At 62.3% G+C, this 57,215-nt stretch carries 53 protein-coding genes, 1 tRNA gene and 1 rRNA gene (1 of these 55 running past the window's edge); 36 read left to right on the top strand and 19 right to left on the bottom strand.

The genetic code is table 11. The features are described from left to right. A protein-coding gene (locus tag BLR92_RS17065; RefSeq protein WP_089730487.1) for a putative bifunctional diguanylate cyclase/phosphodiesterase crosses the window boundary here: on the top strand, positions 1–270 show its final stretch. Its footprint begins 1,593 nt before the window's first position; the window shows 270 of its 1,863 coding nt (coding positions 1,594–1,863); its start codon lies beyond the left edge, outside the window; it ends in the stop codon at positions 268–270. Here BLR92_RS17065 and BLR92_RS17060 read toward each other — a convergent pair. The 9 genes from BLR92_RS17060 to BLR92_RS17020 are packed head-to-tail and all read right to left on the bottom strand — an operon-like array spanning position 215 to position 8,169. Beyond that, on the bottom strand, positions 215–721 hold the full coding sequence (locus BLR92_RS17060; protein WP_089730486.1) for a DUF2878 domain-containing protein: 507 nt from the start codon (positions 719–721) through the stop codon (positions 215–217). The genes BLR92_RS17065 and BLR92_RS17060 overlap by 56 nt on opposite strands. Positions 722–727: 6 nt before the next feature. Beyond that, positions 728–1,996, bottom strand: a complete 1,269-nt coding sequence (locus BLR92_RS17055) for an SAM-dependent methyltransferase (protein ID WP_089730485.1) — start codon at positions 1,994–1,996, stop codon at positions 728–730. Then, complete coding sequence (locus BLR92_RS17050; protein ID WP_089730484.1) at positions 1,993–2,769, bottom strand: DUF1365 domain-containing protein; 777 nt, start codon at positions 2,767–2,769, stop codon at positions 1,993–1,995. The genes BLR92_RS17055 and BLR92_RS17050 overlap by 4 nt, the downstream gene beginning before the upstream one ends. Continuing rightward, complete coding sequence (locus BLR92_RS17045; RefSeq protein ID WP_245704256.1) at positions 2,766–4,073, bottom strand: NAD(P)/FAD-dependent oxidoreductase; 1,308 nt, start codon at positions 4,071–4,073, stop codon at positions 2,766–2,768. Before BLR92_RS17045 ends, BLR92_RS17050 begins: the two co-directional genes overlap by 4 nt. A 50-nt stretch (positions 4,074–4,123) precedes the next feature. Further along, positions 4,124–4,927 (bottom strand): SDR family NAD(P)-dependent oxidoreductase, encoded by an 804-nt coding sequence (locus BLR92_RS17040; RefSeq protein ID WP_089730483.1) that lies wholly within the window; start codon positions 4,925–4,927, stop codon positions 4,124–4,126. A 25-nt stretch (positions 4,928–4,952) separates the two neighbouring features. Next, the gene (locus BLR92_RS17035; protein WP_089730482.1) at positions 4,953–5,384 is read right to left on the bottom strand and encodes a nuclear transport factor 2 family protein; all 432 of its coding nucleotides are present in this window, start codon (positions 5,382–5,384) and stop codon (positions 4,953–4,955) included. A 29-nt stretch (positions 5,385–5,413) separates the two neighbouring features. Then, entirely contained in the window at positions 5,414–6,829 is a 1,416-nt protein-coding gene (phrB, locus tag BLR92_RS17030; protein ID WP_089730481.1) for a deoxyribodipyrimidine photo-lyase, read from the bottom strand. Between the two features lie 33 nt (positions 6,830–6,862). Next, on the bottom strand, positions 6,863–7,768 hold the full coding sequence (locus BLR92_RS17025) for a MerR family transcriptional regulator (RefSeq protein WP_089730480.1): 906 nt from the start codon (positions 7,766–7,768) through the stop codon (positions 6,863–6,865). A 5-nt stretch (positions 7,769–7,773) separates the two neighbouring features. Then, positions 7,774–8,169 carry a sirohydrochlorin chelatase gene (locus BLR92_RS17020; protein ID WP_089730479.1) on the bottom strand — a complete coding sequence of 132 codons (396 nt, stop codon included), beginning with the start codon at positions 8,167–8,169 and terminating at the stop codon, positions 7,774–7,776. Between the two features lie 129 nt (positions 8,170–8,298). Here BLR92_RS17020 and BLR92_RS17015 point away from each other — a divergent pair, with 129 nt between their 5' ends. Further along, positions 8,299–9,195 (top strand): TIGR01777 family oxidoreductase, encoded by an 897-nt coding sequence (locus tag BLR92_RS17015; protein WP_089730478.1) that lies wholly within the window; start codon positions 8,299–8,301, stop codon positions 9,193–9,195. 70 nt (positions 9,196–9,265) lie between these two features. Here BLR92_RS17015 and rapA read toward each other — a convergent pair whose 3' ends face one another. Beyond that, the gene (gene rapA / locus BLR92_RS17010) at positions 9,266–12,202 is read right to left on the bottom strand and encodes an RNA polymerase-associated protein RapA (RefSeq protein WP_089730477.1); all 2,937 of its coding nucleotides are present in this window, start codon (positions 12,200–12,202) and stop codon (positions 9,266–9,268) included. A 136-nt stretch (positions 12,203–12,338) separates the two neighbouring features. Further along, a complete protein-coding gene (locus BLR92_RS17005; protein ID WP_089730476.1) occupies positions 12,339–13,139 on the bottom strand; it encodes a TlpA disulfide reductase family protein in 801 nt (266 codons plus the stop codon). A 153-nt stretch (positions 13,140–13,292) separates the two neighbouring features. Here BLR92_RS17005 and BLR92_RS17000 point away from each other — a divergent pair, with 153 nt between their 5' ends. Next, positions 13,293–13,520 (top strand): hypothetical protein, encoded by a 228-nt coding sequence (locus BLR92_RS17000; RefSeq protein WP_089730475.1) that lies wholly within the window; start codon positions 13,293–13,295, stop codon positions 13,518–13,520. Positions 13,521–13,544: 24 nt separating this feature from the next. On the opposite strand, the gene BLR92_RS16995 is transcribed toward BLR92_RS17000, so the two are convergent. Then, positions 13,545–13,961, bottom strand: a complete 417-nt coding sequence (locus BLR92_RS16995) for a VOC family protein (protein WP_089730474.1) — start codon at positions 13,959–13,961, stop codon at positions 13,545–13,547. Between the two features lie 218 nt (positions 13,962–14,179). On the opposite strand from BLR92_RS16995, the gene BLR92_RS16990 reads away from it, so the two are divergent. Then, complete coding sequence (locus BLR92_RS16990; RefSeq protein ID WP_089730473.1) at positions 14,180–15,481, top strand: ATP-grasp domain-containing protein; 1,302 nt, start codon at positions 14,180–14,182, stop codon at positions 15,479–15,481. A gap of 55 nt (positions 15,482–15,536) precedes the next feature. Further along, complete coding sequence (locus BLR92_RS16985) at positions 15,537–17,576, top strand: CocE/NonD family hydrolase (RefSeq protein WP_089730472.1); 2,040 nt, start codon at positions 15,537–15,539, stop codon at positions 17,574–17,576. Between the two features lie 78 nt (positions 17,577–17,654). Here the strand turns inward: BLR92_RS16985 and BLR92_RS16980 are convergent. Together BLR92_RS16980 and ispB are read right to left on the bottom strand one after the other, a co-directional pair. Further along, a tRNA-Pro gene (locus BLR92_RS16980) sits at positions 17,655–17,731 on the bottom strand. 82 nt (positions 17,732–17,813) lie between these two features. After that, positions 17,814–18,788: an octaprenyl diphosphate synthase gene (gene ispB, locus BLR92_RS16975; RefSeq protein WP_089730471.1), complete on the bottom strand. Its 975-nt coding sequence runs from the start codon at positions 18,786–18,788 to the stop codon at positions 17,814–17,816. A gap of 267 nt (positions 18,789–19,055) precedes the next feature. Here ispB and rplU point away from each other — a divergent pair, with 267 nt between their 5' ends. The 16 genes from rplU (at position 19,056) to BLR92_RS16895 (ending at position 34,202) form a co-directional block, all read left to right on the top strand. Beyond that, positions 19,056–19,367, top strand: coding sequence for a 50S ribosomal protein L21 (rplU, locus tag BLR92_RS16970; protein ID WP_089730470.1), 312 nt, complete (start codon positions 19,056–19,058; stop codon positions 19,365–19,367). Positions 19,368–19,402: 35 nt separating this feature from the next. Then, positions 19,403–19,660, top strand: a complete 258-nt coding sequence (gene rpmA, locus BLR92_RS16965) for a 50S ribosomal protein L27 (protein WP_089730469.1) — start codon at positions 19,403–19,405, stop codon at positions 19,658–19,660. 86 nt (positions 19,661–19,746) lie between these two features. Further along, entirely contained in the window at positions 19,747–20,940 is a 1,194-nt protein-coding gene (cgtA, locus tag BLR92_RS16960) for an Obg family GTPase CgtA (protein ID WP_089730468.1), read from the top strand. A gap of 168 nt (positions 20,941–21,108) precedes the next feature. Continuing rightward, positions 21,109–22,251 (top strand): glutamate 5-kinase, encoded by a 1,143-nt coding sequence (proB, locus tag BLR92_RS16955; protein WP_089730467.1) that lies wholly within the window; start codon positions 21,109–21,111, stop codon positions 22,249–22,251. A 188-nt stretch (positions 22,252–22,439) separates the two neighbouring features. After that, complete coding sequence (gene rpsT, locus BLR92_RS16950) at positions 22,440–22,706, top strand: 30S ribosomal protein S20 (protein ID WP_089730466.1); 267 nt, start codon at positions 22,440–22,442, stop codon at positions 22,704–22,706. Positions 22,707–22,910: 204 nt separating this feature from the next. Further along, positions 22,911–24,434 carry a murein biosynthesis integral membrane protein MurJ gene (gene murJ / locus BLR92_RS16945; protein ID WP_281242949.1) on the top strand — a complete coding sequence of 508 codons (1,524 nt, stop codon included), beginning with the start codon at positions 22,911–22,913 and terminating at the stop codon, positions 24,432–24,434. Positions 24,435–24,521: 87 nt separating this feature from the next. Next, positions 24,522–25,571, top strand: coding sequence for a bifunctional riboflavin kinase/FAD synthetase (gene ribF / locus BLR92_RS16940; protein WP_089730464.1), 1,050 nt, complete (start codon positions 24,522–24,524; stop codon positions 25,569–25,571). A 10-nt stretch (positions 25,572–25,581) separates the two neighbouring features. Next, on the top strand, positions 25,582–28,422 hold the full coding sequence (ileS, locus tag BLR92_RS16935; RefSeq protein ID WP_089730463.1) for an isoleucine--tRNA ligase: 2,841 nt from the start codon (positions 25,582–25,584) through the stop codon (positions 28,420–28,422). A gap of 43 nt (positions 28,423–28,465) precedes the next feature. Next, entirely contained in the window at positions 28,466–28,945 is a 480-nt protein-coding gene (lspA, locus tag BLR92_RS16930) for a signal peptidase II (protein WP_245704251.1), read from the top strand. Between the two features lie 24 nt (positions 28,946–28,969). Continuing rightward, positions 28,970–29,416, top strand: a complete 447-nt coding sequence (gene fkpB / locus BLR92_RS16925) for an FKBP-type peptidyl-prolyl cis-trans isomerase (protein WP_089730461.1) — start codon at positions 28,970–28,972, stop codon at positions 29,414–29,416. Positions 29,417–29,437: 21 nt separating this feature from the next. Then, entirely contained in the window at positions 29,438–30,391 is a 954-nt protein-coding gene (gene ispH, locus BLR92_RS16920) for a 4-hydroxy-3-methylbut-2-enyl diphosphate reductase (protein ID WP_089730460.1), read from the top strand. A gap of 109 nt (positions 30,392–30,500) precedes the next feature. Continuing rightward, positions 30,501–30,908: a type IV pilin protein gene (locus tag BLR92_RS20085; protein ID WP_281242945.1), complete on the top strand. Its 408-nt coding sequence runs from the start codon at positions 30,501–30,503 to the stop codon at positions 30,906–30,908. Beyond that, positions 30,895–31,389 carry a pilus assembly FimT family protein gene (locus tag BLR92_RS16910; RefSeq protein ID WP_089730459.1) on the top strand — a complete coding sequence of 165 codons (495 nt, stop codon included), beginning with the start codon at positions 30,895–30,897 and terminating at the stop codon, positions 31,387–31,389. The genes BLR92_RS20085 and BLR92_RS16910 overlap by 14 nt, the downstream gene beginning before the upstream one ends. Next, the gene (pilV, locus tag BLR92_RS16905; RefSeq protein WP_245704250.1) at positions 31,370–31,828 is read left to right on the top strand and encodes a type IV pilus modification protein PilV; all 459 of its coding nucleotides are present in this window, start codon (positions 31,370–31,372) and stop codon (positions 31,826–31,828) included. Before BLR92_RS16910 ends, pilV begins: the two co-directional genes overlap by 20 nt. Next, complete coding sequence (locus BLR92_RS16900) at positions 31,825–32,451, top strand: PilW family protein (protein WP_245704249.1); 627 nt, start codon at positions 31,825–31,827, stop codon at positions 32,449–32,451. The genes pilV and BLR92_RS16900 overlap by 4 nt, the downstream gene beginning before the upstream one ends. Positions 32,452–32,519: 68 nt before the next feature. After that, a complete protein-coding gene (locus BLR92_RS16895; RefSeq protein ID WP_089730457.1) occupies positions 32,520–34,202 on the top strand; it encodes a PilX N-terminal domain-containing pilus assembly protein in 1,683 nt (560 codons plus the stop codon). A gap of 38 nt (positions 34,203–34,240) precedes the next feature. Here BLR92_RS16895 and BLR92_RS19840 read toward each other — a convergent pair whose 3' ends face one another. Next, complete coding sequence (locus BLR92_RS19840; protein WP_217636609.1) at positions 34,241–34,738, bottom strand: GspH/FimT family pseudopilin; 498 nt, start codon at positions 34,736–34,738, stop codon at positions 34,241–34,243. Positions 34,739–35,105: 367 nt separating this feature from the next. Here BLR92_RS19840 and BLR92_RS16885 point away from each other — a divergent pair, with 367 nt between their 5' ends. The 5 genes from BLR92_RS16885 to BLR92_RS16865 are packed head-to-tail and all read left to right on the top strand — an operon-like array spanning position 35,106 to position 41,774. After that, a complete protein-coding gene (locus tag BLR92_RS16885) occupies positions 35,106–35,645 on the top strand; it encodes a prepilin-type N-terminal cleavage/methylation domain-containing protein (protein WP_089730455.1) in 540 nt (179 codons plus the stop codon). After that, complete coding sequence (locus tag BLR92_RS16880) at positions 35,642–36,415, top strand: PilW family protein (protein WP_089730454.1); 774 nt, start codon at positions 35,642–35,644, stop codon at positions 36,413–36,415. Before BLR92_RS16885 ends, BLR92_RS16880 begins: the two co-directional genes overlap by 4 nt. Continuing rightward, entirely contained in the window at positions 36,412–36,984 is a 573-nt protein-coding gene (locus tag BLR92_RS16875; RefSeq protein ID WP_089730453.1) for a PilX N-terminal domain-containing pilus assembly protein, read from the top strand. Before BLR92_RS16880 ends, BLR92_RS16875 begins: the two co-directional genes overlap by 4 nt. Continuing rightward, positions 36,974–41,323 (top strand): pilus assembly protein, encoded by a 4,350-nt coding sequence (locus tag BLR92_RS16870; protein ID WP_089730452.1) that lies wholly within the window; start codon positions 36,974–36,976, stop codon positions 41,321–41,323. The genes BLR92_RS16875 and BLR92_RS16870 overlap by 11 nt, the downstream gene beginning before the upstream one ends. Positions 41,324–41,327: 4 nt before the next feature. Next, positions 41,328–41,774 (top strand): type IV pilin protein, encoded by a 447-nt coding sequence (locus tag BLR92_RS16865; RefSeq protein WP_089730451.1) that lies wholly within the window; start codon positions 41,328–41,330, stop codon positions 41,772–41,774. A gap of 11 nt (positions 41,775–41,785) precedes the next feature. Here BLR92_RS16865 and BLR92_RS16860 read toward each other — a convergent pair whose 3' ends face one another. Continuing rightward, entirely contained in the window at positions 41,786–42,319 is a 534-nt protein-coding gene (locus BLR92_RS16860) for a pilus assembly FimT family protein (protein WP_089730553.1), read from the bottom strand. A 99-nt stretch (positions 42,320–42,418) separates the two neighbouring features. On the opposite strand from BLR92_RS16860, the gene thiO reads away from it, so the two are divergent. Next, positions 42,419–43,528: a glycine oxidase ThiO gene (thiO, locus tag BLR92_RS16855; protein WP_089730450.1), complete on the top strand. Its 1,110-nt coding sequence runs from the start codon at positions 42,419–42,421 to the stop codon at positions 43,526–43,528. Here thiO and BLR92_RS16850 read toward each other — a convergent pair whose 3' ends face one another. After that, a complete protein-coding gene (locus tag BLR92_RS16850) occupies positions 43,529–43,795 on the bottom strand; it encodes a PP0621 family protein (RefSeq protein ID WP_089730449.1) in 267 nt (88 codons plus the stop codon). A 126-nt stretch (positions 43,796–43,921) separates the two neighbouring features. Here BLR92_RS16850 and BLR92_RS16845 point away from each other — a divergent pair, with 126 nt between their 5' ends. Beyond that, positions 43,922–45,553, top strand: a complete 1,632-nt coding sequence (locus BLR92_RS16845) for an NAD+ synthase (RefSeq protein WP_089730448.1) — start codon at positions 43,922–43,924, stop codon at positions 45,551–45,553. Positions 45,554–45,728: 175 nt separating this feature from the next. Here the strand turns inward: BLR92_RS16845 and BLR92_RS16840 are convergent, their stop codons facing one another. After that, entirely contained in the window at positions 45,729–46,520 is a 792-nt protein-coding gene (locus tag BLR92_RS16840) for an outer membrane protein assembly factor BamD (RefSeq protein ID WP_089730447.1), read from the bottom strand. Positions 46,521–46,627: 107 nt separating this feature from the next. On the opposite strand from BLR92_RS16840, the gene rluD reads away from it, so the two are divergent. The 5 genes from rluD (at position 46,628) to ilvN (ending at position 53,727) form a co-directional block, all read left to right on the top strand. Then, positions 46,628–47,587, top strand: coding sequence for a 23S rRNA pseudouridine(1911/1915/1917) synthase RluD (gene rluD, locus BLR92_RS16835; protein ID WP_089730446.1), 960 nt, complete (start codon positions 46,628–46,630; stop codon positions 47,585–47,587). Continuing rightward, entirely contained in the window at positions 47,584–48,339 is a 756-nt protein-coding gene (gene pgeF, locus BLR92_RS16830) for a peptidoglycan editing factor PgeF (RefSeq protein ID WP_089730445.1), read from the top strand. The genes rluD and pgeF overlap by 4 nt, the downstream gene beginning before the upstream one ends. Before the next feature lie 211 nt (positions 48,340–48,550). Beyond that, entirely contained in the window at positions 48,551–51,133 is a 2,583-nt protein-coding gene (gene clpB / locus BLR92_RS16825) for an ATP-dependent chaperone ClpB (RefSeq protein WP_089730444.1), read from the top strand. 378 nt (positions 51,134–51,511) lie between these two features. Further along, on the top strand, positions 51,512–53,236 hold the full coding sequence (locus tag BLR92_RS16820) for an acetolactate synthase 3 large subunit (RefSeq protein WP_089730443.1): 1,725 nt from the start codon (positions 51,512–51,514) through the stop codon (positions 53,234–53,236). Then, positions 53,236–53,727, top strand: a complete 492-nt coding sequence (ilvN, locus tag BLR92_RS16815) for an acetolactate synthase small subunit (RefSeq protein ID WP_089730442.1) — start codon at positions 53,236–53,238, stop codon at positions 53,725–53,727. The genes BLR92_RS16820 and ilvN overlap by 1 nt, the downstream gene beginning before the upstream one ends. A 62-nt stretch (positions 53,728–53,789) precedes the next feature. On the opposite strand, the gene ilvY is transcribed toward ilvN, so the two are convergent. After that, positions 53,790–54,671 (bottom strand): HTH-type transcriptional activator IlvY, encoded by an 882-nt coding sequence (gene ilvY / locus BLR92_RS16810; protein ID WP_089730441.1) that lies wholly within the window; start codon positions 54,669–54,671, stop codon positions 53,790–53,792. Positions 54,672–54,806: 135 nt separating this feature from the next. Here ilvY and ilvC point away from each other — a divergent pair, with 135 nt between their 5' ends. The 3 genes from ilvC to BLR92_RS16795 form a co-directional block, all read left to right on the top strand. Further along, positions 54,807–55,823, top strand: coding sequence for a ketol-acid reductoisomerase (gene ilvC, locus BLR92_RS16805; RefSeq protein ID WP_089730440.1), 1,017 nt, complete (start codon positions 54,807–54,809; stop codon positions 55,821–55,823). A gap of 166 nt (positions 55,824–55,989) precedes the next feature. Then, the gene (gene pssA / locus BLR92_RS16800; protein ID WP_089730439.1) at positions 55,990–56,826 is read left to right on the top strand and encodes a CDP-diacylglycerol--serine O-phosphatidyltransferase; all 837 of its coding nucleotides are present in this window, start codon (positions 55,990–55,992) and stop codon (positions 56,824–56,826) included. A gap of 293 nt (positions 56,827–57,119) precedes the next feature. Then, positions 57,120–57,215 (top strand): 16S ribosomal RNA (locus BLR92_RS16795); the annotation flags it as partial.

Here is a 57,215-nt window from a genome sequence, read left to right as displayed (position 1 = left end):
CGGGCCTTTATCCGTGCGCTGCCCGATGACCGGGCCGATGCGGCGATCGTCGCGGCGGTGCTGGCGATGGCCCATGGTCTCAATCTCGAGGTCATCGCCGAGGGCGTGGAGACGCCGGCGCAGCGCGATTTTCTGCGCCAGCATGGCTGCCCGCTGGCGCAAGGCTATCTGTTCGCGCGCCCTGCTCCGGCGCGCGATATCGAAGCGCGTTATCTCAATCATGCCGAGCCAGCCCAGCAGCAGCCCCAGTACCACCCAGGCGCAGGCTGAGCCACAGGCAAAGCAACGCCCAGATCAGCGCTTCCATCGGCAGCAGCCAGGGCGCCAGTTCGACGCCCGCCAACTGCGCGCCACCCAAGTACGACAGCGGCCCGCCGATCGCCCCGCCGAGCATGGCCAGCCAGCGATGGCACCAGAGCCAATCCAGCGAGTGCTTGAGTAGCGTGGCGAACAATGGCCATAGCGCCCATAGCCACAGCGGCAGTGGCAATCGACTCGGTTCGACGAAGGTGAAGCCGCCGACCAGGGCCAGGCCACCATCGACCATCAGGCCGAGTGCCGCGAAGCCCGCCAGCCAGCGCCACTCACCGGGCCGGGCCAGCCCGGCCAGGTGCGCGACGATAATCAGCCCTACCATCGAGCCACCGATCAGCGAGCCGCCCAGTACGCAGGCGAACCAGCCGAGCTGGAACGCCGCCAGATTGAACAGTGTGCGGTGCATTGCCCCCTACACCGCGCCGGTCAGCGGTGCGCGCCGAGCACCGGGCTTGGCGAGCAACAGGTGACAGGTGCCGATCGAGCGTTCGAGAAAGCCTCCCTCGCAGTAGCACAGGTAATAGCGCCACATGCGGATGAAGCGCTCGTCGTAACCCAGCCGGCGCACGCGGTCGAGACTGGCTTCGAAGCGTGAGCGCCACTCGCGCAGGGTACGGGCGTAATGCAGGCCGATCTCGTCGAGATCCAGCATGTTCAGCGAGGTGCGTCGGGCCAGTCCGGTCAGGATGGCGCTATGCGAGGGTAGGAAACCGCCGGGGAAGATGTAGCGCTTGATGAAGTCCATTTCGCGCTTGGCGGCCTCGAAGCGCTGATCGCGGATGGTAATCGCCTGGAGGATGGCCAGGCCGTCATCGCTCAGCAGGCGATCCAGCGTCGCCAGATACGTCTCGAGGTATTGATGGCCCACGGCCTCGACCATTTCCACCGAGACCAGCCGGTCATATTGCCCGGTCAACTCGCGATAATCCTGATTGAGCAGCGTGATACGCTCGCCGAGTCCCTCTTCCTCGATGCGCTTGGCGGTATGCGCATATTGTTCGCTGGAAATGGTGGTGGTGGTGACCCTGCAGCCACGGGTCTTCGCGGCGTGGATCGCCAGGCCGCCCCAGCCGGTGCCGATTTCCAGCAGGTGGTTGCCGGGGCCGACATCGAGCTTGTCGAGCAGGCGATCGAGCTTGTAGGTCGAGGCTTCCTCGAGACTGGCGTCGGCACGCGGGAACACGGCGCTGGAATACATCCAGTGGTCGCGATCGAGGAAGGTGGCGAACAGCTCGTTGCCGATATCGTAATGCGCGCCGACATTACGCTTCGAACCGCGCCGGGTGTTGCGCTGCAGGGTATACAGCGCGGTCAGTAGCCAGCGTGCGAAGCGCGCGCTGCCGTTTTCGACCTCGCCGTTGACCTGCTCCATGTTGGCGGCGAACAGCCGGGTCAACGCGACCAGGTCGTCGGCTTCCCAGTCGCCGTCGATGTAAGCCTCGGCGGCGCCTACCGTGCCGCCCAGCGCCAGCCGTCGCCAGGCACGCTCGCTATGCAGGGTGACGGTGGCCTGAAGCGTGCCGCCCTGGCCCAGGCGGTGGCGCCGATCGCCCTCGATCAGTGTGATGGTGCCGCCGCGCAGGCGATCGAGCTGGGCGAGCAGGCGCGGCTTCAGCAGGCGGATCAGGCGATCGTCAAGGGTGGGCTGCTCGCGGGAGGTGGCAGAGCGAAGTGTCGTCACGACGGTGTCTCCTCTCGCTGGGTATGATCGTAAACCGGTACCCGTTTGCGCCACAGGCGCAGTGCCTCGAAATGTATGGCGGCGATGGTCTTCAGGCTCATCCAGGGCTGGCGCGCCAGGGTCGCGAGCAAGACGCGCCGGGTCGCCGGACGCGGCGAAAGCACCAGCGTGGCGTCGAAATGGCGCTGTGCATCCTTCCAGTTTTCCATATGCAGATACAAGCGCTCGCCCGGCGTGTTGAAGCGCCAGCGATAGGTCATGTCCATGGGATTGAAGGGCGAGACGTGCATGGCCTTGTCGAAAGCCGCACTGTGACTGTGGCGCTGGGTATCGACGCTGCTGGCATAGCATTGGCGTTCGCCCCACGGCGTGTTGCTGACCTCGCCGAGCACCGCTTGCAGGCGCCCGTTGGCGTCATAGGCGTAGTAGAACGTGAGCGGGTTGAAGGCCAGGCCGCACAGGCGCAGTTGCGTCAGCATGCGAACCGGCCCATCGGCGCGCGCGGCGAGTGCATCGCCGAGTTCGTGGCGCAGGCGTTCGCGTACGGCAGTCTTGAGCGGCAGCTCATGCGGCGCCAGGTAATCCTCGCGACGAAAGCGCGCCAGCGCCGGCCGGCGTGCACTGAAGCCGGGCACGCCATCGAACAGCGCGGGCAGCTCGTCGAGATCCAGCCAGGCCATCCACAGCCGGTAAGTGAAGGCATGCCGGCGCGGCAGGAAACGCCGATGGCGCAGCGTGCCGCGATAGATGCGGCTATGCGGTGCGGCGATCATGACGCCGACTCCGTAACGTGTGGTTGCGCCGCGGCGCGTAGCGCCGTGTCGCTGCCTGGCCCTCGGTCGTCCGGTCGTATGGCTGCGCGTTCTTCACAACCCAATGCCGTGGCCACGCGCAGCGCACTCCACACGCCATCCTCATGGAAGCCATTGCGCCAGTAAGCGCCGCAGTAGTGGGTGCGTCGCCCGGATCCGGATATCTCGGCGTGGCGTGCCTGCGCCGCCTGGCCATCGAGGGTGAAGCGCGGGTGCGCATAGCGATAGCGGCCCAGCACCTGGGCCGGGTCGATGGCATCGCTGTCGTTGAGCGTCACGCAGAAGGTCCGTGGGGCCTCGATGCGCTGGAGGATATTCATGTTGTAGGTGACCGAGGCCCGCGCGTCGGCGCTGCGACCGTCGAGACGGTAGTTCCAGCTTGCCCAGGCGCGGCGGCGGCGCGGCAGTAGCCGGGTATCGGTATGCAGCACCACCTCGTTGTCCCGATAGGGCAGTGCGGCGAGGATTTCACGCTCGGCGGGGCTGGCATCGGCGAGTAGCGCCAATGCCTGGTCGGCGTGACAGGCCAGCACCACCTGGTCGAAGCGCTCCTCACCGCGCGGCGAGTGCAGCGTGACGCCGCTCGCGTCGCGACGGATGCGGCGAACCGGGCAGTTGAGGTGAATGCGCTCGGCATACGGCGCGGTCAACGCCGGGATGTAGCGCCGTGAACCACCGCGCAGGGTGTACCACTGGGGGCGCTGGTCGACGGACAGCAGGCCGTGGTTATGGAAGAAACGCACGAAGAACCGCAATGGGAAGCGCGCCAGATCCGCACTGCTCGCCGACCAGATGGCCGCGCCCATCGGCAGCAGGTAGCGTTGGCGAAAATCCTCGCCGTAGCGCCCATGCTCGAGATAGTCGCCCAGCGTCGTGGTCGGACCGAAGCGGCCACTGTCGAGGTCGCCTTGGGCACTACGATTGAAGCGCAGGATGTCGGCGAGCAGGCGGTAGAAGCGTGGCCGCAGCAGGTTGCTGCGCTGGGCGAAGAGCGTCGCCAGGGTATGGCCGTTGTACTCGAAGTCACGCGCGGTTTCGTGTACCGAGAAGCTCATCTCGGTGGGTTGCACGGCGATGCCGAGGCGTGCCAGCAGCCGCTGGAAGTGCGGATAGGTCCAGTCATTGAAGACGATGAAGCCGGTATCGATGGCGTAGTTGCGTTCGGCGAACGAGACATCGACGGTCGCGGTGTGTCCCCCGAGTCGCTCGCCGGCCTCGAACAGCGAGACGGCGTGATGTTGCGACAGCATGTAGCCCGCCGCCATGCCGCTGATGCCGCTGCCGATTACCGCGATGCGCTGCTGACGAGACTCGATCACAGCGTGCCCTTCTGGTTTTCGTTGGTGGTGTCGCGGGTCATGGCCAGACCGATGCGTCGGCGTAGCGTCGGCGGCAGAATGCCGAGCAGCTTGACGATCGAGGTAAAGCGCTTGGGGAAATGGATATCCAGCGTGCGTTTCTCCAGGCCCTTGAGAATCGCCTCGGCGGCGACGTCGGCACCGACGCGCATGGGCATCGGGAAATCGTTGCGCTCGGTCAGCGGTGTCTTGACGAAACCGGGGTGAATCACGCTGACGTCGATGCGCTCACCGGCCAGGTCGAGGCGCAGCGATTCGAGGAAATGACTCAACGCGGCCTTGGAGGCGCCATAGGCCTCGGCCCGTGGCAGGGGGAGATAGGCCGAGGCGCTGGAAACCGCCGCCAGCAAGGGCCGGCTGCCGTCGTTGTCGCGTGCCTTGCGCAACAGCGGCAGCGCGGCGTCGACTACGTGCAGGGCACCGTGGAAATTGGCGGCGAAAACGCGCTCGACCAGATCGACATCGAAATGGCGGGCGTCCAGGTATTCGCAGGTGCCGGCGTTGTGGATGACCAGGTCGAGGCCGCCGAATGCCACGTCGATTTGCCGCCCCGCGTCGCGTACCGATTCGCGGTCGGTGAGATCGAGCGGTGCCACCAGGGCGCTGTCGTGACCCTCGGCGAGCTCCGCCAGGGCCTCGCGGCGGCGCGCGCTGAGCGCCACGCGATGCCCTTCGGCCAGTAGGCGCCGGGCCAACGCCAGGCCGATGCCCGAGGTTGCCCCGGTCAGCCAGATACGCTGCTTGCCCGTGAGTACTGCCATGCATGCCCCTGATGTTGAAATAGGCTTACTTGACGAATCGTTTCTTGAGCCCGCGAATGACGCTACCCAGGATGGGAATCTGCTCGTAGAGCAGTGCGCCGGCATCGAAGTAATCGCGGTGATCGCAGACTCTGTCATCGCGAAAGCGCAGGCGAGAACAACCCGTTACCGATACTTTACGACTGCCGGCCAGCTTTGGATGCACCAGGTGCAGGGTCCAGGTGACGAAGGCCAGATCGCCTTGACGCTGACGCTCGCCGAAGTCGAAATGGCAGTCGTCGAGGTTGGCGTAGAGCGCATCGAAGTAGGCGATCAGCGCGTCGATACCCTCGACACGGTGCAGCGGATCGGCGAAGCGCACGTCGTCAGTGTAGACTTCCGGCAAACGCTTTGTAGAGGATTTGTCGAGTTTATTGTAGAAGGCGCAGAACGTCTCCAGTGCAGGGTCCTGGGTCATGCCGTTGGCTCCTCGGGAATGGCCGGTGGCTAGCTTTTCAATGCCTTGAAGGCATCCAGCGCACGCTGCCTGGCGGCCTTGTGGTCGACGATGGGCGGTGGATAGGCGAGCTTTTCGAGCCGGTCGTGGGGGGGCGCATGACGCGCCTTGACGGGCAGTGCCGACAACTCCGGCACGAATTCGGCGAGAAACTCGCCCTCGGGGTCGAAGCGTTGTGACTGGGTGGTGGGATTGAAGATACGAAAGTAGGGCGCGGCGTCGGTACCGGTGGATGCCGCCCACTGCCAGCCGCCATTGTTGGATGCGAACTCGCCGTCTATCAGGTGGCGCATGAAAAACGCCTCGCCGCGTCGCCAGTCGATCAGCAGGTGCTTGCTCAGGAACATCGCGGTCGCCATGCGCAGCCGGTTGTGCATCCAGCCGGTCCGCACCAACTGACGCATGGCGGCGTCGACGATCGGATAGCCGGTACGGCCTTCGCACCAGGCGCTGAAGCCGGCCTCGTCGTCGCGCCAGGCGAGCTTCTCGGTCGCTTGTTGAAAGGGCCGGTGGCGACACACCTCGGGGAAACCGAAGGCGATGTGCTGATAGAACTCGCGCCAGACCAGCTCGTTGACCCAGGTGGTGAGCCCGGCATCGCCATCGGCGAGGTGGCCGTCGTTCTCGCTCATCACCGCCTGTAGGCACTGGCGGTGCGAGATCATGCCCAGCGCCAGATAGGGCGATAGCTCGCTGGTGCCACGGATCGCCGGGAAATCGCGCTGTTGCCGATAATGCCGGGCGCGATAGCGCAGGAAGCGCTCCAGGCGGTCGGCGGCGGCGTCCTGCCCCGCGGGCCATGAGCTCGCGTCGACGACCGGGGCATCGTCGAGCCTGGGCAAGGCCGGCAAGGGATCGCTGTCGATCGGCAGGCGTGCCTGTGGCGTCGGCGACTTGCGCAGCGTCAGACGCCCGGCGTCCACTTGACGATGCCAGGCCTTGGCGAAAGGCGTGAACACCTTGTAGTAGTCGCCCTGGCCGGTCATGAGCTCGCCCGGTGCGAAAGCCACGGCGTCGGTATGGGCATGCACCGCTATCTCGGCGCGCTGGAAGGCGTCGCATACCGCTGCATCGCGGCGCCATTCGTTGAGCGGATATTCGCGATTGAAATGCAGCGCCGCGATGTCATGCTCGCGGGCGAGTTCGATCAGCGCTCGCGGCGCCGCGTCAAAGGTGTCGATATCGCGATGCAGCAAGGCAATGTTGAGGCCGGCCAGCTCGTCGCGTAGTGCTTCGACACCACGCTGCCAGAAATCGATCTTGTTGGCGCCATGATCGTGCGAGCTCCACTGCGCCACGCTACGCAGGAATACCGCGATCACCGGGCCACGCCGGGCGGCCGCGGCGAGCGCCGAGTTATCCAGGGTGCGCAGGTCACTGCGAAACCACATCAGTTGCCGGGCCATTCGCGCGTCCCTTTCATCGCAATGGATTCGCTATCAGCAGAGCAACAGCGAGCGCAGGCGTGTCGCCGCCGGCAACGGTTCGTCTCCCAGCAGCGTCACGCTGCCGGTTTCGAGCTCGCTGGCAGGCCTGCCTGCCGCTACGCCGACCAGGCACAGCGGTACCGATAGTTGCTCGGCCAGCCGGGGGAGTTGGCGCTGCGTCGGTGCGCCGCGCTCGGCCCGGTCGCCGATCAGCACCACGGCGTCGAGTCCCAGGCGCTCGACGGCTAGCGCTAGCTCGGCATGCGACAGGGGACTATCCATCATTTGCACTCGATAGCCCGCGTGCGAGGCCGCCAGGGCGAATAGCAGTGGCCAAAGCGGGCCGCCACTGTCGGGCAGCGGCGCCAGCAGCAGTTGCGGACCGCGTGCGACGAGGTTGGCATGGTACAGGCGCGTGCCGATGCGAGTGCGCAAAAACGCCTCGAGCGCATGGCGTTGCAACACGTCGCCGGGATGACAGCGCCAGTGCTCGTCGAGTTGGGTGATGACCGGTTGCCAAAGCTCATCCAGGCACACATCGATCGGGTAGAGCGCCAGGCTCTGGTTGTAAAGACTTTCCAGTCGGGCCAGATCGAGGGCCTGTATGGCGGCGATCAACTGCTGGCGCTGGCCGGGCCAATCGCCATCGGTGGTGGCGTCGTCGTTCTCCGGTTGTTCGAGAAGATCGCCCACCTGACTGACCGAGACGCCGCGACCGAGCCATTGAAGTATGCGCTCGATACGCTCGATATCGTCGCGCGCATAAAGACGATGCCCCTTGGGCGTGCGCCGCGGTTGGATCAATCCATAGCGACGTTCCCAGGCGCGCAATGTCACGGCATTGACACCGGTCAGCCGCGATACCTCGCGGATCGGATAAAGCGGTGCGTCGGCTGGGTTCATTGCCTTGTCACGCATGCCCCTCACGCCCCCTGCCGACCGTGCCGGGGCTCGGGCGCCGCTCGCCCTGCGATGATGCCAGCCAGCGCATCGGCGAAAGCCGGGTGCTCACCGACGGGGGCCAGCAGCTCGAGATCGAGCGTCGGGTGCACGCCGCGCAATGTTTCGATCTGAGCGGGAACGTCCTCGCGCAGATGCCGGCCGGCGGCGAAAAACAGCGGCAGAATATCGGCCCGGCGGTAGCCGGCGGCTTCAAGCTCGGCGGCGACGCTTGCCAGGGACGGTTCGCAAAGCTCCATGTAAGCCATGCGCAGCGGTGTTTCCAGCCGCTCGGCAAGCGCCGCGGCCAGATCGTCGAAAGGCGCTCGCCAACGGCGATCGCGCGAGCCATGGGCGAGCAGAATCAAGGCATGCTGCATGATCGGTGATCCTCCGGTCTGGCGTTCCGACGGTTGACATTGGCAGGCAGCGGATAGCCATAGTCGCTAGACTATCAGAAGCGTATAACCGCTGTATAACTCATTGGCAATGCTAGGGGAGGGCTCACAATGCGCATCCTCATCACCGGCGGTAGCGGCTTCGTGGGGCGCTTGCTGTGCCAGCGCTTGCATCGCGATGGCCATCGATTGCTGGTCGTTTCACGCACCCCGGACAAAGCTCGCCAACACTTACCCGCAGGCAGCGATATTCGCGCCCGGGTACTCGATTTCAGCGATGAATCGCCCGAGGCTATCGTCAACCTGGCCGGCGAGCCGATTGCCGGCAAGCGTTGGGGCAAGGCACAGAAAACGCGCCTGGTCGAATCGCGCCTGACGATGACGAGTGAACTGGTGACACTCTGCCAGCGAATGCCGACCCCGCCGGGGGTGGTGATCTCCGGTTCGGCGATGGGCTACTACGGTGATCAAGGCCAGAATGAGGTCGATGAACAGACGCCGCCCAATGATGAGTTCGCGCATCGCCTGTGCGCGCAGTGGGAGGCCGCGGCGCGTGAAGCGGAACATAGCGGGATGCGCGTGGCGCTGATCCGCACCGGATTGGTGCTGGATGCCGACGGCGGCGCGCTGCAAAAGATGCTGCCGCCGTTCAAGCTGGGGTTGGGTGGGCGCATCGGTGACGGCCGCCAGTTCATGCCGTGGATTCATCGCGAGGACTTGGTGCGCATTATCGAGTTTTTGCTCGAGCGCGAATCGCTCGATGGGCCTTTCAATGCCTCGGCGCCACAGCCGGTGACCAACGCCGAGTTTTCGCGCGCCCTGGCGCAGCACCTCAATCGCCCGGCAATGCTGCCGATGCCGGCGCCCGTTCTCAAGCTGGCGCTGGGCGAGATGTCGCGGCTGCTGCTGACCGGCGCCGACATGCGCCCACGGCGGCTCGAAGGGGCCGGTTTTACCTTCAATTATCCGACACTGGACGAGGCGCTCACGGTCATCCTTGGCCGATGACTATTTATAGGCGCCGCTCTTTACAGGCACTCGCAGCCGCGCCGCTCTTTACAGGCGCCCGCAGCCGCGCCTAACGACGTGTATCGTCGTCGACGGTGACGATGACCCGCACGGCATCGAGACGCAGCCGGGTGCCGTCGATCGCCATGTCGAGCGCATGGCGTTCGTCGCGCAGCGCCTGGATCTCGTCGTCGCGTACCGCCGGGTTGTGCTCGGCCAGCGCTTGCAGGCGGGTCAGTTCGCCATCGAGTTCGTCGCGCATGCGTTGCTGGGCGGTCTCGATGATCGTCGGCAGTTCGCGCTCGGCCTCGCTTTCGCCCTGGCTCAGTAGCTCGCGTAGCTGGTCGTGGCGCGACTTGATCAGATCCCGCGCTACCGCCTTCTTGACCCGCTTGAGATTCTTGGCAAGCCCGGTGAACGAGACCTTGGCCGAGAGGTTGGCGCCGGATTCATCGAGCAGGACGCGGATCGCCGTGGGCGGCAGGAAACGGTTGACGTGCAGCCGCGTCGGCGCCGGGCAATGGGTGCGAAACACCAGCTCGGCCATCAGCCGCCCGGCGGGAATCGCCGGATGATTGAGCAGCGCCAGCGCGGTGTTGCCCATCGCGCCGTCGAGGATGCGCCCCATCATCTCGCGGATCAGCGGATGCTCCCAGGACAGATGCTGGACATCGTCGCGGGCCAGCGCATGGCTGCGTGACGCCGTGGCGGTGAAGCCTTCCTCGCCCTTGGCGAGTCCGGGCAGGCCATCGAGCATGTGCGGCCCGGCGCGCAGGTGAAGCAATTCGCCGCCCAGCTCGTGGCTATCGACACCGAAGATATCCAGCGCCTGATCGAGATAACGCGGCAGCGCCTGGTCGTCGTCGAGCTGGCGAATCGCCGCGATAACGGCGTCGGCGCGCTCATGACGACAGGCATTGAGTTCGAGCAGGCGATTGCGCCCGGCGTCGTGCTCGGCTATGCGCGTCTCGAACAGCACGCGGGTCTCACTGATGATTTCATCGAGCCGTGCGTCGTCGAGCAGGGCCTCGGCCAGCTCGTCGCCGAAGACATCATACAGGTCGCTGCCCACGCCGTGCGGCGCGCTGAAGGCGTCCATGCCTTCGCGATACCAGCGTAACAAGCGCTCGCCGGGACTGCCGGCGAACACCGGCACATGAATTTCGATGGCATGGCGTTGGCCGATCCGGTCGAGACGGCCGATGCGCTGTTCGAGCTGGTCGGGATGCTGGGGTAGATCGAACATCACCAGATGGCGGCAAAACTGGAAGTTGCGCCCCTCCGAGCCGATTTCCGAGCACACCATGACCTGGCTGCCATCTTCCTCGTCGGCGAAGGCCGCCGCGGCGCGGTCGCGTTCGACCAGCGACAGGCCCTCGTGGAACACCGGTGCATGCAGGCCACCCAGCACGCGCAGTGCCTCGCTGAGATCGGTGGCGGTTTCGCGGTCGTGGGCGATCACCAGCAGCTTGTCGCGACCGATCTCGGTGAGCCGCTCGAGCAGCCAGGTGACGCGCGGATCGATCTGCCACCAGGGTTCGACATTAAGCGGATCATCGTGCAGCGCGCGGTAGGTAGCGTCGAGGTAGAGCAGTACATCGGGATGCTCGAGACGGGTCTCGATCAACAGTTCATCGAGGGCATCTTCGTTGTGCTCGGCCTTGTGCAGCACGCGGCGATAGGCCGAGGGCAGCTCGAGACGCGTGACATGCAGCCGGCGCTCGGGAAAGCCGCCGACATGCCGGCGGCTGTTGCGAAACATCACCCGGCCGGTGCCATGGCGATCGAGCAATTGCTCGCGCAACTGGCGGCGCGCGTCGGCGTGCTGGGCCTCGTCGGACTCCGGGTCGGCCAGGGTATCGAGCAGCGCCTGGCTATCGGCGTCATCGATCACCGCGCTGACGATCGCGATGGCCGGGTCGTCGCCGGGCAGCCGTTCCAGCGCGTCGATGGCGGCGGCGACCTGAACATAGCCGGCTTCCTCGGCGCGAAAGCGCGCCAGGTCGTGATAGCGGTCGGGATCGAGCAGGCGCAGCCGGGCGAAGTGACTCTCGATGCCCATTTGCTCCGGCGTGGCGGTGAGCAGCAGCAGCCCCGTGGCGATATCGGCGAGGCGTTCGACACAGGCGTAACCGGGGCCGCTGGCGTTCGGCGACCAGTCGAGATGGTGAGCCTCGTCGACGATCAGCAAATCCCAGGCGCAGGCTTCGGCCTGGGCCTGGCGCTGTGGGTTGGCGAACAGCCACTGCTGGCTGGCGAGAATCAACTGGCCGGCCTCGAAGGGGTTGGCGTCGCCGTGAGCCTGGCTCTGCTGCTCGTCGAGCAGCGTCACCTCCAGGGCGAAGCGACGCAGCAGTTCGACCAGCCACTGGTGCGTGAGGCTGTCTGGAACCAGAATCAGCGCGCGTTCGGCGCGCCCGCTGAGCAGCAGGCGATGCAGGATCAGCCCGGCCTCGATGGTCTTGCCCAGCCCCACCTCGTCGGCCAGCAGTACGCGCGGGGCATGGCGCCGGGCGACTTCGTCGGCGATGTACAGCTGATGCGGGATCAGGTCGATCTTGGGACCGGCCAGGCCGAGCGCCGGATTCTGCTCGATGCGATGGTGGTGATGCAGGGTGCGAAAACGCAGGTCGAACCAGTCGTTGCGGTCGACCTGGCCGGTGAGCAGGCGATCGCGCGCCTGGTTGAACTGCATGCTATCGGCGATCTGGGCTTCGGAGAGCTCGCGCGTTTCGCCGCTGTCGGTCTCGCCGATGTAGACGATCAGGCCGTCGATTTCCTTGGTGTCATCGACGTTCAGTTGCCAGCCTTCGGCGGCGTCGATACGGTCGCCGTTGCCAAAGGCCACGCGTGTCAGCGGGGCCTGGCGCGCACTGTAGGTGCGGGTTTCCTGACTGGCCGCGAAGAGCACGGTGACGCTGCGAAAATCGACGTTCAAGATGGTGCCCAGGCCCAATTCGGCCTCACCGTCACTGATCCAGCGTTGGCCGGGGATAAATTCGCTCATGCTGCCTCGGATATCGGAAAACAAAGCTCGCGTCCGTCATGATCGACCATGCCGGCACGGGTATCGATGGGGCGCATATTGTACAAGAAAGTTACAGGAAAGTTGCCGGAAAACCGCGTGTCGCTCAAGGGCTTTGCTAGCGATCGCTCAGCCAGGACTCGAGCTGGGTGCGCGACAATTCGCCGATGTGGCGTTCGACGAGTTGGCCCTGGGCGTCGAACAGCAGCGAGGTGGGCAGGCCGGGGGATTCGGTCATCACCATCAGGCGTTGTTCAGGGTCGAGCAGCGCGTGGCTGAAGTCGAGGCCTTGCGCATCGAGATAGCGGGTGACCGCTAGCAGGCTCTCACCCTGGTTGGCGACGACCACGGTAACGTCATCGCGTTCGTCGGCCTCGGCGAGCAGCGGCATCTCGCGCAGGCAGGGCGGGCACCAGGTGGCCCACAGGTTGAGCACCACGGTTTCGCCGCGCAACTCGCCCAGGTTGACGCTCTGACCGTCTATATTCTCGAGGGTCAGGTCGGGCAGCTCGCGCAGCGCGACAGCGCTGCCCAGTGGGTTCCAGGCAACCAGCCCCAGCCACAATGCGAAACTGCCGACCAGCAGGCCCTGGCCGACGACCAGCTTGACGAGATGCTTGCGCAGCGTCCAGGCGGTCCATGCGCCGGCGGCCAGTAGCCCCCAAATGGCGCTGTAGCCGGGCTGCCAGAGCTTGATGATATCCAGCGGCGCGACGAGATAGCCGTCGAGGTGCATCAATACGTGGCCTAGCCGTGCGCCGATCAGCCACGTCAGCAGCACGCCATTGAACCAGCGCACGCGACGCGCGGCGGGCAGGCGCAACGCCAGCATGCCGGTCGCGAGCAGGGCGAGAGCGGCAGCGAAGGCATACAGGCGAGGCAGGCTGATCAGCATTGGACCGAGGGCGATGGCATCCATGTCGTGACGAGGTTTCCGCTGTGCAGGGTGGGCCCGGCCTGCGTACAACTCTTCGTACGATCCAGGCGGCCGGGATACAATGCGCCTAGCCTACTGTCCCAACCGGGCACTGTCATCCACGCGTTGTCACGCGCCGCCGCCGGAGTCCCGCGCATGGCCAAATCCTTCGATACCCTGCGAGCCCTGGCCATCGCCAGCCAGGCCGCGGGTTTCATGGCGATCATCACCCTGGAAACCCTGATGAATGACGCCGCCCGGCCGTGGCAGGGTGTGACGCTGGCAGTGATGTTGGGTAGCGCGCTGTGGGTCGCGTTGCTGCGCCGTTACCGACGCAACCAGCAGCGCAAGGCGGCACAGGAGCGGGCGCGCCGCGACACATGAGCAAAAACCCGGGAGTGAAGTCGGCTATTGCCTGCGTGCGGGGCCGAGAGCGGTCGGCGCGCAACGCCTGGGGTCGATGCTGACCACGTTGAGCTGATGGCCCTCCGGCGCCTGGCAGCTCAGAACCCGCCAGGCACAGCCCGGGGCGCTACTGTTCTCGCTCTCGAAGAGTCTGGCGCCGTGCCGGTGTAGCCGGCGGCAAACCGCCGGGAAGTCGTCGTCGCTGGTTTCCAGCGTCAAACGCTGCGGCGCATCGACGCCATCGCCGACGATCAGCATCAAGACCTGGGTATGGCCGCGGGCATCGCTGCCCAACTCGAAGGTGGCCGAGCGCGTGGAACTCAGCAATAGCGGCAGACCCACGACCTCGCTGCAAAATGCCTGCATGGCGACGAGATCGCGAACCCGCATGACCGCCTTGTCGAGCGATAGACGTTGCATGGAAGCCTCCTGCCCCGATGGGGCAGGGTCAAGCGTGGCCCAGCCGGGCCCGGTTTGCCGTTAAAACTTCTCCACCGCATCGATAAGCTTTGCCTATCAAGCCGCGATGAATGCCCTGTTTATTAACCGCTGCGCGGAGCCTGGAAGCGACTATGCTTCGAGAATCGGCATAGCGGTGTATCGCTCCCATCCGTTGGGAGCGTGCCAGGGAGGCAGTCGTGAGCCATCGCAACATCTTCGTGGTTGGACTCAATGCGTTCAATCGGGAACGCCTCGAGAGCCTGCGCGGTGCTCGGCACTATCGCTTTCACGGAGTCATCGAGCCGGAGGCGGTCTACGACACCGAGGTATTTCCCATCGAGGACATGCTGGATCGAGCCGAGGCCGAGTTACGCGACTTCACCGGAAGCATCGACGCCATCGTCGGCTATATGGACTTTCCCGTCTCGACCATGCTCCCGCTGCTCTGCAACCGCTTCGCCACGCGCACCACCAGCCTCGAGAGCCTGCTCAAGTGCGAGCACAAGTATTGGAGCCGGCTGACCCAGCGCGAGGTGATCGGCAACTACATTCCTCGTTTCACTGCATTCGATCCCTTCGATGACGACGCGCTGTCGCGTATCGGCGAGGCGGGGCTGTACTTCCCATTTTTCGTCAAGCCGATCAAGTCGTCGGGCTCGCGATTGGGCTTTCGCATCGACAGCCCCGAGGATTTCAGCGCTGCGGTGACGCGCCTGCGCGAGGACATCGGGCTGATCTCCGAGCCCTTCAATTTCGTGCTCGACCAGGCCCAACTGCCCGATAGCGTGCGCGCGGTGGATGGTGGCCACTGCATGGCCGAGGAGATCATCGGTGGCTGGCAGTGCACGGTCGAGGGGTATGTCTTCCAAGGTCAGGTAGTGCCCTACGGCATCGTCGATTCGATTCGCTACCCGCAGGTGTTGAGCTTCTTCTATTACCGCTACCCGTCGCGCCTGCCGGGTCGTATCCAGGACAAGATGCGCGAGTTGAGTGCCACCGTCATGGCGCATATCGGCTACGACAACGCTGCCTTCAATATCGAGTATTTCTGGGACGAGGTGCAAAATCGTATCTGGTTGCTGGAGATCAACACGCGTATCTCGCAGTCGCATTGCGACCTGTTCGAGAAAGTCGATGGCGTCAGCCACCAGCAGGTCACCGTCGACCTGGCATTGGGCCAGCCGCCGGACATGCCCTCGCGCCAGGGCGCATTCGCGGTGGCGGGCAAATTCTTCTATCGGGTGTTCTTCGTCGATGCCACGGTCAGCCGGGTGCCGAGCGCACAGGAGATCGAAGCGCTCGAGCAAGAGTTCCCCGGCACGTTGATCGCCTTGCAGGTTTCGGTCGGCATGCGTCTTTCGTCGCTGCCCGAGCAGGATAGCTACAGTTTTGCGCTAGCCTATATCTGGATGGGCGCGGATAACGACGACGCGTTGGAATACAACTACGCGCGCCTCGCCGAGCGACTGATTTTCGAGTTCGAAGACATCGTCGGTTGAGCGGTCGCCGAGCCACTTCGTCCAGCAACTGACACCCGCGAAGGGAGCCCTGCCTATGCGCGCCGTCAGCGACTTTTTGCGTCAGGTTCAAGAAGAGGAAACCTGGATCACCCTGGCCGATGGCTGCCGGCTGGCGGTGCGCATCTGGCGGCCCGTCGATGCCGAGCATCACCCGGTGCCGGCGATTCTCGAATACCTGCCTTACCGCAAGCGCGATTTAACCGCCATCCGCGATGCCCAGACTCATCCCTATTGGGCCGGACACGGCTACGCCGGGGTGCGCGTGGACATCCGTGGCAGCGGCGAATCGGATGGCGTGCTGACCGACGAATACCTGCAACAGGAGCTGGACGATGGCGTCGAGATCCTCAGTTGGCTGGGCCGCCAGCCCTGGTGCAGCGGCGACGTCGGTATGATCGGCATCTCCTGGGGCGGCTTCAATGGCCTGCAGATCGCCGCGCTGCAGCCGCCCGAGCTGAAGGCGGTGATCACGTTGTGCTCCACCGACGACCGCTACGCCGACGACGTACACCACATGGGTGGCTGCCTGCTCGGCGACAACCTGTCGTGGGCGTCGACCATGTTCGACCACAACACATGCCCGCCCGACCCCGCGCTGGTCGGCGAGCGCTGGCGCGAGATGTGGCAGGAGCGTCTCGAAGGCAGCGGCCTGTGGCTGGCGACCTGGCTCGCCCACCAGCGTCGCGACGATTACTGGAAGCATGGCTCGGTGTGCGAGGATTTCTCGCGCATCCGTTGCCCGGTGTACGCCATCAGCGGCTGGGCCGATGGCTACTGCAACGCCGTCTTTCGCCTGCTCGCCGGGCTCGACGTGCCACGCAAGGGACTGGTCGGCCCCTGGGCGCACAAGTATCCGCACCTCGGCGTGCCGGGGCCGGCGATCGGCTTCCTGCAGGAATCGCTGCGCTGGTGGGACTACTGGCTGAAAGGCGAAGATACGGGGATCATGGACGAGCCGATGCTGCGCGTGTGGATGCAGGATTCGGTGCCGCCCTCGGCGCGCTACGAGGAGCGTCCCGGGCGTTGGGTCAGCGAGCCGAGCTGGCCCTCGCCGCGCATCGAGGCGCGGGTCTTCCGTCTGACCAGTGGCCACGACCTGCTCGGCGAGTCGGGCTCACCAGCACAAGCGGCGGATGACGCCTTGCCGCTGGGCATTCGTTCGCCGCTGTTTGTCGGCCTGTATGCCGGCAAGTGGTGTTCCTACAATGCGCCCCCCGACCTGCCGCACGATCAGCGCGACGAAGACGGCGGCGCGCTGATCTTCCAGACCGCTCACCTGGAAGACACGCTCGAGATTTGCGGTCAGCCCGAGGTCGAGCTCGATATCGAGGCCGACCAGCCGGTGGCGATGGTTGCTCTGCGGCTGAGCGACATCGCTGAGGACGACAAGGCAACGCGGGTCTCCTATGGACTGCTCAACCTGACCCATCGTGACAGTGACGAATTTCCCCAGCCGCTGGAGCCGGGCAAACGTTATCGGGTGCGCATCAAGCTCAAGCATATCGCCCAGCAATTCCCCGCCGGACACGCGATCCGCCTGTCGCTATCGACCAGCTACTGGCCGCTGGCCTGGCCGGCGCCGGTGCCGGTCAGGGTGACTATCCACCCTGCCGCCAGCCGCTTGATCCTGCCTTGTCGCGAACCTCAACCGCACGAAGAGCGCGCCCTGCGTCCCTTCGACGAGGCACAGGGCGCACCGCCACTGGCGCTCACGTTGATTCAGCCGAGCCAGGAATCGTGGTGCGTGATTCGTGACCTGGGCAACGACAAGACCACCCTCGAAGTGGTCAACGACGCCGGCACCTATCGCCTCGACGACATCGACCTGGAGCTCTCGTATCGGGTCGTCGAGCGTTACAGTTATTCCTACGGCAACTACGACAGCCTGAGTGGCTGGACCGAATGGCAGCGCAGCTTCAGTCGTGGCGACTGGCAGGTACATACCGTGACCCGCACGTTGATGACCGCGGATGCCGAAAACTTTCGGCTGCGCGCGACGCTCGATGCCTACGAAGGCGACAACCGGGTATTTGCCAAGAGCTGGGACGAGGAGATACCGCGCGATCTGGTGTGAAACAGGTGGCAATGTTGTCGCAAACGCAAAAACCGCTACCCGGATAATTCCGTAAGCAGCGGTTTTTGGCGGGAATTTTGGTCGGAGTGATAGGATTTGAACCTACGACCCCTGCCTCCCGAAGACAGTGCTCTACCAAGCTGAGCTACACTCCGACACGGTTGGGCTTGCGCCTCAACGGTGCTGCATTATACCCGTCGCATGGCCGCGCGCAACCCTGCCGCAAGGCGGTGGCGGTCAGGCCTGGCGATCCACTGCCAGGCGCGCCAAGCGGGCCATGCTGTCACGGTATTCACTCGGCGGCAGGGTCTCGAGCTGGGCCAGCGCCAGGTTGGCCATTTCCTCGGCGCGCGCTTGGGTGTAGTCGAGGCCGCCGGTGTCGCGGACGATCGCCAGTACGTCGTCGAGCCGCTCCAGGCCGCCCTGGCGTATCGCCTGGCGCACCAGTCTCGCCTGATCGGGCGTGCCCACGTTCATGGCATGAATCAACGGCAGGGTGGGCTTGCCTTCGGCAAGATCGTCGCCGACGTTCTTGCCCATGGTGCCGGCATCGCCCTGATAATCGAGCAGATCGTCGATGAGCTGGAAGGCCAGGCCGAGATAGCGGCCATAGAGCCTGAGTGCTTCTGCTTGTTCCTTGTCGGCATCGGCGAGTATCGCGCCGCTGTGCGAGGCGGCCTCGAACAGCATCGCGGTCTTGCCCTGGATGGTCTCGAAATAGGCGGCTTCGTCGATCTCGGGATTGCCGATGTTGGTCAGTTGCAGCACCTCGCCTTCGGCGATGGTGCAGGTCGCGGCGGAAAGAATCTCCATGACCCGCATCGAGCCGACCTCGACCATCATTTGAAACGAGCGTGAGTAGAGAAAGTCGCCGACCAGTACCGAAGGCGCATTGCCCCAGTGTTCGTTGGCGGTCTCGCGGCCACGGCGCATGCTCGACTCGTCGACGACATCGTCGTGCAGCAGTGTCGAGGTATGCATGAACTCGATCAGCGTGGCCAGGGTGATATGCCGGTCGCCGGCGTAGCCAAGTGCACGCGCCGCCAGCAATACCAGCAGTGGGCGCAGCCGCTTGCCACCACTGTCGATGATGTAGTGGCCGATATTTTCGACGAGTGGTACCCGTGAGCCGAGTTGGGCGAGGATGGTGCGGTCGACGGCGGCGAAATCCTCAGCCACAGCCGCGTGGATGGGCGATGCGTTGGGCTGCATTTGTCGGTATCTGCTTGGGAGTGGATCGCGCGACACTCGACGCGCGAGGCCGGCCTGGGCTGAGGCTATGCTATGGCCCACCCTGTGGGGCGTCAAGACAAGGTATGGGTGGTCTGGTTCGTGCGCGTGTAGACTTGTGGACAGGCGCCAGCACGGTTATAATCCGCGCCCCAACTCATCTTGCTCCCTGTCAGATGGCTGCCGAGCGAGGCGCCACTCGCCGCAGGCCGATGAAGAGCCCACCCCGATGAGTGTCTGGAGAACGTCATGTACGCAGTTATCAAGAGCGGTGGTAAGCAGTACCGCGTCCAGGAAGGCCAGACCCTGAAGCTCGAGAAGCTTGAAGTGGCCACCGGTGAAAGCCTGGATTTCGACCAGGTGCTGCTGGTTGCCGATGGCGATGACATCAAGGTCGGCGCGCCGCTGGTCGACGGTGCCAAGGTGTCCGCCGAGATCGTGTCCCACGGTCGTGGCGATAAGGTGACGATCATCAAGTTCCGTCGCCGCAAGCATCACATGAAGCGTCAGGGCCACCGTCAGTGGTTCACTGAAGTCAAGATCACCGGGATTTCTGCCTGAGCGCAGTCAACCCCTGAACGAGCGAGGACTTTGCAATGGCTCATAAGAAGGCTGCCGGTAGTACGCGTAACGGTCGCGATTCCGAATCCAAACGCCTTGGCGTCAAGCTGTTTGGCGGTCAGGTCGTGAACCCCGGCAACATCATCGTGCGTCAGCGCGGCACCAAGTTTCATGCCGGCACTGGCGTCGGCCTCGGCAAGGACCACACCCTGTTCGCGCTCAGCGAAGGCGTGGTCAAGTTCGAGACCAAGGGTCCGAAGAACCGCAAGTTCGTGAGCGTCGTCTCCGCCTGAGACATCACGAACGTTGCACTGAGAAGGCCCCGCCATTGCGGGGCCTTTTCGGTTCATGACGGTACAAGCCGTCAGGAGAATGACTGATGCAATTCGTCGACGAAGCCTCGATCATCGTGGAAGCGGGCAATGGCGGTAACGGCTGCCTGAGTTTCCGCCGCGAGAAATACGTACCCAAGGGCGGCCCCGACGGTGGCGACGGCGGCCACGGCGGCTGCGTGTACCTGCTCGGTGACGATGCGCTGAACACCTTGATCGATTTCAAGTATCAGCGCTTCTACAAGGCGCGCAACGGCCAGCCGGGCCAGGGTCGCCAGATGAGCGGCAAGGCCGGCGACGATTTGTACGTCAAGGTGCCGGTGGGTACCACGGTGATCGACGAGGATACCCTCGAGGTGATCGCCGACGTGACCGAAATCGGCCAGGTGGTGCTGGTCGCCCAGGGCGGGCGTCGCGGACTGGGCAACATCCACTTCAAGTCGTCGACCAATCGCGCACCGCGGCGCACCGTTCCCGGCACCGAAGGCGAGCGGCGCAGCTTGCGCCTGGAAATGAAGGTGATGGCCGATGTCGGCCTGCTGGGCATGCCCAATGCCGGCAAGTCGACGCTGATCCGCGCCGTGTCGGCGGCCCGGCCCAAGGTCGCCAATTACCCGTTCACCACGCTGGTGCCCAATCTCGGCGTGGTCAAGCTGGGTACCCACGAACACTTCGTGATGGCCGATGTGCCGGGGCTGATCGAGGGGGCATCCGATGGCGCCGGGCTGGGCCTGCGTTTTCTCAAGCACCTGACGCGCACGCGATTGCTGCTGCACGTGGTCGACGTGGCGCCGTTCGATGAATCCGATCCGGTCGCGGCGGCGCAAGCCATCGCTCACGAATTGGAGCAGTTTTCGCCGGCCCTGGCCGAGCGGCCGCGCTGGCTGGTGCTCAACAAGCTCGACTTGCTACCCGAAGACGAGCGCACGGCGCGCGGCGATGAGATCGTCGCCAAACTGGGCTGGAGCGGGCCGGTATTTCGTATCTCGGCGATCGGCGGCGAGGGCACCGATGCGCTGGTTCAGGCCGCGCATCGCTGGCTGACCGAGCAACGCCGTCTCGAAACCGAGGACGAACAGGTCGCCGAGCATGAGCGCTCCATGCGTGAGCGCATGGAGGCCGAAGCCGTGGCGCGCGCCGAGGCGCGGCTCAGTTACAAGCGCAAGCGCGACGATGAGGGCGATGACGACGACGATTTCGACGATGATGATTATGATGTCGAGATCGAATACGCCCCTTAAAGGTTATGAACTGACTGCGCTCGGCCATACGGCGTTAAAAATTGGCTTAAGGTACTCATTTGCAATAGCAAACTCCGTCCTTGCGCCAATTCTTGCCTAGTCTGGCCATCGCTCGTTCAGTTCTCGGTGGATGGCAATCTCCATGAGATGGAGGCGTTAAGGGAAAGCATGGCTAACATCGAGCAGGCGCCCGGGCGTGAGGCGCTGACCCGCGCGCGGCGGGTGGTGGTGAAGATCGGCAGCGCGCTGCTGACCAACGACGGGCGCGGCCTCGACGAGGCGGCCATCGGCGGTTGGGTCGATCAGATCGCCGCGCTGCACGCGCGCGGCATCGAGGTGGTGCTGGTGTCCTCGGGCGCGGTGGCCGCCGGCATGGTGCGCCTGGGCTGGGGCGCGCGGCCCTCGGCGGTGCATGAACTGCAGGCCGCCGCCGCGGTGGGCCAGACCAGCCTGGCGCAGTGCTACGAGGGTCACTTCGCGCGTCATGGCCTGCGTAGCGCGCAGATTCTGCTGACCCACGACGATCTCTCCAACCGCAAGCGCTATCTCAATGCGCGTTCGGCGCTGCGTACGCTGGTTTCACTGCGCGTGATTCCGGTGATCAACGAGAACGATACCGTGGTCACCGACGAGATTCGCTTCGGCGACAACGATACCCTCGGTGCGCTGGTCGCCAACCTGCTCGAAGCCGAGGCGCTGGTCATTCTCACCGACCAGGAAGGGCTGTTCGATGCCGACCCGCGCAGTAATCCGGCGGCGCAACTGGTCCTCGACGGGCGTGCCGGCGACCCGCGCCTGGCAGCGATGGCCGGTGGCGGCAGTGGCGTATTGGGGCGTGGCGGCATGACCACCAAGATACGCGCGGCGCGGCTGGCGGCCCGCTCCGGGGCGGTGACGGCGATCGCCAGCGGGCGTCAGATGGATGTGCTGACCCGCTTGGTCGATGGCGAACACCTGGGCACGCTGCTGCGTCCCGAGCACGCCCCGCTGGCCGCGCGCAAGCGCTGGCTGGCTGGCCAGTTGCAGGTGCGCGGCAGCCTGACCCTGGATGCCGGCGCGATCAGCGTCTTGCGCGAGCGTGGTTCTAGCCTGTTGCCGGTCGGCGTCAAGGCGCTCAGCGGCAGTTTCGTGCGTGGCGACATGGTGGTCTGCGTCGATGAGCAGGGCGAACGCGTGGCTAAGGGGCTGGCCAACTACGGCAGCGACGAGGCGGCGCGCATCCTCGGTCAGCCGAGCCATCGGATCGAGTCGATCCTCGGCTACATGGAAGCGCCGGAGTTGATCCACCGCGATAACCTCGTCGTTCTGTAATGCCGCCGGGCCGCCATTCACGCGGGCTGTAGCAAGCGGGGAGGCAGTATGCTAGGATGCCGCATCCTCTCGGACATGGCCCGTAATCAGTGACTCACTGACGATAGCCAAATCGGTTTGGAAGCATTCGATTTACCAAATCGATCAAACACTTACACCGCATTTTATAGTTCTCCAAGGAGATTACGGTGGCGAATACCAAGCAAGCCAAGAAGCGTGCACGTCAATCGGAAGAGCGCCGTCAGCATAACGCCGGCCAGCGCTCCATGGTCCGCACTTACATCAAGCGCGTGATCAAGGCCATCCAGGGCGGCGATCACGCCAAGGCCATGGAAGAGTTCCGCGCGGCGCAGCCGGTCATCGACCGCATTGCCGACAAGGACGCTCTGTCCAAGAAGAAAGCGGCGCGCATCAAGAGTCGTCTGAACAAGCGAATTAAGGCCCTGGCTGCTTAAGCCGGGTGCAGGCGCGCTAAAAACCGGCTTCGGCCGGTTTTTTTATGCATGACTTTTCAACCAGAAGGTAGGCCCAGGGTGGAGTCCGAGCACAACGAGCGGCCATCGGTGGCACATGACGGTACACAGCTAGATGCTCCTTCGGCGGGCGACGGCGCCCCGAGCGCGGCGCCCGGCAAGGGTGCGCCGCTGCGCGCCGGCCTGCTGCGCTCCGGGCTGGTGGTCAGCATGATGACCATGCTTTCGCGGGTGCTGGGATTGGCGCGAGACGTGACCATCGCCACCCTGTTCGGTGCCGGCAGTGGCGCCGACGCCTTCTTCGTCGCCTTCAAGATTCCCAACTTCCTGCGCCGGCTGTTCGCCGAGGGGGCCTTCAATCAGGCCTTCGTGCCGGTGCTCTCGGAATATGCCACGCGACGCACGCGCGCCGAGGTGCGCGAGTTGCTCGATGCGGTTTCGGGCAGCCTGACGGTGGTGCTGGCGCTACTCACGGCCCTGGCCATGCTGCTGGCGCCGTGGTTGGCGTGGCTGTTCGCGCCGGGGTTCAGTGACAACTCGGGCAAGTTGGCGCTGACCGCGGACATGCTGCAACTGACCTTCCCGTATCTGCTGCTGATTTCGCTGACGGCGTTCTCGGGGAGCGTGCTCAACACCTGGAACCGTTTCGCCGTGCCGGCCCTCACCCCGGTACTGTTGAACATTTCGCTGATCGGCGCGGCGCTGTGGCTGACGCCCCTGATGGAAACGCCGCCGATGGCGTTGGCCTGGGGCGTGCTGATCGCCGGTGTCGCGCAGTTGGCCTTTCAGGTGCCGTTTCTGGCCCGGCTGGGCCTGTTGCCGAAACCCTGGCCGCGCTTCGCCCACGAGGGCGTCAGGCGCATCCTGCGGCTGATGGGACCGGCGCTATTCGGTGTTTCGGTGTCGCAGATCAATCTGCTGCTAGACACCGTGCTGGCCTCGTTTCTGGTCTCGGGCAGCGTGTCCTGGCTGTACTACTCGGATCGCCTGGTGGAGCTGCCGCTGGGCGTGTTCGGTATCGCCATCGGCACGGTGATTCTGCCGGCGCTGTCCAAGCGCCACGCCGAGCAATCGCCGGAGCATTTCGCGAAGATGCTCGACTGGGCGCTGCGCGCGGTGCTGTTGATCGGCTTGCCAGCCGCGCTGGCGCTGGCGGTATTGGCCGAGCCGCTGTTGATCAGCCTGTTCTACTACGGCGCGATGACCGAGAACGACATCGCCATGGCGGCGATGAGCCTGCGCGCCTATGCGCTGGGGCTGGTGGCCTTCATGCTGATCAAGGTGCTGGCGCCGGGCTATTTCGCGCGTCAGGATACCAAGACGCCGGTCAAGATCGGGATTCTCGCCATGGTTGCCAACATGGCGCTCAATCTGGCGTTGATCGTGCCGTTGGCTCACGCCGGGCTGGCGCTGGCGACGTCGCTCGCGGCTTTCCTGAATGCCGGGCTGCTGGGTCTCGGCCTGCGGCGAAACGGGGTGTTGGTATTCCAGCCCGGCTGGGGCCGCTACGCCTGGCAACTCGGTGGCGGCTGTGTGTTACTGGGGCTCGGGTTGTGGTGGCTGTCGCCGGATTGGCAAGCCTGGCTGAGCTGGGATGTCTGGCACCGCGTTTGGGTGTTGTCCTGCCTGGTGCTCGGCGGGGTGGTGGCGTATTTCGCCTGGCTGGCGATTTGCGGCATTCGCCTGCGGCACTTTCGTTTGACTGGGTAGGCGTTTGACGGGCTAGGCGCTTACACGGATAGGCGTATAAATGGCTGACCGTTATAATCGACTTTTTAATCGACTCGTGAACGACGCATGCAATTGATTCGTGGCTTGCACAATCTGCGACAGCATCACCGGGGCTGCGTGGCGACCATCGGCAATTTCGATGGCGTGCACCGTGGCCATCAGGCGATTCTCGATCAATTGCGCGATTGTGCCGCGACGTTGGGGTTGCCGGTCACGGTGGTAATCTTCGAGCCGCAGCCGCGCGAGTACTTCGCCGGCGATCAGGCGCCACCCCGCCTGACCCGCCTGCGCGACAAGGTGCGGCTGCTGGCGGCGCACGGCGCCGAGCGTATCGTTTGCCTGCCGTTCAACGACGCCCTGCGCAGCCTGACCGCCGACCAGTTCATCGACCGCGTGTTGATCGATGGGCTGGACGTGCGCCACCTGGTGGTCGGCGACGACTTCCGCTTCGGCTGCGACCGCGCCGGCGACTTCGCGTTGCTGACCCGGGTCGGCGAGGCGCGCGGTTTCGGTGTCGAGCATACCCGCACCTTCGCGCTGGACGACGAACGGGTTTCCAGCTCGCGGGTGCGCACCCTGCTGGCCAGCGGCAACTTCCACCAGGCGGCACGCATGCTGGGCCGCCCTTATCGGTTGTCGGGACGCGTGGTGAGCGATCGCCGATTGGGCCGCACCATCGGCGTGCCCACCGCCAATCTGCCGCTGTTGTCCGGGCCGATGGCGCTGCGTGGCGTGTATGCGGCGATCACCCGGCTGGCCGATGGCCGGGTGTTTCCCGGTGTCGCCAATATCGGCTGGCGGCCGACGGTGGGCTCAAAGCGACCGGTGCTGGAGGTCAATCTGTTCGATTTCGACGGCGATCTCTACGGTCAGCGTATCGATGTCGTGCCCTGCGCCCGGCTGCGTGGCGAGCTGACCTTCGATGGGCTCGAGCCGCTCAAGCGCCAGATTCAGGCCGATCAGGCGCGGGCACGCGAGTATTTCAGCGATTGGCTGGCAGGCACGGATGGCACTCCCAGCGACTGGGCACCCTTTCTGGCATCGGCGCCGCTGGCGTCGGTCGCTGTGATTTCCGATTCCTCGGCGGGCCGTGCGGCCTCCGACCAAGACGGCTGACTCCTAGGTTATGAGCGACTACAAGCACACCCTGAATTTGCCCGAGACCGATTTCCCGATGCGCGGCAACCTGCCCAAGCGCGAGCCCGCGCGGGTCCAGCACTGGCAGCAGATCGATCTGTACCAGCGCCTGCGCGAAGCGGGCCAGGGCCGCGAGACGTTCGTGCTTCACGATGGCCCGCCGTATGCCAACGGCAGCATCCATATCGGCCACGCCGTCAACAAGATCCTCAAGGACATCATCGTCAAGTCCAAGGGGCTGGCCGGCTTCGACGCGCCCTACGTGCCGGGCTGGGACTGCCACGGCCTGCCCATCGAGCACAAGGTCGAGACCACTCACGGCAAGCACCTGCCGGCCAGCCAGGCGCGGGCGCTGTGCCGCGAGTATGCCGCCGAGCAGATCGACGGCCAGCGCACGGATTTCGTGCGTCTGGGCGTGGTCGGCGACTGGGCGCGCCCCTATCGCACCATGGACTTCGTCAACGAGGCCGGCGAGATCCGCGCGCTGGCCGAGATGGTCAAGCACGGTTACGTGTTCAAGGGCCTGAAGCCGGTCAACTGGTGTTTCGATTGCGGCTCGGCGCTGGCCGAGGCCGAGGTCGAATACGCCGACAAGCAATCCGACGCCATCGACGTGGCCTTCCCCTGCGCCGAGGATGACAAGCTGGCCGCCGCCTTCGGCTTGGCCGAGCTGCCCAAGCCCGCCGCCGCAGTGATCTGGACCACCACGCCGTGGACGATCCCCGCCAACCAGGCGCTCAATGTACACCCCGAGTTCACCTATGCGCTGGTCGATGTCGGCGACCGACTGTTGCTGCTGGCCGAGGAGCTGGTGGAGAGCTGCCTGGAGCGCTTCGGGCGGGAGGGTCACATCATCGCCACCGTCGGGGGCGAGCGCCTGTCGGAGATCGAGTTTGCCCATCCCTTCTATGCGCGTCGTTCGCCGGTGTATCTGGCCGACTACGTGGAATCCGAAGTGGGCAGTACCGGGATCGTACATTCGTCGCCGGCCTATGGGGTGGACGACTTCAATACCTGCCGTGCCCATGGCATGAGCTTCGACGAGATCGAGAGCCCGGTAATGGGTAACGGTGTCTATGCCGAGGACCTGAAATTCTTCGGCGGGCAGATGATCTGGAAGGCCAACCTGCAGATCGTCGCCAAGCTCGACGAGGTCGACGCCCTGCTGGCCCACAAGACCATCACCCACAGCTATATGCATTGCTGGCGCCACAAGTCGCCGGTGATCTACCGCGCCACGGCGCAGTGGTTCGTCGGCATGGACATCGAAGGAGCCGATGGCAAGACTCTGCGCCAGCGTGCGCTGGATGGCGTCGAGGCGACCCAGTTCGTGCCGGCCTGGGGCAAGGCGCGGCTGCATTCGATGATTGCCAATCGCCCCGATTGGTGTATCTCGCGCCAGCGCAACTGGGGCGTGCCGATCCCGTTCTTCCTGCACAAGGTCAGTGGCGAGCTGCATCCGCGCACCGTCGAGTTGATGGAAGACGTCGCCAAGCGCGTCGAGCTTGAGGGCATCGACGCCTGGTTCCGCCTCGCCGCCGAGGAACTGATCGGTGACGACGCCGCGCACTACGACAAGGTTTCCGACACTCTCGACGTGTGGTTCGACTCCGGCACCACGCACTGGCACGTGTTGCGTGGCTCGCATGCGCTGGGCCACAGCCAGGGGCCGCGGGCCGATCTGTACCTGGAAGGCTCCGATCAGCATCGCGGCTGGTTCCACTCGTCGCTGCTGACCGGCTGTGCCATCGACGGTCACCCACCCTACAAGGGGCTATTGACTCACGGCTTCACCGTCGATGCCCAGGGTCGCAAGATGTCCAAGTCGGTGGGCAACGTGGTCGCTCCGCAGGAAGTCATGGATAAATTGGGCGCCGATATCCTGCGCCTGTGGGTCGCCTCCACCGACTACTCCGGCGAGATGGCCGTCTCTGACGAGATACTCAAGCGCACCGCCGATGTCTACCGGCGTATCCGCAACACCTCGCGCTTCCTGCTCGCCAATCTCAATGGCTTCGATGCCACGCGCGACGCGGTGGCCTTCGAAGACATGCTGGCGCTGGATCAATGGGTGGTCGACCGCGCCGCGCAGTTGCAGGCACGCATCGAGGCCGCCTACGCCGAGTACCGTTTCCTCGACGTCTATCAGCAGGTGCATACCTTCTGCGCCCGCGAACTCGGCGGTTTCTACCTCGACGTGATCAAGGATCGCCAGTACACCACCCAGGCCGATTCGCTGGCCCGGCGCAGTTGCCAGACCGCGCTCTATCAGGTGGTCGAGGCGCTGGCGCGCTGGGTGGCGCCGATCCTGTCGTTCACCGCCGAGGAAATCTACGAGCACATTCCCGGCGAGCGCAAGGCCAGCGTGCTGCTCGAGACCTTCTATACCGGGCTTTCTACGCTGGGCGACGATGCCGCCTTCGGTCGCGACTTCTGGGAGCAGGTGCTGGAAGTCAAGCAGGCGGTCAACAAGTGCCTGGAAGACGCGCGCAACGCCAAGGTCATCAAGAACAGCCTGGCCGCCGAGGTGACGCTGTACGCAAGCGACGAACTACGCGAGACGCTGGGCCGGCTCGGCGACGAGCTGCGCTTCGTGCTGCTGACCAGCGAAGTGCACTTGGCATCGCTGGATTCGGCCGAGGCCTCGAGCGGCGAAGCCACCGAACTCGACGCTCTCAGGGTGGCGGTGATCGCCAGCCCCAACACCAAATGCGAACGCTGCTGGCATCATCGCGAGGATGTCGGTAGCCACGCCGAGCACCCTGACCTGTGCGGCCGCTGTATCAGCAATCTGCCCGACGGGCCGGGAGAAGTGCGTCACTATGCCTGAAGCCAGAGAGAATAGTGCCGCGAAGCCAAGCGAGGCCGTGCCGATGAGTCGCCCGTTGCGCTGGCTGTGGTTGTCGGCACTGGTCATCGTGCTGGACCTGGGCACCAAGGCGCTGGCCAGTGCCATGCTGGTATACGGCCAGCCGGTGGAGCTGTTGCCGTTCTTCAACCTGACGCTGCTGCACAATACCGGCGCGGCGTTCAGCTTTCTGGCCGGTCATGACGGCTGGCAGCGCTGGTTCTTCGCGCTGATCGCGATCGGCGCGAGCATTGGCCTGACGGTCTGGCTGACCCGACTCAAGGCCCATGAAACCCTGCTGGCAGCGGCACTGGCGCTGATCATTGGCGGTGCGCTGGGCAACCTTTATGATCGTTTGATGCTCGGTTATGTGGTGGATTTCCTATCCTTCCATTGGCAGGCTTATTACTTTCCGGCCTTCAACCTGGCGGATACCGCTATCACTCTGGGCGCCATCGCGCTGATTTTTGAATCTCTACGCGATGTGCGGCGTCAAAAGAACTGAATTTCTGCGAATGGAACCTTCGAGATGAGCGATTATCGCATCGGCGACGGCATGGAAGTCACGCTGCACTTCACGCTAAAGCTGGAGGACGGCACCGTGGTCGACTCCACTCGCGATAAGCAACCGGCGACATTTCAGGTCGGCGATGGCAATCTGCCGCCGGGCTTCGAGGCGCCACTGGCGGGGCTGGCCAAGGGCGACACCGGCAGCTACGAGATTTCCCCCGAGCATGCGTTCGGTCAGCACAATCCGCAGAACATGCAAAAAATCCCCCGTGAAAGCTTCGAAGGCCCCGAGCTCGAGGAAGGGCTGGTGATGTCGTTTACCGACCCCAACGGCGGTGAGCTGCCCGGCGTGATCACCGAGATCGACGAGAAACGCGTCGAAGTGGACTTCAATCATCCGCTGGCCGGGCGTACCCTGACATTCGATGTCGAGATTATCGATGTTCACCCCATAACCACTCACTGAGCGGTGAAAAGTGAGGTTTCAATGCAGATCAAGCTGGCCAATCCCCGCGGCTTTTGTGCCGGCGTCGACCGCGCCATCGAAATCGTCAATCGCGCGCTCGACGTGCTCGGCCCACCGATCTACGTGCGCCACGAGGTCGTTCACAATCGCTTCGTGGTCGATTCGCTGCGCGAGCGCGGCGCGATCTTTGTCGAAGAGCTCCATGAGGTACCCGACGACGTGACGGTGATCTTCTCCGCGCATGGCGTGTCGCGTGCCGTGCAGCAGGAAGCCGAGCGTCGCGGCCTCAAGGTATTCGACGCCACCTGTCCGCTGGTGACCAAGGTGCATATGGAGGTGCTGCGCTACGCCAAGCGCGGCCAGGAATGCATCCTCATCGGCCATGCCGGCCACCCCGAAGTGGAAGGCACCATGGGCCGCTACGATACCTCGCATGGCGGCGCCATCTACCTGGTCGAAGACGAAGCCGATGTCGCGGCGCTTACGGTCAACAATCCCGAGACGCTGGCTTTCGTCACCCAGACCACGCTGTCGATGGACGACACCGCCCGAGTGATCGACGCACTGCGCGCAAAGTTCCCGGCGATCGACGGGCCACGCAAGGACGACATCTGCTATGCCACGCAGAATCGCCAGGATGCCGTGCGGCAACTGGCCGCCGAGAGCGATCTGGTGCTGGTGGTGGGCAGCGTCAACAGCTCCAACTCCAACCGCCTGCGCGAGCTGGCCGAGCGCATGAGCACGCCCGCCAAGCTGATCGACGATGCCAGCCTGATCGATGAAACATGGTTGGAAGGCGTCGATAGTATCGGCATTACCGCTGGCGCCAGCGCCCCGGAGGTGCTGGTCAACGGCGTGATCGAGCGCCTGCGCGAACTCGGCGCCACGCTACCCCAGGAACTCGAAGGTCGCGAAGAAACGATCACCTTCTCCATGCCGCGCGAACTGCGCGAGCGAGTCATCGCCAGCGAATGAGAAATAACTCTTCAGAGAATTTCGAGTCGGGCTAAGGCCCGACTTTTTTATGACTATTTCTGTCATACTGCTGTATGTGGTACACACTGAATTACAAGGTGGCAACTCGATGATGAGAAACCGGGAGCGACAAGCCGGCTTCACGCTGTTCGAACTGCTCATCGCGCTGGTGATCATCGGTATTCTTGCGGCCATCGCCTACCCCACCTACACGGGCTACGTGCAGGATGCCCGCAGGGCGGATGGCAAGGCGGGGTTGATGGAAACCGCGCAACGGCTGGAGCGTTGCTATACGCAGGATAGCTCCTACGAAAATTGTATCTCTTTCCCGCAACTCTCACCGGATGAACACTACGCGATCGACGTTTCGCAAACCGATGGTGGGCTACTGACTGCCACGGAATACACGCTAGTCGCGGTGCCGCAGGGAGCACAGACCAGCGATACCTGCGGCAACCTGACGTTGACGCAGACCGGTAAGCGTGGCTCGACGGGTGGCGATAATGACTGCTGGTAAACGTGCCGGGCAGGCAGGTTTCACCCTGGTAGAACTGATCATCACGCTATTGATCATGGGCGTTCTGGCAACGATTGCCGTGCCTGGATTTCGGACACTAATTACCGGCAATCGCCCGGCGGCCAGCTATAACGACATATTAAATGGGTTCAAACTGGCACGCAGCGAAGCGATTACTCGTCATGAAGAAATAACGCTCGCTCTCGACTCGAAAAACGGTGGTGGCTGGAGCCTGACGGTCGATGGCGACGATCCGATCCTATCCATTGAATCCTCGAGCGATAGCATCGACCTGAATCATGATCTGAAAGTGACGTTCGATGCGCTGGGTCGACCCGAGTGTGTGCCAAACACGTGTTCGGTGACTATCGGAGGGCGGGAGTTACAAGTCTCTTCAGCGGGTAGGGTCGGCAGGCCAGTAGGCGACACGGAACAGAACAGCGCTAACGAAGAGCAAGAAGATGACGACGACGATGACTAGCCATTCAATCAGCCATTGCCGCTGCCAAGGCTTCTCGCTGATCGAAGCATTGATTGCGCTGCTCGTGTTGTCGATTGGCTTGCTGGGCGTTGCGGGAATGCAACTCAAGGCCCTGCAAGGTGCGCACATGGCTTATCAGCGTTCGCTGGCCAATGTCATCGCAATCGATGCGCAGGAACGCCTGTGGTCCAGATTGCAGCCTGGCCAGGCATGCCCACCCGTTAGCGATGTTTCCGACGATTGGAAAAAAGCCTGGTTCAGCGATGGTGGAGATGGCAGGGAAACACTGCCAGGCGGTGGCGATAGCGCGATCGAGACGGGTGCAGACGGTCCCTGCTCCTACAGGGTAACGGTCGATTGGCAGGAGACGCGTAAGGAAGGAAATGAGGATATTTCCCCGTTTACTTACCAGTTCAGTTTGCCGGGTGCTACATCGTGAAAGTAAGCAGCCACTTGGCTAATAGCGAATTGCCGATTCGCTCACGCCAGCAGTGTGGTTTTACGTTGATCGAACTGATGGTTTCGCTGTTGATTGGCTTGATGATTATGCTCGGTGCCTCGCAGCTTTTCATCGTTAGCAGGCAGTCTTTTGAGCAGGTTGAGGTGCTAGGCATCAAGCAGGGCGCGCTCAGTTTTACCACTGACGTTCTGGCCAGTGATATTCGTAATGCCGAGCGTGACGGGATTGAAACCAAGGATGATGGCGACATACTGATCCTTGATTTTTCTGGAAACCAGGATGTTTCTCTCTGCTCAGATGAAGATGAACTCGTTAGAAAATATTACCGTCTGGGAGAGTCGCCGGAAAATAGCGGTGAATACTCTCTGCTGGTGAACGTGGTCTGTGAGAGTGGGGAAATCGGCTATCAGCCATTGGTAGCTGGATTCGTCGAAAATAGTCTGGATTTCGATGGTATGGGCAATGGCTTGTGGCGCGTTACATTCAAAATCAATGGCTCAAGCGCTGATGCCGAAGATGAGACTGACGGGATAGTGTTTTTGGCCATGAATCGGGCTGCGGCCATTAAGCGTATCGACGAAGAAGATGAAGATGACGATTGATTGGATTGTATAAGGGAAGTAACTGCATGGCGGTAAATAATAATTGAGTTTTGGTTTTTGGAGGCAATATGAAAAAAACACAATGCGGCGCGGCTCTCGTTGTCAGCCTTGTGCTATTGACTATTGCCTTGATGTTAGGCGTGTCCAGCATGCAGTCATCACTGATGGATGAGCGCCTGGCGAGTAATTACCGGGCTGCCACGCAGGCTCAGATGGCCGCCGAAGCAGGTATTTCTGAGTTTGTCATTGATGGCGGTTTTTCCAATATTGAAAACAATTTCGAGGATATAGATGTTCCCGGACCAGACGATTATCTGAATTTTCACACCTATGTTTCAGGGAAAGAATATGGTTCTGGAAAAGCGGATTACACTATAAGGTATGCGAAAAATTCCGATGGCAATCTGGTTGTAGAAAGCGAAGGCCATTATGGGGCGAAGGGCCGTCAGGCAAAAAGCACGACAATGGGGGTGTTTGCCTTGTCCGATACTACCCAGCCTTATCTTGGCCTGATGACATGCGAGGGGATAAGCTTGAGTGGTAGTAGCAGGATAGATAGCTACGATTCTCGCAAGGGTCCTTATGGGGGTAGTAACGCCTGGGGCAGCGAGGCAGTCGTGGGGACGCAGGTAGCTGGATCGCCGATTGTCTTGACCGGTAGCTCACCGATCTACGGCCGGGTGCAGGCCACTGGCGACCTGAGGCTGTCGGGGTCCTCGTCGATCCATGGCGATGTCACGGCCAATGGCGATATTTCCTTCGAAGGGTATAGCCAAATCAATGGCTCGGTAGCCACGCAGGGCAGCATCGACATCAATGGTATGGTGTATGGTGATGTGCGCGCGGCTGATGACATTCGTCTCAGTTGGGGTTCCAGGATACAAGGCGATGCCACGGCTGAGAACATCGACACCCCGAGTTCCAATCGAGACAATTTCATTACCGGAACGGCTCGTGAAGTAGAGGGTGGAGCCAGCGTTTCCGGTGTGGAGGCGCTCGGCAGCGCTTCGGGCTGCGGTGATGCCGGAGTGATGGCCTATTACGATGACAATTTCGCGGACGTGGCATCGGCGTGCCATGGTAACTCGAAGAAAGGGTGCGAACTCAAGGTGTCGGGCAACAGCAGTGTGATGCTGACCGCCAAAGGACTGAGCGGTGATGGCCCGCACAAGGATTCGGATTATCGTGTTGAAACCCGCAGTGTAAACGGTCGCGATTTATCGGTAGTACGTTTCGATAGTTTAAAGTTAGGTGGCAGTGCTGATTTCGTTGTCGGTGAACCGAGTAACCCCGTGGACATGGTCATAATCGTCGACGACAGCATTTCGATGGGGGGCGCTGCCGATTTCAAGATTAGCCAGGGGAGCACATTGCAGATCGTGGCTCGCGGTGAGCTCGATGTGGGAAGTGGTATCGTAGTCGGTGACGAAAAACCCAGCAAAGTCGTCGATGGCGAAGTCGTGCCGATCTTATCGCTAATTTCTACCTATCACGATGACAATCGCGGTAAGGACGGGGTCCAGATTGGCGGTGCCGCGAAATTTTATGGTCAGGTCATAGCGCCTTTCTCGAAAGTCAGCGTGGGTGGCAGTGGAGGACTATACGGTGCCATCAACGCTCGCGAGGCGGAAATCTCCGGTGCGGGTGGCTTCCACTACGATGAAAGTTTTGGTGAGATGCCGGCATTAGCGGGAGGAGGCAATGAAAATGGCGGGCTGAAGCTAATAAAGATGTACGAGACGGATAACTAGTTCGGATGGGTAGCCGCTCGTGAAGATCGGGTCGATGTTCAACAATCCTCGTCCTCGGCCACTCGCAAGCGACCATGAGAACTTAATACCAAGCTGACATTGTTTCCCGAAAATGAACATAAATTAAAGGTTCCGTTCTGTCCTTTGGGTCGGCCATTGGCTCGATAACGCAAATAGCGGTTGCTGCCAAAGCCGCTATAGTCCAATGCGGCGACCTCGCTAGCAGGCCAAACCTTCAGAATGGCTTCATCATTGGTTCGTTCAGCGGGTGTGCCATCCTTGTCGATAAACAGCATGAGTTGTAATTTCCAATCCGCGTCGCATTCCGACTGATTCCTGGTCGGGCAGATAACAGCCTCCTCGCGCCGAGTGATTGCGGTGCTACGTGCCTGGCCGAGCGCGCCCATCAGCCGCATCACCTCGACCGAAACTCGATTGCGCTCGGCCAACGATTGAAAGCTGGGAACCACCCAGGTTGCCATGATCGCCATAAGCGCGATGACCGCCAGAAGTTCGATTAACGTAAAGCCGCGCATGCGCTGGGTGGATGGCGTAAGGCGACACGTTGGGTATTTCGACATTACCGGCCTTGGGCTCGAATACAGGAACCACGTATTTTCGGCCATATAGTGGCAAGGCGCTGTAAGCGAAGGCGTATTCTGATGTAGGAAATTTGCCATTCCGGCAGATTTGAATGGCGTTTAGAAAACTCCCGCCCTGACAACCCCCTGCGCGCTTCGCAGCATCGTGGAAACAGCGTGAGCCATTCAGCTAAAGAAACGATTCGCCGCGCCGTAATACGGTAAAACACCTCGATGGAAGTGGGCGCGGCCCGCCGACAACTGACGCTATCAGAATCCCGACCGGCCTATGCGCCAAATTCTTTGAACTCGAAGCCGGTGAATGCATGGCCTTATGTCACAAAAAAGCCTCCTTGGCCCAATTTTCGGTCTTCAGCTCATGCTGAATAGCAGCGCTCGTCGTCATCGTCAGTGCGGTATCACTCTCATTGAATCGCTGATGACGCTGGTGATTATCAGCATCGCCTTGCTGGGCGTCGCCAGCCTTCAGCTACTGACGCTGCAAGACATGCGCGATGCTAGCTGGCGTGCCAGCGCGGTCAATCTTGCCGGCGGCATGCTGGAGCAGTTGCGCGCCGATCGCGTCAATGCCGACGACTATGCGATAACCGACAACAAGCTTCAGGGTTGCGGCACCGGCACTAGCATTGCGTGCCAGGAAATGGCGCGCTGGCTTCAGGACGTGTCGGCATCGCTGCCCAGTTCCCTCGTTAACCTCTCCGTGACCGAATCCGCTAGTGAGACGAGAGCTCAGTTGGCGATACGTTGGCGACAACGCCCGGCCGGCGCGAATGATCCTCTTCCCACTTGCGGGCAGGATGCAACGTCCGGCGGCTGCATACGGCTGGAGACGCTGCTATGAAGCGTTCCTGCTCCGTGCGTATGGGCAGCCAGTTGGGTATCAGCCTGGTCGAGCTGATGATCAGTATGGTCATTGGCCTGGTCGTCGTGGGCCTGGTCACGGGCTATTACCTTTCGAGTCGACAGACGTATGGCAACGTCAATGCCAGTAGCGGTGTCAACGATCATGGCCGCTTCGCCATCAGCATGATCGAGCAGCAGTTATGGCTCGCCGGCTACGCCGACGACTGGCAGGCTCGCACATTAATCTTTCCCTCTCGGGTGGCAGCGGGGGGCATGCCCGGTTTCGCGGCGGGAGAAGTCGTGAAAGCCACGGCTCAGGGCGAACTGTGGATTCGCTATCGTGCGGCGTCCCTCGAAGAGCAGCCGCTGCGTGACTGCAGCGGTCAGGCGCTCGATGACCCCGATGTTGTGGTGATCGCACATATCGACACTGTGAATAACACGCTGCAATGCACGCTCCATTATAGCGACGCCGCCGGTGGCACCACCTCGGATGGGGCGGTCACGCTGATTGCTGGCGTCGATGCGCTGCGCTGGGCCTTTCTCGACGGCTCAAATAGCTACAAGCGCTACGCCGACGGCGTCGATTGGCCCAGCGTGCGCGCCGTGCGTGTCGATCTCGTGCTGTCCAGTATGGAGCCGGCTTTCGCGACGAGCCAGGCGCAGGTTATCCGGATTGACGAGCAAGAACTGACCTATAACGACGATAGAATGCGTCGGCATATCTCGCGTGTCGTTGCGCTGCGCAATCTCCTGGGGGGGCTATGAAACCATCTCGGGAAGCCCGTGCAGGGCAAAGACGAAATCAACGCGGCGCGGCGCTGCTCATCACGCTGGTTCTGGTGGCGCTGGTCAGTGTCCTGGCTTTTTCCAACAGCCAGACGACAAGGCTACAACAGCATCTTTCGAGTAACGAGCATGCCAGCCGTATCGCTTTCCAGGCTGCCGAAGCGGCCTTGCAGGCAGCCGAGGCGCGGCTCGATGCCGCCGATGGCATCGACAAGCTCGCGGCCGTCTGCTTGGGGGGAGCGGCCGATACCTATGAGATTCTCAGCGCAGAAGCGCTTGAGGAAGATGCGCATTGGCAGGATGTCGCGGAGCAGGGCGCCGTGGCGAATTTCGCATTGAGCACGGGCCTCAGCTTGTCGCGTCAACCCCGTTATATGATCGGCTGCATCGCGAAAACGGCAATCGAAGGTTATATGTCCTCTGGCGGAATGGTGAAGGGGCAGGCGCCTGAGATCACCGATCCGCGGTATTTCTTTCGCGTCTTCGCCGTGGGTTTCGGGCCCGGTGCCAGGATGAAACGGATTCTCGAGGCGCGCTATGTCTATTAAAGGTTCGATGACTTGGCTGACATCAATCGCGCTATGCATTATCCACGGTATGGCCGTGGCCCAGAGCGTGCCCTATAAGCCGCCCCCCAGTTCGCAGGCCAACGTCAAGCCTCAAAGCATGATCGTCATGTCGAACGACCATCAGCTCTTCTACAAGGCCTATACGGACTTCTCGGACCTGGACGGCGATGGCGAAATCGATGACACCTACAAGGACTCGATTCGCTATTACGGCTATTTCGATAGTGAGGGCTGCTATGAGTATGAAACGGATTTAGCGGGGGGCGCCTTTCAGCGGGGGAGAGATACGGACGACGATTTCGAATGTAATCGTGATGACGATGACGATGACGATGACGACGGCGGCAATTACTGGAGCGGAAACTTCCTCAATTGGGCCACCATGACGCGGATGGATATTCTGCGCAAGGTGCTCTATGGCGGCAAACGCTATCGGGATAGCACGACCGAGAGCACCATCCTCGAGCGCGCTTTCCTGCCGCTCGATGCGCACAGTTTCGCCAAGGTCATCGAGGATAACAATGTCATCGAGGACAACACTCCCTTCGATGAGGGGGAAATCACCATCTGCAATACCACCTACGCTGCGAGCGGGGCCTCCAAGGACATAACTGGCGCGCCATTGATTCGTGTGGCAAGAGGAAGGTGGCCAAGGTGGTCCGCCAATGAACGCTGGCAATGCGTCTGGAGAAACGAGAAAGGTCAAGGGATTCAGGGAGATCGCCCAAGAGAAGGCGATGAAGGACTGGGCAGGAACAACTATCGTGCGCGCGTGGAAGTCTGCGTAAGCGACGACGGCACGCCTTGTGAAAACTACCCCGGTTCCGATTACGACAAGCCGGTCGGCCTGCTTCACGAATATGCCAGTAGCATCGATTTCGGCCTGATATCCGGATCCTACGCAAAGAACAGGAGCGGGGGCGTATTAAGAAGCAATGTACGCAGCTTCCTGGAAGAGCTCGATGTGGCGACGGGCGTTTTTAAACCGGATGTCAGCGGTATCGTCAGCAATATCGATGCTTTTCGCGTTTCTCGGTATAGCTTTTCTTCGGGAACATACGATGGGGATTCCTGTGGGTTCGGCAAAAAGGCCGAGGATTTCGGCAATGGGGAGTGCTCGAGCTGGGGGAACCCTCTCGCCGAAATGACCCTGGAAGCCATTCGCTACCTGACGGGGGAAACCTCGCCAATGAGTGGGTTCTCGGTGGGCAGTGGTGTCGTCGAAGAGAGCTATGTGGCAGGGCTGACATCACCAGCCTGGACAGGCAACGACTCGAATGACTGGTGTGCCGCGCACTCGATGGTATTGATGAACGCCAGCGAGGCCTCCTTCGATGCGGATGAGCTGGGTGGCTGGACGAGACTAGCCGCGAGCGGGATAGAGGCATCGACCGACGACGTTGGCGAGGAAGAAGGGTTGGCGGGCGCTTATTTCATCGGTGAAGCAGGCAGCAACGTCAATAAACAGTGCACGGCCAAGGATATCGTCGGACTGGGTGGCGTACAGGGAATCTGTCCTACGGCGCCTGGGCTGGAGGGGAGCTATCACGTCGCGGGGCTGGCAAAGTACGCTTATGAGAATCTGGTGGTCAAGGACCCCGACGATGATGCGCAGGGAAACAATATATCGACCTATGCAGTCAGGCTAAGCTCGAATATCCCCGAAATCAGGGTACGGGTGAGGGACGATGACGATGACGATGACTGGGATGGAGATGGTGACGATTGGGGCAATGACGGCTGGGATGGAGGCCAGCAGAACGACAGGGTAATCACCATCGTGCCCGCCTGCGAAAGCTATAGCACCGGCGACCAAGTGAGTGGCAGCGGGAGGAATATCAACCCTAACCGGATCGGTAAGTGCGCCATCGTGGATTTTCGGGTCTCGGAATCAGACGATGAGGATGATGACGACAGAGATGGCCGAGGGTCTTTTGATGTCATATGGGAAGATTCGGAATTCGGTGGCGATTACGATTCCGATCTCGTCATGACCCTGGAATATAGAATCGATGGCAACAATCTGAGAATAAGAACGGATGTTGATAACCAGTCAACCAGCCAAATAATGGGTGTTGGTTATATTGTCAGTGGTACCGAAGATGATGGCTTTCATGTTCATTCTGGAATAAATGGATATGATCGTTACGAATGTGGTGGCAACGGCAACGGCAACGGCAACGGCAACGGCAGCGGCAACGATGAGTGCCGTATTAATGATGGAGATAGCGAACAAAGGTACCGAATAAGCGATAGTTCCTCTGGCAACTTTCTTCGCCCTCCGCTTTATTACGCGGCGGGATATGGCAACGATGGCGTCAATGAGGATGGTTCTCCCAGTGCCTACTTCGAGGTCAGCCGGGTAGGCGAATTGGTGGACTCGCTGCAGGAGGTGCTGGACCAGGTACTCAGAAGCTCGGCACGCAGCGGGTCAGGGTTGGGTTTCAGTGCCAGCTCAGGCGATACGCTTTTCCAGACGATCTATAACAACGTCAACAGCTGGTCGGGCGATCTTTTGGCCTTCTCGATCAGTGACGAAGGTGTTTCCAGTACGCCGTTGTGGAGTGCCCGAAAGGCAATGCCGTCACCCGACGAGCGGACGATCATAGCTTGGCTCTACGGTGATGGAAGACCCTTTCGCATGCAGGGAGAACTGGAGCCTTATGTTAATTATCTGCGTGGGGACCCGCAGGATGAACAGCGCAACGGCGGCTTCTTGCGCAACCGGCTCTGGCTGGACGGCAGCGCGGCGCCGCTGGGCGATATCGTCGGCTCTCAGCCCTACTATGCGGGGCGGCCGGATACCTATCATGTCCCCGCGGAGAACGACACCAGCTATGCCGAGTTTCGCACCGCGTACAGCGGCCGCACGCCCGTGGTCTATGTCGGCGCCAACGATGGCATGCTGCATGGCTTCAATGCCGAGACCGGCGAAGAGCTGCTGGCCTACATTCCAGGCATCCTGCTCGAGGCGGAGCCCAACTATGGTGCGCTAGCCAGGCTGATCGATCCCAATTACCTACACCGCTATTACGTCGACGGCAGCCCGACGGTGCTCGATGTCCGGCTCGACGGTGAGTGGATTTCGCTGCTTGCCAGCGGGCTCGGTTCCGGTGGCAAGGGGATCTTCGCCCTCGATGTGACCGATCCCAGTGCTTTTAGCGAGGACGCAGACAATGCCGCGAAGATCGCTCTGTGGGAGTTCGGCCCGAAAGACGACGAAAAGCTGAATGGTGGGGAGCATCTGGGATTCGTCTACGACCGCCCGAGTATCGTGCAGCTTGAAAACGGCGACCACGCTGTGGTTTTCGGCAACGGCTATTTTAGCGAATCCGGCAAGGCCAGCCTATACATTCTCCCCGTGGATGCCTATGAGGAAGACGATGGCGAGTGGGAGTGGGACAAGGACGAGGTGATCAGGCTGACGCCCGGACATGTTGCCAATGCGGGCCTCAATGGTCTGTCGTCGGTGTCGATGATCGATAGCGACGACAATGGCCGCATGGACCTGGCGTATGCCGGCGACCTGCAGGGCAACGTCTGGCGCTTCGATCTGAGTGACGACTCCGCAAGCGAGTGGGATGAGGATGGGAATATCTCCCTGCTGTTTCGTGCCGCGAGCGCCGGCGGTACGGCGCAGGTCATCACCACGGGCCTCGAAGTGGGGGCGCATCCGGAGGGCGGCGTCATGCTGTATTTCGGCACGGGTGGACCCGAGGGGGAGAGCACGCCGACGTCACAGTCGCACGATACGCTATATGCGGTACGCGATCGCGCGCCGTTCGAACCGACAAGCCCCTTGGGCCGCGACGATCTGAGCGAGCGCGATCTCGTCACCAGCAATGCGGAGATCCGCTATTTTCCGCTCGGGAACACCTATGGCGAAGACACCAGCACGTGGGGATGGTTTGTCGATCTCCCCGACCACGAGCGTGCCGTCAGCCGCCCGCTGTTGCGCGGCGATCGCATCATTTTCACCACGCTGATTCCCGGGATCGGCCTGTGCGGCGCCGAGGACGAAGGTTATCTCTATGAGCTGAAGGCGCATAGCGGTGCCGCGCCCAATCGGCCACTGATCGACACCAATGGCGACGGCCAGATCAATGCCGGCGATACGCTAAGCGTCGATGGTAGCCAGGTAGTCCCAGTCGGCGTCAAGACGGAGGGGGCACTGTTCACCCCCGTCGTGCGTAGCGACGACAGCGGCAAGCGCGAAGTGAAGGTTTCGGTCAACACTGCCGGCGACATACAGCGGATCGTCGAGCAATCCCTCAATCGATTGCGGCTGGGCCGTGCTTCCTGGCGAATACTGGAGTGACACGATGCATCGACAGCGAGGCTTCACCCTGATCGAGTTGCTGCTCGCCATGGTAATCATCGGCATCCTGGCCGCGATCGCCATACCCGCCTATCAAGGCTATGTGGAGCGCAGCTATCGCGCCGATGCGCAGGCCGAGCTTTTGGAGATCGCACAGCGTCTCGAGCGGCGCTATTCGCAGACTTTCAGTTATGCCAACGCGGGAGGCTCCGCGTCGTCGGCCGTGCAGGTGGGCCGAGTGCCTGAGGGTGGCGATGCGCGTTATCTGATCATCCTTACGATGGCGAACTCGGGCAGCTCGTATACGTTGAACGCGGCGCCTCAAGGGACGCAACAAAGCGACGAATGTGGCACGCTCACGTTGAACCAGAATGGCTCGAGGTCGGCCGGAATAGTGGAGGAAGATGCTGAAGGCGAGAGGGTGGTCGTGACGGTGAATGAGTGCTGGTAGCGAAAATACCGTTAGCCACAGTTGGCCTTTGCCACGCTTAAGCTGGCCGATGTGACCCTGGCGTATTCGATGCAAATGCCCTTGGCTTCATCAGCCGGCAGGTCGTTGCTTTTGAAGGATAGAATTTCATCGTTGATGTCGGTAAAGCCATCGGCTCGATAAGCGATACCGCTGCCTAGCTCGTCACTCGGGGTAATGGTGATCTCGGCATTGGCGCTACGCTGGCTGATGCTGACCAGTTCCTCGCTGGCGTTTCGCTCGCCATTGTCATTGGCATCGACGAAGATCATGAGTGGAACGCTCCAATCCGATGAGCACTCCAGTTCGTCCTCGGTCGGGCAAACTCTTACCGGCGCACGCCGCTGGGCCGCTTCCGCGCGCGCGGTGAGCAGTGCTTGCCGGACCCGTTCGATTTCGCTATCGAGCGTTGTGCGGGCGATCAGCCCCTGAAATCCCGGCACCACCCAGGTCGCGAGAATGGCAATTAGTGCGACAACGACGATCAGCTCGATCAGCGTGAATCCCGAGCTTTTGTGTACGCGCATGCCAGGCCCTCAGCGGTGTATTCGAGCGGGTGGTGCCGGTAGAGTATATGAACGGGGGTTGGGTGTAACCAACGCAGATTGCACGAATCAGGGACCTTAATGAGTGCCACGAACAGCGATTTTCTGATTATCGGCGGCGGCGTCATCGGCATGATGACGGCGCTGCAATTGGCCGATGCCGGTCACCGCGTCACGCTACTGGAGCGCGGCGAATGTGGCCGCGAGGCGTCCTGGGCGGGCGGCGGCATCGTCTCGCCGCTGTATCCGTGGCGCTATAGCATGCCGATCTCGCGCCTGTCGCGCTGGTCGGAGGGCTTTTATCCCGAGTTGTCGTTGCGCCTGCTCGAAGAAACCGGTATCGATCCGGAGTATCGCCAGAAGGGGCTGTTGTATTTGCGCGTCGACGATGCCGAGCAGGCGCTGGATTGGGCGCGTGTGGTGGGCAAGCCACTGGAGCGCGTCGGCGCGGATTTTCTCTATGCCAAGGAGCCCCAGGCGGCACCGGGATTCGAAAGTGCCTTGTGGATGCCGACGCTGGGCAGCATCCGCAACCCTCGGTTGGGCCAGGCGCTGCGTGCACGCCTGATGGCGATGCCGCAAGTGACGCTGTGCGAGGATGTGGATGTCGAACGATTGTGTGTCGAGCATGGCGCGATCACTGGCGTGGCCAGTCGAGCAGGGCGCTTCGCGGCGGGCCAGGTGATCGTTTGTGGCGGTGCCTGGGCCGCGCAACTGTTGCGCAGTGCCGGCGTCGAGTTGGCGGTACGCCCGGTAAAGGGTCAGATGATTCTGTTCAAGGCGCCACCGGAACTGGTTCGGCGCGTGGTGCTGATGGACGGGCGCTACGTGATTCCGCGTAGCGATGGCCGCGTGCTGGCGGGCTCGACCCTGGAAGAAGCCGGCTTCGATAAGCGCACCACCGACGAGGCGCTGGCGTCGTTGCGTGACAGCGCAACGCGTATCGTTCCCGCGCTGGCCGATTGTCCGGTGGAGCATCATTGGGCGGGGTTGCGCCCTGGCTCCCCGGATGGCGTGCCGACGATTGGCGCGGTGCCGGGCATCAATGGGCTTTACGTCAATGCTGGGCATTATCGCAACGGCTTGGTGTTGGCGCCGGCGTCGACGCGCCTGCTGGTCGATCGATTGCTGGGGCGCGAGCCGATCGTCGATCCATCGCCTTATTGTCTGACCGGTTCTCGCGGCGCCTGATCACGCCTGGGGCGGCCGCTCCGTCAGGTAGCGATCCCGGTGGTTGGGGCCGCAGAACCACTGGTCGTCCTGGTGTAGCGCCTCGTCTTCCGGCAAATGCACCCGGCAATAGGCGCAGCGCACCATTTGGCCGTTGTCCAGGTTACGTTGCTCCCGCCCGGCCAGTTCGTCGCGTTCGTGTTTCCATTCCCGGTACATGCGATAGAGCTTGAGCCCTGCCCACAGCAACACCACGAAAATGATCAGGCGTATGATCAATAGGTTCATCCTTTGCTGACTCCCATGCTGAGCCTTGGCGGCTTTGCCTCGGCGCTGGCCTTGCGGGACAATGTTGGCTATTGGGTAGTGTATAGGCCCGCTCTTTTTCAGCCAATTCGAGGATGTGATTCGCTCATGCAAGACCTGACTCTGGTAATGGCCCAACTGGATCCGTTGGTGGGTGATATTCCCGGTAACGCAGAGCGCGCCATCGAAACGGTGCGCGAGGCGCGAATCGAGCACAAGGCCGATATCGTGGTGTTGCCCGAGCTGTTCCTGACCGGCTACCCGCCCGAGGATCTGCTGCTGCGCGCATCGATGGAGGCTCGCCTGGAGGCCGCAAGGCAGCGCATGGCCGATAAGGTCGCGCGCGACGTGATGGTGATCGTCGGCTATCCGGGGCGCCGCGACGGTGGCTACTACAATCTCGCCGGGGTGCTCTACAACGGCGATTGGCTCGGCGAGTACGCCAAGCAGGTGCTGCCCAATTACCAGGTTTTCGACGAGCGCCGTTATTTCACCCCGGGCAACCGGCCGCTGGTGATCGAGCATCGCGGCGCGCGCCTGGGCGTATTGATCTGCGAGGATCTCTGGGAGGGCCGCCCGGTACATCAGGCGCGCGAGGCCGGCGCCGATATTCTGGTGACGCTCAACGCCTCGCCTTATCACCAGAACAAGCCAGCCGAACGGCTCGCGCTGTTCGCCGAGCGTGCTCGCGAGGTGCAGCGACCGCTGGTCTATGTCAATCAGATTGGCGGACAGGACGAGCTGGTGTTCGATGGCGGCTCGCTGGTGGTCGATGCCCAGGGCGAGCTCTGCGTGCGTGCGCCGCATTGGCAGGTCGGGCTGATGCCGGTCGGCTTCACCCATGCCGATGGACACTGGGTGCCGCAGGCCGGTGAGTGCGAGCCGCTGGCCGAGGCCGAAGACAGCCTGTATTGCGCGCTGGTGACCGGACTGCGCGATTACGTCAACAAGAGTGGCTTCAAGGGCGTGGTGCTGGGGCTGTCGGGAGGTATCGACTCCGCCCTGTCGCTGGCGATTGCCGTCGATGCGTTAGGTCCCGATCGGGTACAGGCGGTGATGATGCCATACCATTACACCGCCGATATCTCCCAGGAGGATGCCGCCGAGCAGGCGCGTATGCTCGGTGTGAATTATGAGGTGATGCCGATCGTGTCGATGGTCGAGGCGTGCAACGAGACGCTCGCCGAGAGCTTCGCCGGCACGCCCCAGGACACCACCGAGGAGAACCTGCAATCGCGTTGTCGTGGCGTGCTGCTGATGGCGATTTCCAACAAGAAGGGCCTGATGGTGCTGACCACCGGCAACAAGAGTGAGATGGCGGTGGGTTATGCGACGCTCTATGGCGATATGGTGGGTGGCTACAATGCGCTCAAGGATGTCTACAAGACGTGGGTCTATCGCCTGGCCAAGTGGCGCAACACGCAAGATCCGGTCATCCCCGAGCGGGTCATCTCGCGTCCGCCGTCGGCGGAGCTGGCGGCCAACCAGCAGGACAGCGATTCGCTGCCTCACTACGATACCCTGGATGCGATCCTCGAACGATATATCGAGGATGACATGAGCGCCGAAGCGATCATCGCAGCCGGTTTCTCCGAGGAAGAGGTCTACCGCGTGGTAAGACTGGTTGATCGCAGCGAATACAAGCGTCGTCAGGCACCGGTCGGCGTGCGCGTGACATCACGCGGATTCGGCCGGGATCGGCGTTACCCGATCGTCAACGGCTGGCAGCCGGGGGAATAGATAGTCACTTCGTGACAGGGGGAAGTCGGAAGATAAAAGAAGGGCCGCAGCACATGGCTGCGGCCTTTGCCAGCATCGAACAATTCCATTGACGAGAGCACGTAGCCCCTCCAGCGTGCTTCCGTCTTCCGTCTTCCGTCTTCCGTCTTCCGTCTTCCGTCTTCCGTCTTCCGTCTTACAACGTCAATGGCTTCGCATCGACGTGCTCCGGCTCGAAGGTGCGGCCATCGAGGCGCGCGTTGTCGGGATCGTTCTCGATCAGTACCTTCAGCACTTCGCTGGCGCGATCGCGCATGCCGAGGCCCAGATAGCCTTCGACCATCGCCGCCAGGGCATCGCGGCTCGCGGTGGAGCGCGGATAGTGTTCGATCACCCAGCGGCCACGCTCGACGGCGGCGACATAGGCACCCTTGCGCAGGTAGAAGTCGGCGACGTTGAACTCGTGACGCGCCAGCACGTTGCGCAGGTAAATGATGCGCTGGCGCGCATCGGCGGCGTAGGGGCTGCCGGGAAAGCGCCGTACCAGTTCGCCGAAATCGACATAGGCGTCGCGGCTGGCGCCCAGGTCGCGCTTGGAAATATCGATCAGTTCCAGGCCCTCGAGACTGAAGCGCCCGGCCTGATAGGCGGCCAGGCCGCGCATGTAGTAGGCGTAATCGATCTGCGGATGGTCGGGGTGCAGGCGGATAAAGCGGCTGGCGGCGGCGCGCGCGGCTTCCCAGTTCTCGATCTGATAATAGGCGTAGATCAGCTCGAGCTGGGCCTGTTCGGCATAGCTGCCGAAGGGAAAGCGGGTGTCCAGCGCCTCGAGCTGATCGACGGCAGTGCTGTAGCGGCCTGCGTCCAGAGAAGACTGGGCCTGTTGATAAAGCTCCTGCTCTTGAAGGTCGGGGGCGACCTCATTACTGGAACAGCCGACCATCAGGGCGGCGGCCAGGGCCAGGGCAGCAAGGGGAAAAACGCGCATCGTCATCCTCGTGTCGGGCAATATAATCTGCGACGGCATGCTAGAATCAGCCGAATTCGGCTCACTATAAAGCACCTCACTCTAAACGTCACAGGCACGAGCGATCCATGCCCGAAACCCTGCATCGCGACGAACGCATTCCCGAAGCCATGGTTGGCATGCGACTCGACCAGGCTGCGGCGGAGTTATTCCCCGATTTTTCCCGCGAGCGACTCAAGGGCTGGATCAAACAGGGAGCCCTGACCGTGGATGGCAGCCAGGGCAGGCCCAAGGACAAGATTTACGGCGGCGAGCAATTGGCGCTGCACGCCGTGCTCGAAGAGGAAGTGCGTTGGGAGGCCCAGGCCATCGCGCTGAATGTCGTTTTCGAGGACGACGACGTGCTGGTGATCGACAAGCCGGCGGGGCTGGTGGTGCATCCGGGCGCGGGCAATGCCGACGGTACCCTGCTCAACGCGGTGCTTCATCATTGCCCGCAGCTTGCCGGGGTGCCGCGTGCGGGTATCGTGCATCGTCTCGACAAGGACACCACCGGGTTGATGGTGGTCGCCAAGACGTTGGCCGCACAGACCTCGCTGGTCGAGCAGTTGCAGGCACGCAGCGTGTCGCGCGAGTACGACGCCGTGGTGATCGGCGTGATGACCGCCGGTGGCACGGTGGACGCGCCGATCGGCCGTCATCCCAAGGATCGCAAGCGCCAGGCGGTTACCGCCTCGGGCAAGCCGGCGGTGACCCACTACCGCGTGGTCGAGCGTTTTCGCGGGCATACTCACGTGCGCTGCAAGCTGGAAACCGGGCGCACCCATCAGATTCGCGTGCACATGGCGCATCGGCGCTTTGCGTTGATCGGCGATGCGCTGTATGGCGGGCGCCTCAAGTTGCCGGCCGGTGCCTCGGATACGCTCAAGGAAATCCTCCGCGAGTTCCCGCGACAGGCCCTGCATGCCCGCAAGCTGGCCTTTATCCATCCGGCGAGTGGCAAGCGGGTGGAGTTTCGTGCCGAACTGGCCGACGATCTGCTGATGCTGCTCGATTACCTGCGTGTCGACAGCGAGGAGCGACGATGAGCGAACAACCGACGCTGCTGCTGCCCGACTGGCCGGCGCCGAGCACGGTTGGTGCCTTTGTCACTACTCGCGAGACGGGCCCCAGCCATGGCCCTTACGCGGCGTTCAACCCGGCTTTTCACGTGGGTGACGACCCCGCCACGGTCGAGCGCTGCCGGGCGCTATTGGCCGCTCAGGTCGGGGGTGATCGGCCGCTGCTGTGGCTTGACCAGGTACATGGCGCCACGGTGATTCAGGAGTACCGCGGCGAATTTGCCACGGCAGCGCCCAGGGCCGATGCCTCGGTGGCCTTCGACGAGCGCCATGCTTGCGTGATTCTCACCGCTGATTGTTTGCCGGTTTTCCTCTGCGACCGAATGGGTACCCGTATCGGATTGGCGCATGCCGGCTGGCGCGGGCTGGCCGGCGGCGTGCTCGAGGCCAGCGTCGCCGCACTGGGCTGTGCGCCGGATGAGCTGATGGCCTGGCTTGGCCCGGCGATTTCCAATGCCCAGTTCGAGGTCGGTCGCGAGGTCTTCGACACCTTCGTCGCGATGCAGCCCGAAGCCGCCAGCGCCTTCGAGCCTAGCCCTTATCGGCTCGATCACTACATGGCCGATCTCTACCGGCTGGCGCGCCTGCGCCTGGAGCGCCTGGGCATCTCGCATATCAGCGGCGGACATTTCTGCACCGCCTGCGAGCCGCGTTTCTATTCGCATCGGCGTGACGATGGGGTGACCGGGCGTATGGCCAGTGTGATCTGGCTAAGATAGATAGAAGTCGGAAGTATGAAGCGGGAAGAGAAAAACAAACACTCGCGAGGTGGTTGTCGGAAATGTTCCAGTTCAGACTGCCCTTCTTCCTTCTTCCTTCTTCCTTCTTCCTCCGACTTGAAACCTGCCCAACATACCTCCATTGATGTGTCAAACATGAATGATCGGGCCGGCGCGTCCAAACGCCGCCGCGCCCCAATGGAGGAATTCGATGCGTATCGATCGCATGACCAGCAAATTGCAGAATGCCTTGGCCGAGGCGCAGTCACTGGCGGTGGGGCGTGGCCACAATCAACTCGATCCCGGGCACGTGCTGACGGCGTTGCTCGACACCAGCGATAGTAGTATCAAGGGGCTGGTGCAGAAGGCCGGCGGAGACGTGGCAAAATTGCGCGATGGCCTGGTTGGGTATCTCGACAACCTGCCCAAAGTCGGCCAGTTCGATGGCAACGTGAGCATGAGCCAGGACTTGGCGCGGCTGTTCAATCTGGCCGACCGCGAGGCCCAGGCACGCGGCGATCAGTACATCGCCAGCGAACTGGTATTGCTCGCGGCGCTGCAAATGAATCACGCCGTGAGCAAGGTGCTGACTCAGGCCGGGCTGACCAAGAAGGCCGCGATCGCGGCTATCGACAGCCTGCGCGGTGGCGCCAGGGTCGACGACGCCGGCGCCGAGGACAACCGCGAGGCACTGAATAAATACACGCTGGATCTCACCGCGCGCGCTGCCGAGGGCAAGCTCGACCCGGTGATCGGCCGCGACGATGAGATCCGCCGCACCATTCAGGTGCTGCAGCGCCGCACCAAGAACAATCCGGTACTGATCGGCGAGCCCGGCGTGGGCAAGACCGCCATCGTCGAGGGGTTGGCGCAGCGCATCATCAACGGCGAGGTGCCGGAGGGCCTCAAGGACAAGTTGGTGCTGTCGCTGGATATGGGCGCGCTGCTGGCCGGTGCCAAGTTTCGTGGCGAGTTCGAGGAGCGCTTGAAGGCGGTCCTGAACGAACTGGCCAAGGAAGAGGGCCGAGTGATCCTGTTCATCGACGAGCTGCATACCATGGTCGGTGCCGGCAAGGCCGAGGGCGCGATGGACGCCGGCAACATGCTCAAGCCGGCGCTGGCGCGCGGCGAGCTGCACTGCGTGGGGGCGACGACGCTCGACGAGTATCGCAAGTACATCGAGAAGGACGCCGCGCTCGAGCGGCGCTTCCAGAAGGTGATGGTCGACGAGCCCAACGAGGAAGATACCATCGCCATCCTGCGTGGCCTCAAGGAGCGCTACGAGGTGCACCATGGCGTCGATATCACCGACTCGGCGATCATCGCCGCGGCCAAGCTGTCGACGCGCTATATCACCGATCGCCAGTTGCCCGACAAGGCCATCGACCTGATCGACGAGGCGGCCTCGCGGATTCGCATGGAACTCGATTCCAAGCCGGAAGAAATGGACCGCCTCGACCGCCGCCTGATCCAGCTCAAGATGGAGCGCGAGGCGCTCAACAAGGAGACCGACGAGGCCTCCCACAAGCGCCTGGAGAGCCTCGAAGAGCAGATCGACGAGCTCGAGCGCGAGTATGCCGATCTCGAGGAAGTATGGAAGTCCGAGAAGGCCAGCATTCAGGGCGCGGCCCAGTACAAGGCCGATCTCGAGCAGGCACGCATCGATCTCGAGGCGGCGCGTCGCCAGGGCGACCTGGGGCGCATGTCCGAGCTGCAGTACGGGGTGATTCCCACGCTCGAGAAGAAGATCGCCGAGTCCGGCGAGGGGGAAGCCGATACCTCGCAGCACGTGCTGCTGCGCTCCAACGTCACCGAGGAGGAAATCGCCGAGGTGGTGTCGCGCTGGACCGGCATCCCGGTGGCCAAGATGCTCGAAGGCGAGCGCGAGAAGCTGCTGCGCATGGAAGAAGCGCTGCACGAGCGGGTGATCGGCCAGCACGAGGCGGTCACCGCCGTGGCCAATGCGGTGCGCCGATCGCGTGCCGGGCTATCCGATCCCAACCGGCCGAATGGCTCCTTCCTGTTTCTCGGCCCGACCGGGGTGGGCAAGACCGAGCTGTGCAAGTCGCTGGCCAATTTCCTCTTCGACACCGAGGAGGCGATGGTGCGCATCGATATGTCCGAATTCATGGAGAAGCACTCCGTGGCGCGGCTGATCGGCGCGCCGCCGGGTTACGTCGGCTACGAGGAGGGCGGCTATCTGACCGAGGCGGTGCGGCGCAAGCCGTATTCGGTGCTGCTGCTCGATGAAGTCGAGAAGGCCCACCCGGACGTCTTCAATATCCTGCTGCAAGTCCTCGAAGACGGCCGACTGACCGATGGCCAGGGCCGCACCGTGGATTTCCGCAACGCGGTGATCGTAATGACCTCGAACATGGGCTCCGACGTCATTCAGCGCATGGGCGGTGATGATGCCGACTACGAGGTGATGAAGGAGATGGTCATGGGCGTGGTCGGTAATCACTTCCGCCCAGAGTTGATCAACCGCATCGACGAAGTCGTGGTGTTCCACGCGCTCGGCCAGGAGCAGATTCAGGCGATCGCCGCGATCCAGCTCGACCGGCTGCGCAAGCGCCTGGCCGAGCGCGATCTCAAGCTCACGGTCAGCGACGACGCCATGGCGCAACTCGCGGTGGTGGGCTTTGATCCGGTGTTCGGCGCGCGCCCGCTCAAGCGCGCGATCCAGAACCGCATCGAGAACCCGCTGGCGCAGGATCTGCTCGCCGGACGTTTCGTTCCCGGCGATACCATCCGAGTGACCGCCGAGGATGGCCATTTGCGTTTTGCCAAATGAGCGCCAAATAAGTGCCAGAGGGCTACCTGGCGCGGCCAGGTGGTTGACAGCGTTACCCAGCTATTGGAATCTTGACGGTTCCTGATTGTGGGCGTGGCGCTTACTGGGCGATCCCCGATTGTCACGCGAAGGGTAGGTGTTAGACCTCTACCCGCCTTAGAAGGACTTTCCGGGCTCAAGCCAACCGCTTGGACCCGGCCTAACCCCCGACGCGGCGATCCGTCGCGATGAAGAGTGCAGGCCCCATCCGGGCCGGATTAGCCAGGGTTTGGCATCAGGTGCCGGCATGGGCCGGCAGCGGCGTATTGCCGCACTCGACATTCGCGACCCAAGCCTGGGTGCGAAATGGCACTCGAGACCTCCAGGGGAGAAACAACAGTGGAATTGCTTTCCGGCGCCGATATGATCGCCCGCTTCCTAAAGGATGAGGGCGTCGAATATATCTATGGCTATCCGGGTGGGGCGGCGTTGCATATCTACGACGCGCTGTTCCGCCAGGATGACGTCAAACACATCCTCGTTCGTCACGAACAGGCCGCGACCCACGCCGCCGATGGCTACGCACGCGCCTCCGGCAAGCCCGGCACCGTGCTGGTCACCTCCGGCCCCGGCGCGACCAATGCCGTGACCGGTATCGCCACCGCCTATATGGATTCGATCCCGATGGTGGTGCTATGCGGCCAGGTGGCGAGTCACCTGATCGGCGAGGATGCCTTTCAGGAAACCGACATCATCGGCGTGACCCGGCCGATCGTGAAGCACAGCTTCTCGATTCGTCATCCGTCCGAGATTCCGATGGTGCTCAAGAAGGCCTACTACCTGGCGGCGTCCGGCCGCCCGGGCCCGGTGGTGGTGGATATCCCCAAGGATATGACCGCGCCCACCGAGCGCTACGAGTACGTCTATCCGAAGAAGGTCAAGCTGCGCTCCTACAATCCGGTCACGCGCGGTCACACCGGCCAGATCAAGAAAGCCGTGGAGCTGATGCTCAAGGCGCGGCGTCCGGTGTTCTACACCGGTGGCGGTGTGATCACCGGCAATGCTTGCGAGGGGCTTGCCGATCTGGTCCAGCGCCTGGGTTATCCGATCACCACCACGCTGATGGGCATCGGCGCCTATCCGCAGAGCGATCGTCAGTCGCTGGGCTGGCTGGGCATGCATGGCTCGTACGAGTCGAACATGGCCATGCACCATGCCGACCTGATCGTCGCGATTGGCGCGCGCTTCGACGACCGTGTGACCAATAACACCTCGAAGTTCTGCCCCACCGCCAAGATCGTGCATGTGGATATCGATCCCAGCTCGATCTCCAAGACGGTGCGCGCCGATGTGCCGATCGTCGGCCCGGCCGGCAGCGTCATCAACGAGATGATCAGCCTGGTCCAGGGGCGCGAGCCGGCCAATCCCGAGGCGCTCGCCGAATGGTGGGAGAAGATCGACGGCTGGCGCGAGGAGCGTCGTGGCAAGCTCTATGAGCCGGCCGAGGCGAGCGAGCCGCTCAAGCCGCAGCAGGTGATCGAGACGGTGTGCCGCCTGACCCGCGGCGAAGCGTTCGTGACCACCGATGTCGGCCAGCACCAGATGTTCGCCGCGCAGTACTACAAATTCGACAAGCCCCACCGCTTCATCACTTCCGGGGGGCTTGGCACCATGGGCTTCGGTTTCCCGGCGGCGATGGGCATCAAGCAGAGCTACCCGGATGACGATGTGGTCTGCATCACCGGCGAAGGCAGCTTCCAGATGATGATGCAGGAGTTGTCGACCTGTAAGCAGTTCGGGATCGGCGTCAAGATCGTCAATCTCAACAACGGCTCGCTGGGCATGGTGCGCCAGTGGCAGGATTTGAACTACAAGTCTCGCCATGCGCATTCCTACATGGAGTCGCTGCCGGACTTCCAGAAGCTGATCGAGGCCTACGGCTTCACGGCCATCAAGGTAGAACGTCACGAGGATCTCGAGCCGGCGCTCGAGCGAGCCTTCGCCGATAAGACCGAGCTGGTGTTCCTCGACATCTATGTCGATCCGCGCGAGCACGTCTATCCGATGCAGGTACCCCTGGGTGCCATGCGTGACATGCTGCTTTCGAAGACGGAGCGGACCTGATGCGCCATATCATCTCGATCCTGATGGAAAACGAACCCGGCGCCCTGTCCCGCGTGGTGGGGCTGTTCTCGCAACGCAACTTCAACATCGAGTCGTTGAACGTGGCGCCGACCGAAGACGAGACGCTGTCGCGCCTGACCGTGACCACAGTAGGTGACGACCGGGTGATCGAACAGATCACCAAGCATCTCAACAAGCTGATCGATGTGGTCAAGCTGGTCGATCTGACCGAGGGCAACCATATCGAGCGCGAACTGATGCTGGTCAAGGTCAAGGCGTTGGGCACGCAGCGTGATGAGGTCAAGCGCACCGCGGATATCTTTCGTGCGCAGGTCGTCGATGTCACGCCAAGTGTCTATACCGTGCAGATCACTGGTGACGCCGGCAAGCTGGATGCCTTCCTGCAGGCCATGGCGGCGATCGGCGTTCTCGAGGTGGCGCGCACCGGCGTTTCGGGGATTTCCCGTGGCGATAAGGTGCTGGGCCTCTGACGCCAAACATCACTACCGCTTCCAAGCCGCTCCTCGTGAGCGGCTTTTTTCATGGCTGCTTCTCAACGCACTTGATCCCATAACGCGCGGATCAACGGGTTTCTGAGCTTCTTGTCGGTGACGCACAGTCCCACGTCGTAGGGCGCTAGCCGTGGCTGTACATCGAGTAGATTCACGCGGCTGGCCAGCGGGCTGTTATCGAGCACGATCTTGGGTACCACGCCGATCCCGAAGCCCAGCCCGACCATGCTGACGATCGCTTCGTTGCCGGCCACCTGGGCGTAAATGCGTGGCTTGATACCGAGTTGGCGAAACCAGGCATCGGCGCGTTCGCGAGCCAGTCCCGATTCCGAAAGAATCATCGGTGTGTTGGCCCATTCATCGGGTTGCGGTCGTGCCGACGCCGAGGGTAGCCAGCTCGCCTCCTCACTGGGCGCGATGAATACCAGCGGCGACTTTGCGATGGGTTTGAACGCGAGTTGGCCGGGCAGCGCTTCAGGGCGCGCGGTGATCGCCATGTCCTCGTCACCATTCAAGACGCGGGCAATCGCATCAGCCGGGTCGCCGGTATGCAGCTTGAGCTCGATACGCGGGTAGCGCAGGCGGAACTCGCTGAGTAGTTCATACAGGAAGCTGTAACTGGCCGTCACCGAGCAATAGATGCTGATTTCGCCCGATAGCTCGCCGGCTTCCTCCATCAGCGAATGACGCAGCAGTTCCCATTGCTCCAGCGCATCACGGGCATACTGCTGGAACAGTCGGCCTTCGCGGGTTAGCTGCACGCTGCGATTGTCGCGCTCGAACAGTCGCACACCCAGGGCGTCCTCCAACTGAGCGATGCTCCGGCTGAGTGTCGAAGCGCTGATATGGCAGGCGTCGCTGGTGCGGCCAAAGTGCAAGGTGTCCGCCAGTATCAGGAATTGTCTTAAGGGGCGAAGGTCCATTGTCGTCATTTCATTTTATGAATCGCGGTGTTGCAAATATAGCGTTTTACGCAATGTGTTGCCTGACGTATCTTGACCGGCATGGTCGGATTTCGGCGCCGACACGACACAGCCCACTTTTATTAGGAGTTAATCATGCGCGTTTATTACGATAAGGACTGCGACCTCTCGCTGATTCAGGCTAAGAAGGTCGCCATCGTCGGTTATGGTTCACAGGGCCACGCCCACGCCAACAACCTCAAGGAATCCGGCGTCGATGTGACCGTGGCGCTGCGTTCCGGTTCGTCTTCTGCAGCCAAGGCCGAAGCGGCTGGCCTGAAAGTCGCCAGCGTCGCCGATGCCAGCAAGGACGCCGACGTGGTCATGATGCTCGCTCCCGACGAGAACCAGAAAGCCATCTACGAGCGCGATATCGAGCCCAATCTCAAGCAGGGCGGGACCCTGGCCTTCGCGCATGGCTTCAACATTCATTACAACCAGATCGTGCCGCGCGGCGATCTCGATGTGATCATGATCGCGCCCAAGGCACCGGGTCATACCGTGCGCTCCGAATTCACCAAGGGCGGCGGTATTCCCGACCTGATCGCCATCGAGCAGGATGCCTCGGGCCAGGCCAAGGAAATCGCGCTTTCCTATGCCTCCGCCATCGGTGGCGGCCGCACCGGCATTATCGAGACCACCTTCAAGGACGAGACCGAGACCGACCTGTTCGGCGAGCAGACCGTGCTGTGCGGCGGTGCCGTGGAACTGGTCAAGGCCGGTTTCGAGACCCTGACCGAGGCTGGCTATGCACCGGAAATGGCCTATTTTGAGTGTCTGCATGAGCTCAAGCTGATCGTCGACCTGATGTACGAGGGCGGCATCGCCAACATGAACTATTCGATCTCCAACAACGCGGAGTACGGCGAGTACGTCACCGGCCCCGAGGTCATCAACGACGAATCGCGCGCGGCGATGCGCAACGCACTCAAGCGCATCCAGTCCGGCGAGTACGCCAAGATGTTCATTCAGGAAGGCAACACCAATTATCCGTCGATGCATGCACGTCGTCGCCTCAACGCCGAGCATCCGATCGAGCAGGTCGGCGAGAAGCTGCGCTCGATGATGCCATGGATCGCTGCCAATCAGTTGGTCGACAAGAGCAAGAACTGAACGCGATAGCGGTTCAGGCTGTACTCACAGAGGCGCGGATTTCCGCGCCTCTGGTGTTTCGAATTGGCGCTCATTGTGAGTGCGCGCCTATCGTTAGGGGCGACAGCGTGTAGAATGACTTCTCATGCCTATGTGCGGCAGCAAGTACGGCAACGGAACGAGAGCCATGACCCAAGACCCTAACCCCAACGAATCATCCGAACATCACATCAGTTCCGAGTTCTCCGAGTTCGCTCGCGAGACCGATGTCGTCGAGGAAACCGTGGAGGACGGCAAGAAGGTGCGGCGTCGCGGCATCTATCTATTACCCAATCTGTTTACCACCACGGCGCTGTTTTCGGGTTTTTTCGCCGTGGTCGCGGCGATCAATGGCGATTTCGCCGAAGCGGCGATCGCGGTATTCGTCTCGATGGTTCTCGATGGCCTCGATGGCCGTGTCGCGCGGATGACCAATACCCAAAGCGCCTTCGGCGCCGAATATGACAGCCTGGCCGACATGCTTTCCTTTGGCGTGGCACCGGCTATCGTCGCCTTTACCTGGATACTTCAGGATGTCGGCAAGACCGGCTGGATTGCCGCCTTCGTATATGTCGCCTGTGCGGCGCTGCGCCTGGCGCGCTTCAATGTGCAGCTCGGCTCTATCGACAAGAAATGGTTCATCGGTTTGCCCAGCCCATCTGCCGCGGCGTTGGTAGCCGGTTGCGTGTGGGTCTTTCACAATTTCGATGCCGAGGCTCCGGGTTTCAAGTGGCTGATGACGTTGGTCGTTGCCCTGTCCGGCGTGCTGATGGTCAGCAATATTCGTTATTACAGCTTCAAGGAGATCGATCTCAAGGGTCCCGTGCCGTTCGTCGCGCTGCTGGCGATCGTGCTGGGCTTCGTAGTGATTTCCATCGAACCCTCGGTCATGCTGTTGATGCTATTCGGCTGTTATGTGGCTTCCGGACCGGCCATGTCGATCATGCGCAAGGTGCGCCGCTCCAAGCCTGCGTCTCGCCAATAATGACTGCCTGATGACCCAGATAAACTTTTTTCGCGCCAAGGGCTTGTCAGGCCGCGCGGGATCGGTAGAATACGCCTCTCTCGCAGCGAGGCAGTCAGGGTTTTAGTCCTGGCGCAGACGCAAGTTGCGACGCTCTTTAACAATCGATCAGGTAATTCATGTGGGCGCTTGTCGACGATGCGGTGATCAGTCACCGACGATCGAGACAAGCGACTCGTCAAGTTTGAGACGTTTGAGCTCGAGCCAAGCTTGATCCGCTTTCTTCTTCGGAAGGGCAAGGATCACAATGATTGCAACTGAAGAGTTTGATCATGGCTCAGATTGAACGCTGGCGGCAGGCCTAACACATGCAAGTCGAGCGGCAGCACGGGAAGCTTGCTTCCTGGTGG

Source organism: Modicisalibacter muralis, from assembly GCF_900102945.1.
GTDB lineage: Bacteria > Pseudomonadota > Gammaproteobacteria > Pseudomonadales > Halomonadaceae > Modicisalibacter > Modicisalibacter muralis.
The sequence above is the reverse complement of the archived record's forward strand: the minus strand, read 5'-3'. Positions and strand labels throughout refer to the sequence as shown.

Coding starts and splice junctions, on each gene's coding strand:
- BLR92_RS17015 (WP_089730478.1), top strand. CDS start 8,299: ATGCGCATCCTCATCACCGGCGGTAGCGGCTTCGTGGGGCGCTTGCTG.
- BLR92_RS16865 (WP_089730451.1), top strand. CDS start 41,328: ATGCATCGACAGCGAGGCTTCACCCTGATCGAGTTGCTGCTCGCCATG.
- BLR92_RS16875 (WP_089730453.1), top strand. CDS start 36,412: ATGAAACCATCTCGGGAAGCCCGTGCAGGGCAAAGACGAAATCAACGC.
- BLR92_RS16880 (WP_089730454.1), top strand. CDS start 35,642: ATGAAGCGTTCCTGCTCCGTGCGTATGGGCAGCCAGTTGGGTATCAGC.
- BLR92_RS17040 (WP_089730483.1), bottom strand. CDS start 4,927: ATGGCAGTACTCACGGGCAAGCAGCGTATCTGGCTGACCGGGGCAACC.
- BLR92_RS17060 (WP_089730486.1), bottom strand. CDS start 721: ATGCACCGCACACTGTTCAATCTGGCGGCGTTCCAGCTCGGCTGGTTC.
- clpB (WP_089730444.1), top strand. CDS start 48,551: ATGCGTATCGATCGCATGACCAGCAAATTGCAGAATGCCTTGGCCGAG.
- BLR92_RS16845 (WP_089730448.1), top strand. CDS start 43,922: ATGCAAGACCTGACTCTGGTAATGGCCCAACTGGATCCGTTGGTGGGT.
- BLR92_RS16870 (WP_089730452.1), top strand. CDS start 36,974: ATGTCTATTAAAGGTTCGATGACTTGGCTGACATCAATCGCGCTATGC.
- fkpB (WP_089730461.1), top strand. CDS start 28,970: ATGAGCGATTATCGCATCGGCGACGGCATGGAAGTCACGCTGCACTTC.
- ilvN (WP_089730442.1), top strand. CDS start 53,236: ATGCGCCATATCATCTCGATCCTGATGGAAAACGAACCCGGCGCCCTG.
- pgeF (WP_089730445.1), top strand. CDS start 47,584: ATGAGCGAACAACCGACGCTGCTGCTGCCCGACTGGCCGGCGCCGAGC.
- rplU (WP_089730470.1), top strand. CDS start 19,056: ATGTACGCAGTTATCAAGAGCGGTGGTAAGCAGTACCGCGTCCAGGAA.
- BLR92_RS16995 (WP_089730474.1), bottom strand. CDS start 13,961: ATGCAACGTCTATCGCTCGACAAGGCGGTCATGCGGGTTCGCGATCTC.
- BLR92_RS19840 (WP_217636609.1), bottom strand. CDS start 34,738: ATGCGCGGCTTTACGTTAATCGAACTTCTGGCGGTCATCGCGCTTATG.
- BLR92_RS16840 (WP_089730447.1), bottom strand. CDS start 46,520: ATGCGCGTTTTTCCCCTTGCTGCCCTGGCCCTGGCCGCCGCCCTGATG.
- thiO (WP_089730450.1), top strand. CDS start 42,419: ATGAGTGCCACGAACAGCGATTTTCTGATTATCGGCGGCGGCGTCATC.
- BLR92_RS17000 (WP_089730475.1), top strand. CDS start 13,293: ATGGCCAAATCCTTCGATACCCTGCGAGCCCTGGCCATCGCCAGCCAG.
- BLR92_RS16910 (WP_089730459.1), top strand. CDS start 30,895: ATGACTGCTGGTAAACGTGCCGGGCAGGCAGGTTTCACCCTGGTAGAA.
- BLR92_RS17020 (WP_089730479.1), bottom strand. CDS start 8,169: ATGCAGCATGCCTTGATTCTGCTCGCCCATGGCTCGCGCGATCGCCGT.
- rluD (WP_089730446.1), top strand. CDS start 46,628: ATGCCCGAAACCCTGCATCGCGACGAACGCATTCCCGAAGCCATGGTT.
- BLR92_RS16860 (WP_089730553.1), bottom strand. CDS start 42,319: ATGCGCGTACACAAAAGCTCGGGATTCACGCTGATCGAGCTGATCGTC.
- pilV (WP_245704250.1), top strand. CDS start 31,370: ATGACGACGACGATGACTAGCCATTCAATCAGCCATTGCCGCTGCCAA.
- ileS (WP_089730463.1), top strand. CDS start 25,582: ATGAGCGACTACAAGCACACCCTGAATTTGCCCGAGACCGATTTCCCG.
- proB (WP_089730467.1), top strand. CDS start 21,109: ATGGCTAACATCGAGCAGGCGCCCGGGCGTGAGGCGCTGACCCGCGCG.
- ilvY (WP_089730441.1), bottom strand. CDS start 54,671: ATGGACCTTCGCCCCTTAAGACAATTCCTGATACTGGCGGACACCTTG.
- ispB (WP_089730471.1), bottom strand. CDS start 18,788: ATGCAGCCCAACGCATCGCCCATCCACGCGGCTGTGGCTGAGGATTTC.
- BLR92_RS16985 (WP_089730472.1), top strand. CDS start 15,537: ATGCGCGCCGTCAGCGACTTTTTGCGTCAGGTTCAAGAAGAGGAAACC.
- BLR92_RS17035 (WP_089730482.1), bottom strand. CDS start 5,384: ATGACCCAGGACCCTGCACTGGAGACGTTCTGCGCCTTCTACAATAAA.
- ispH (WP_089730460.1), top strand. CDS start 29,438: ATGCAGATCAAGCTGGCCAATCCCCGCGGCTTTTGTGCCGGCGTCGAC.
- BLR92_RS16885 (WP_089730455.1), top strand. CDS start 35,106: ATGCATGGCCTTATGTCACAAAAAAGCCTCCTTGGCCCAATTTTCGGT.
- BLR92_RS17025 (WP_089730480.1), bottom strand. CDS start 7,768: ATGCGTGACAAGGCAATGAACCCAGCCGACGCACCGCTTTATCCGATC.
- BLR92_RS17050 (WP_089730484.1), bottom strand. CDS start 2,769: ATGATCGCCGCACCGCATAGCCGCATCTATCGCGGCACGCTGCGCCAT.
- lspA (WP_245704251.1), top strand. CDS start 28,466: ATGAGTCGCCCGTTGCGCTGGCTGTGGTTGTCGGCACTGGTCATCGTG.
- pssA (WP_089730439.1), top strand. CDS start 55,990: ATGACCCAAGACCCTAACCCCAACGAATCATCCGAACATCACATCAGT.
- rapA (WP_089730477.1), bottom strand. CDS start 12,202: ATGAGCGAATTTATCCCCGGCCAACGCTGGATCAGTGACGGTGAGGCC.
- ilvC (WP_089730440.1), top strand. CDS start 54,807: ATGCGCGTTTATTACGATAAGGACTGCGACCTCTCGCTGATTCAGGCT.
- BLR92_RS20085 (WP_281242945.1), top strand. CDS start 30,501: ATGATGAGAAACCGGGAGCGACAAGCCGGCTTCACGCTGTTCGAACTG.
- BLR92_RS16850 (WP_089730449.1), bottom strand. CDS start 43,795: ATGAACCTATTGATCATACGCCTGATCATTTTCGTGGTGTTGCTGTGG.
- BLR92_RS16895 (WP_089730457.1), top strand. CDS start 32,520: ATGAAAAAAACACAATGCGGCGCGGCTCTCGTTGTCAGCCTTGTGCTA.
- rpmA (WP_089730469.1), top strand. CDS start 19,403: ATGGCTCATAAGAAGGCTGCCGGTAGTACGCGTAACGGTCGCGATTCC.
- BLR92_RS17005 (WP_089730476.1), bottom strand. CDS start 13,139: ATGGATGCCATCGCCCTCGGTCCAATGCTGATCAGCCTGCCTCGCCTG.
- phrB (WP_089730481.1), bottom strand. CDS start 6,829: ATGGCCCGGCAACTGATGTGGTTTCGCAGTGACCTGCGCACCCTGGAT.
- BLR92_RS17045 (WP_245704256.1), bottom strand. CDS start 4,073: ATGGCGGCGGGCTACATGCTGTCGCAACATCACGCCGTCTCGCTGTTC.
- cgtA (WP_089730468.1), top strand. CDS start 19,747: ATGCAATTCGTCGACGAAGCCTCGATCATCGTGGAAGCGGGCAATGGC.
- ribF (WP_089730464.1), top strand. CDS start 24,522: ATGCAATTGATTCGTGGCTTGCACAATCTGCGACAGCATCACCGGGGC.